The 57,520-nt window shown below is 72.9% G+C and carries 47 protein-coding genes (2 of these 47 running past the window's edge); 17 read left to right on the forward strand and 30 right to left on the reverse strand.

Annotated elements, in window-relative coordinates; genetic code table 11:
- The 14 genes from ACFY7C_RS10400 to ACFY7C_RS10465 all read right to left on the reverse strand — a co-directional run.
- A protein-coding gene (locus tag ACFY7C_RS10400; protein WP_389646869.1) for a VWA domain-containing protein crosses the window boundary here: on the reverse strand, positions 1 to 9 show its start. The gene continues 1,308 nt to the left of window position 1, outside the view; 9 of the gene's 1,317 nt are visible here — the first part of the coding sequence; it begins with the start codon at positions 7 to 9; its stop codon lies beyond the left edge, outside the window.
- 79 nt (positions 10 to 88) lie between these two features.
- Positions 89 to 1,477, reverse strand: coding sequence for a PP2C family serine/threonine-protein phosphatase (locus ACFY7C_RS10405; RefSeq protein ID WP_389649440.1), 1,389 nt, complete (start codon positions 1,475 to 1,477; stop codon positions 89 to 91).
- Positions 1,478 to 1,479: 2 nt separating this feature from the next.
- The gene (locus ACFY7C_RS10410; RefSeq protein ID WP_389649443.1) at positions 1,480 to 3,945 is read right to left on the reverse strand and encodes a tetratricopeptide repeat protein; all 2,466 of its coding nucleotides are present in this window, start codon (positions 3,943 to 3,945) and stop codon (positions 1,480 to 1,482) included.
- Positions 3,946 to 4,004: 59 nt separating this feature from the next.
- Complete coding sequence (locus tag ACFY7C_RS10415) at positions 4,005 to 5,282, reverse strand: hypothetical protein (protein WP_389646872.1); 1,278 nt, start codon at positions 5,280 to 5,282, stop codon at positions 4,005 to 4,007.
- 15 nt (positions 5,283 to 5,297) lie between these two features.
- Positions 5,298 to 6,302 (reverse strand): glutamate ABC transporter substrate-binding protein, encoded by a 1,005-nt coding sequence (locus ACFY7C_RS10420; RefSeq protein WP_389646875.1) that lies wholly within the window; start codon positions 6,300 to 6,302, stop codon positions 5,298 to 5,300.
- Between the two features lie 197 nt (positions 6,303 to 6,499).
- Positions 6,500 to 7,939 carry a hypothetical protein gene (locus tag ACFY7C_RS10425; protein WP_389646878.1) on the reverse strand — a complete coding sequence of 480 codons (1,440 nt, stop codon included), beginning with the start codon at positions 7,937 to 7,939 and terminating at the stop codon, positions 6,500 to 6,502.
- A gap of 289 nt (positions 7,940 to 8,228) precedes the next feature.
- Positions 8,229 to 9,209, reverse strand: a complete 981-nt coding sequence (locus tag ACFY7C_RS10430; protein ID WP_389646880.1) for an N-acetylglucosamine kinase — start codon at positions 9,207 to 9,209, stop codon at positions 8,229 to 8,231.
- Complete coding sequence (locus ACFY7C_RS10435) at positions 9,200 to 10,465, reverse strand: 6-phospho-beta-glucosidase (protein ID WP_389646882.1); 1,266 nt, start codon at positions 10,463 to 10,465, stop codon at positions 9,200 to 9,202. Before ACFY7C_RS10435 ends, ACFY7C_RS10430 begins: the two co-directional genes overlap by 10 nt.
- A gap of 8 nt (positions 10,466 to 10,473) precedes the next feature.
- Positions 10,474 to 11,379 carry a carbohydrate ABC transporter permease gene (locus ACFY7C_RS10440; RefSeq protein WP_389646884.1) on the reverse strand — a complete coding sequence of 302 codons (906 nt, stop codon included), beginning with the start codon at positions 11,377 to 11,379 and terminating at the stop codon, positions 10,474 to 10,476.
- 2 nt (positions 11,380 to 11,381) lie between these two features.
- Positions 11,382 to 12,323 carry a carbohydrate ABC transporter permease gene (locus ACFY7C_RS10445; protein ID WP_389646887.1) on the reverse strand — a complete coding sequence of 314 codons (942 nt, stop codon included), beginning with the start codon at positions 12,321 to 12,323 and terminating at the stop codon, positions 11,382 to 11,384.
- 4 nt (positions 12,324 to 12,327) lie between these two features.
- A complete protein-coding gene (locus ACFY7C_RS10450; RefSeq protein ID WP_389646890.1) occupies positions 12,328 to 13,671 on the reverse strand; it encodes an ABC transporter substrate-binding protein in 1,344 nt (447 codons plus the stop codon).
- Positions 13,672 to 13,741: 70 nt separating this feature from the next.
- Complete coding sequence (locus ACFY7C_RS10455) at positions 13,742 to 14,965, reverse strand: ROK family protein (protein WP_389646893.1); 1,224 nt, start codon at positions 14,963 to 14,965, stop codon at positions 13,742 to 13,744.
- Positions 14,966 to 15,110: 145 nt separating this feature from the next.
- Complete coding sequence (locus ACFY7C_RS10460; RefSeq protein WP_389646896.1) at positions 15,111 to 15,926, reverse strand: TSUP family transporter; 816 nt, start codon at positions 15,924 to 15,926, stop codon at positions 15,111 to 15,113.
- 152 nt (positions 15,927 to 16,078) lie between these two features.
- Positions 16,079 to 17,152 (reverse strand): mechanosensitive ion channel family protein, encoded by a 1,074-nt coding sequence (locus tag ACFY7C_RS10465; RefSeq protein WP_389646899.1) that lies wholly within the window; start codon positions 17,150 to 17,152, stop codon positions 16,079 to 16,081.
- Between the two features lie 248 nt (positions 17,153 to 17,400).
- Here ACFY7C_RS10465 and ACFY7C_RS10470 point away from each other — a divergent pair, with 248 nt between their 5' ends.
- Positions 17,401 to 17,970, forward strand: coding sequence for an HNH endonuclease (locus tag ACFY7C_RS10470; RefSeq protein ID WP_356699745.1), 570 nt, complete (start codon positions 17,401 to 17,403; stop codon positions 17,968 to 17,970).
- 128 nt (positions 17,971 to 18,098) lie between these two features.
- On the opposite strand, the gene ACFY7C_RS10475 is transcribed toward ACFY7C_RS10470, so the two are convergent.
- A complete protein-coding gene (locus ACFY7C_RS10475; RefSeq protein ID WP_389646902.1) occupies positions 18,099 to 21,212 on the reverse strand; it encodes a beta-N-acetylglucosaminidase domain-containing protein in 3,114 nt (1,037 codons plus the stop codon).
- 190 nt (positions 21,213 to 21,402) lie between these two features.
- Here ACFY7C_RS10475 and ACFY7C_RS10480 point away from each other — a divergent pair, with 190 nt between their 5' ends.
- Genes ACFY7C_RS10480 through ACFY7C_RS10490 form a run of 3 tightly spaced genes read left to right on the forward strand, consistent with a single transcriptional unit; the run spans position 21,403 to position 24,240 of the window.
- Entirely contained in the window at positions 21,403 to 21,642 is a 240-nt protein-coding gene (locus ACFY7C_RS10480; RefSeq protein WP_389649446.1) for a hypothetical protein, read from the forward strand.
- Between the two features lies 1 nt (position 21,643).
- A complete protein-coding gene (gene malQ, locus ACFY7C_RS10485) occupies positions 21,644 to 23,989 on the forward strand; it encodes a 4-alpha-glucanotransferase (protein ID WP_389646905.1) in 2,346 nt (781 codons plus the stop codon).
- Positions 23,990 to 24,009: 20 nt separating this feature from the next.
- Positions 24,010 to 24,240 carry a hypothetical protein gene (locus tag ACFY7C_RS10490; RefSeq protein ID WP_352075850.1) on the forward strand — a complete coding sequence of 77 codons (231 nt, stop codon included), beginning with the start codon at positions 24,010 to 24,012 and terminating at the stop codon, positions 24,238 to 24,240.
- Between the two features lie 125 nt (positions 24,241 to 24,365).
- On the opposite strand, the gene ACFY7C_RS10495 is transcribed toward ACFY7C_RS10490, so the two are convergent.
- A complete protein-coding gene (locus tag ACFY7C_RS10495) occupies positions 24,366 to 24,863 on the reverse strand; it encodes a MarR family winged helix-turn-helix transcriptional regulator (protein WP_389646908.1) in 498 nt (165 codons plus the stop codon).
- A 162-nt stretch (positions 24,864 to 25,025) separates the two neighbouring features.
- On the opposite strand from ACFY7C_RS10495, the gene ACFY7C_RS10500 reads away from it, so the two are divergent.
- From ACFY7C_RS10500 to alc, 4 genes are read left to right on the forward strand one after another with little or no spacing between them, the layout of a single operon-like run.
- Entirely contained in the window at positions 25,026 to 25,961 is a 936-nt protein-coding gene (locus ACFY7C_RS10500; RefSeq protein WP_389646911.1) for an EamA family transporter, read from the forward strand.
- Positions 25,962 to 25,966: 5 nt separating this feature from the next.
- Positions 25,967 to 26,938, forward strand: a complete 972-nt coding sequence (locus ACFY7C_RS10505) for a DMT family transporter (RefSeq protein WP_389646913.1) — start codon at positions 25,967 to 25,969, stop codon at positions 26,936 to 26,938.
- 10 nt (positions 26,939 to 26,948) lie between these two features.
- A complete protein-coding gene (locus ACFY7C_RS10510) occupies positions 26,949 to 27,893 on the forward strand; it encodes a LysR family transcriptional regulator (RefSeq protein ID WP_389646916.1) in 945 nt (314 codons plus the stop codon).
- A 59-nt stretch (positions 27,894 to 27,952) separates the two neighbouring features.
- Positions 27,953 to 29,104, forward strand: coding sequence for an allantoicase (gene alc, locus ACFY7C_RS10515; RefSeq protein WP_389646919.1), 1,152 nt, complete (start codon positions 27,953 to 27,955; stop codon positions 29,102 to 29,104).
- A gap of 314 nt (positions 29,105 to 29,418) precedes the next feature.
- Here the strand turns inward: alc and pepN (ACFY7C_RS10520) are convergent, their stop codons facing one another.
- From pepN (ACFY7C_RS10520) to ACFY7C_RS10535, 4 genes are all read right to left on the reverse strand, one after another.
- On the reverse strand, positions 29,419 to 31,995 hold the full coding sequence (gene pepN / locus ACFY7C_RS10520; protein WP_389646922.1) for an aminopeptidase N: 2,577 nt from the start codon (positions 31,993 to 31,995) through the stop codon (positions 29,419 to 29,421).
- Positions 31,996 to 32,135: 140 nt separating this feature from the next.
- On the reverse strand, positions 32,136 to 33,152 hold the full coding sequence (locus ACFY7C_RS10525) for an aspartate-semialdehyde dehydrogenase (protein WP_389646925.1): 1,017 nt from the start codon (positions 33,150 to 33,152) through the stop codon (positions 32,136 to 32,138).
- 182 nt (positions 33,153 to 33,334) lie between these two features.
- Positions 33,335 to 36,652, reverse strand: coding sequence for a S8 family serine peptidase (locus ACFY7C_RS10530; protein ID WP_389646928.1), 3,318 nt, complete (start codon positions 36,650 to 36,652; stop codon positions 33,335 to 33,337).
- Positions 36,653 to 36,860: 208 nt separating this feature from the next.
- A complete protein-coding gene (locus tag ACFY7C_RS10535; protein WP_389646931.1) occupies positions 36,861 to 37,403 on the reverse strand; it encodes a CGNR zinc finger domain-containing protein in 543 nt (180 codons plus the stop codon).
- A 135-nt stretch (positions 37,404 to 37,538) separates the two neighbouring features.
- Here ACFY7C_RS10535 and ACFY7C_RS10540 point away from each other — a divergent pair, with 135 nt between their 5' ends.
- The 5 genes from ACFY7C_RS10540 to ACFY7C_RS10560 all read left to right on the forward strand — a co-directional run bounded on the left by ACFY7C_RS10540 (position 37,539) and on the right by ACFY7C_RS10560 (position 41,199).
- The gene (locus tag ACFY7C_RS10540; RefSeq protein ID WP_389646934.1) at positions 37,539 to 37,991 is read left to right on the forward strand and encodes a VOC family protein; all 453 of its coding nucleotides are present in this window, start codon (positions 37,539 to 37,541) and stop codon (positions 37,989 to 37,991) included.
- Between the two features lie 70 nt (positions 37,992 to 38,061).
- The gene (locus tag ACFY7C_RS10545) at positions 38,062 to 38,928 is read left to right on the forward strand and encodes a pyridoxamine 5'-phosphate oxidase family protein (RefSeq protein ID WP_389649448.1); all 867 of its coding nucleotides are present in this window, start codon (positions 38,062 to 38,064) and stop codon (positions 38,926 to 38,928) included.
- A gap of 29 nt (positions 38,929 to 38,957) precedes the next feature.
- On the forward strand, positions 38,958 to 39,461 hold the full coding sequence (locus ACFY7C_RS10550; protein ID WP_389646936.1) for an HPP family protein: 504 nt from the start codon (positions 38,958 to 38,960) through the stop codon (positions 39,459 to 39,461).
- A 9-nt stretch (positions 39,462 to 39,470) separates the two neighbouring features.
- Positions 39,471 to 39,941, forward strand: a complete 471-nt coding sequence (locus ACFY7C_RS10555) for an NUDIX hydrolase (RefSeq protein ID WP_389646938.1) — start codon at positions 39,471 to 39,473, stop codon at positions 39,939 to 39,941.
- A gap of 106 nt (positions 39,942 to 40,047) precedes the next feature.
- Positions 40,048 to 41,199: a serine hydrolase domain-containing protein gene (locus ACFY7C_RS10560; protein WP_389646940.1), complete on the forward strand. Its 1,152-nt coding sequence runs from the start codon at positions 40,048 to 40,050 to the stop codon at positions 41,197 to 41,199.
- A 21-nt stretch (positions 41,200 to 41,220) separates the two neighbouring features.
- Here ACFY7C_RS10560 and ACFY7C_RS10565 read toward each other — a convergent pair whose 3' ends face one another.
- The gene (locus ACFY7C_RS10565; protein ID WP_389646943.1) at positions 41,221 to 42,051 is read right to left on the reverse strand and encodes a hypothetical protein; all 831 of its coding nucleotides are present in this window, start codon (positions 42,049 to 42,051) and stop codon (positions 41,221 to 41,223) included.
- A gap of 171 nt (positions 42,052 to 42,222) precedes the next feature.
- On the reverse strand, positions 42,223 to 44,790 hold the full coding sequence (gene pepN / locus ACFY7C_RS10570; RefSeq protein WP_389646946.1) for an aminopeptidase N: 2,568 nt from the start codon (positions 44,788 to 44,790) through the stop codon (positions 42,223 to 42,225).
- A 132-nt stretch (positions 44,791 to 44,922) separates the two neighbouring features.
- Between pepN (ACFY7C_RS10570) and ACFY7C_RS10575 the strand changes: the two genes are divergently transcribed.
- A complete protein-coding gene (locus tag ACFY7C_RS10575; protein WP_389646949.1) occupies positions 44,923 to 45,558 on the forward strand; it encodes a DsbA family protein in 636 nt (211 codons plus the stop codon).
- A gap of 174 nt (positions 45,559 to 45,732) precedes the next feature.
- Here the strand turns inward: ACFY7C_RS10575 and ACFY7C_RS10580 are convergent, their stop codons facing one another.
- Positions 45,733 to 46,377, reverse strand: a complete 645-nt coding sequence (locus ACFY7C_RS10580; RefSeq protein WP_389646952.1) for a superoxide dismutase — start codon at positions 46,375 to 46,377, stop codon at positions 45,733 to 45,735.
- Positions 46,378 to 46,756: 379 nt separating this feature from the next.
- Between ACFY7C_RS10580 and ACFY7C_RS10585 the strand changes: the two genes are divergently transcribed.
- Both ACFY7C_RS10585 and ACFY7C_RS10590 read left to right on the forward strand, forming a co-directional pair.
- The gene (locus tag ACFY7C_RS10585; protein WP_389646954.1) at positions 46,757 to 47,812 is read left to right on the forward strand and encodes a glutamate dehydrogenase; all 1,056 of its coding nucleotides are present in this window, start codon (positions 46,757 to 46,759) and stop codon (positions 47,810 to 47,812) included.
- Positions 47,813 to 48,033: 221 nt separating this feature from the next.
- On the forward strand, positions 48,034 to 48,267 hold the full coding sequence (locus ACFY7C_RS10590) for a hypothetical protein (RefSeq protein ID WP_389646957.1): 234 nt from the start codon (positions 48,034 to 48,036) through the stop codon (positions 48,265 to 48,267).
- A 131-nt stretch (positions 48,268 to 48,398) separates the two neighbouring features.
- On the opposite strand, the gene ACFY7C_RS10595 is transcribed toward ACFY7C_RS10590, so the two are convergent.
- The 5 genes from ACFY7C_RS10595 to ACFY7C_RS10615 form a co-directional block, all read right to left on the reverse strand.
- Positions 48,399 to 49,175, reverse strand: coding sequence for an ABC transporter permease (locus tag ACFY7C_RS10595; protein ID WP_389646960.1), 777 nt, complete (start codon positions 49,173 to 49,175; stop codon positions 48,399 to 48,401).
- Positions 49,172 to 49,945, reverse strand: coding sequence for an ABC transporter ATP-binding protein (locus ACFY7C_RS10600; RefSeq protein WP_389646963.1), 774 nt, complete (start codon positions 49,943 to 49,945; stop codon positions 49,172 to 49,174). The genes ACFY7C_RS10595 and ACFY7C_RS10600 overlap by 4 nt, the downstream gene beginning before the upstream one ends.
- A gap of 226 nt (positions 49,946 to 50,171) precedes the next feature.
- Positions 50,172 to 51,227 carry a polyprenyl synthetase family protein gene (locus ACFY7C_RS10605; protein WP_389646966.1) on the reverse strand — a complete coding sequence of 352 codons (1,056 nt, stop codon included), beginning with the start codon at positions 51,225 to 51,227 and terminating at the stop codon, positions 50,172 to 50,174.
- A 342-nt stretch (positions 51,228 to 51,569) separates the two neighbouring features.
- Complete coding sequence (locus tag ACFY7C_RS10610) at positions 51,570 to 52,988, reverse strand: amino acid permease (protein ID WP_389646968.1); 1,419 nt, start codon at positions 52,986 to 52,988, stop codon at positions 51,570 to 51,572.
- A 156-nt stretch (positions 52,989 to 53,144) separates the two neighbouring features.
- Entirely contained in the window at positions 53,145 to 54,530 is a 1,386-nt protein-coding gene (locus tag ACFY7C_RS10615; RefSeq protein WP_389646970.1) for an amino acid permease, read from the reverse strand.
- A gap of 262 nt (positions 54,531 to 54,792) precedes the next feature.
- On the opposite strand from ACFY7C_RS10615, the gene ACFY7C_RS10620 reads away from it, so the two are divergent.
- Positions 54,793 to 55,386, forward strand: coding sequence for a biotin transporter BioY (locus tag ACFY7C_RS10620; protein WP_389646973.1), 594 nt, complete (start codon positions 54,793 to 54,795; stop codon positions 55,384 to 55,386).
- A gap of 26 nt (positions 55,387 to 55,412) precedes the next feature.
- On the opposite strand, the gene ACFY7C_RS10625 is transcribed toward ACFY7C_RS10620, so the two are convergent.
- Complete coding sequence (locus ACFY7C_RS10625; protein ID WP_389646975.1) at positions 55,413 to 56,720, reverse strand: FAD-binding oxidoreductase; 1,308 nt, start codon at positions 56,718 to 56,720, stop codon at positions 55,413 to 55,415.
- 94 nt (positions 56,721 to 56,814) lie between these two features.
- Positions 56,815 to 57,520 carry the 3' end of an amino acid permease gene (locus ACFY7C_RS10630; protein WP_389646978.1) on the reverse strand. Its footprint extends 755 nt past the window's final position, so only the last 706 of its 1,461 coding nucleotides appear in the window; its start codon lies off the right edge, out of view; the stop codon is at positions 56,815 to 56,817.

Here is a 57,520-nt window from a genome sequence, read left to right on the forward strand (position 1 = left end):
GTTGGCCATGGGTGATTCGGCTCCTCGGCTCACGAGGGAAGGGAAGATCGGGTCGGGGACCGTCCGTCGGGTGGCGGCGGGGCGCGGGCTAGGCGGATCCTGCCCCGGGTGACGGAACGGCGAACGGCAGCAGCGCGACCGTGATGTTGTCGTGGCCTCCGCCGTCGAGGGCGTGACCCACCAGGACCTGGGCGCCGTGCAGCGGGCGTTCGGACGCGTCCGCCGGCATGACCCGGGCCATGTCCTCCGCGCCCTCCGCGTAGTTCCACAGGCCGTCCGTGCAGACCACGACCACACCCGGCCGGTCCGGCTTGAACGCGGCGGTGTGCGGCTCCAGTTCGTACGAGTCGGCGCCCAGCCAGCCGGTGATGGCGTGGGCGCGCTCGTCCGCGTACGCCTGCGCCTCGTTCATCAGGCCGGCGGCGACCATCTGCGCGGCCCACGAGTCGTCCTCGGTGAGCCGGGCGGGCGGCGCGGTGCGGTCGTCCGGGACCCAGTAGGCGCGGCTGTCGCCGACCCAGCCGACGACGAGCAGTCCGCCGGCGACGATCGAGCCGACGATGGTGCAGGCCGGGGCGTTCTGGTGCTCGCGCTCGGCGGTGGCCGGCTCCGCCAGGGCGTTGACCGCCTCGGCGGCGGCCACGATCGCCTCGTGCATGGCCTGCTGCGGATGCGTGCCGCGGGGCAGGGCCGCCACCAGCACGGCGCTCGCGGCGGAGGCGGCGGCGCTGGAGGCCTCGTCGGGGCGGGTCGCGGAGGACACGCCGTCACAGACCACGGCGAGTGCGGCGGGGGAGCCGTCGGGCAGCGAGGCCGACGCCACGGCGAACGAGTCCTCGTTGCGGTGGTGACGCAGCCCGCGGTCACTGACGGCGGCCACGGAGGGGAGCTCCTCCTCCATGTGGTCACGCTCGCGTGGCTGCGCGTGCCCGCAGTGCTCGCAGTAGCCGTCCCGGTCCACCCGCCCCGCCCGGCAGGCCACGCACACCTTCCGGCCGTCCCCGGCCGCGTCGCCGGCCGGACCCTGGCCCGCGGGGGCCCCGGCCTGCAGCGCGGCACGCGGGTCCGGCGCGGGAAGCGTGAAGTCCCCGTCACCGTCCCCGCCGCCCCCTTCCGCGCCCGTCGCTCCCGCCGGCTCGGTGGCCTGGTCGTCGGACCCGGGAGCGGCGGCGGAACCCGCCGGGGGCGCCGGGACGTCGTCCGTGCGGACCGGGACGGTCGGGAGGTCGTGGCCGCCCGAGTCCGTGCCGGGGAGGTCGCCGGGGTGCTGGGTGGCCGTCGTGAGGGAGTTCGGGTCGCGGGAGGGAGGGGCCGGCCAGTCGACGGGGAGGGCGATCGGGACCGTCGGGCGGTCCGGGACCGGCACGGCCGACAGGTCGTACCCGCACGCACCGCAGAAGCGGTCGCCGGACTCCAGCGGCTCCGCGCACCCGGGGCAGGTCCCCAGAGGATGCGGGCTCTTGGGCTTCAGGGACATACTCACACCCACGTCCTGGGGCGGAAGCGGTTGGCCCGCTCCACCAGTTCGATCCTCTCCTCGCCCCGCTGGGCGAGCCGGGCGAGCACCCGGTACGAGCGCTCGAGGCCGAAGCGCAGTCCGCGCTCGTCCAGCGCGCTGCCGAGCAGCACCGTGCCGGCCGGGTCGCCGCCGGGGCTGCCGGACAGCACCCAGTCGAGCGCCGTGCCGAGCACCTCCGTGGACAACCGCTCGCGGCGCACCGCGTCCAGGCCGAAGCCCTGCAAGGCGGACACCTGCGCCGCCGCGGCGGTCAGGTCGGTGCCCAGCGGCTCGTTCGCGGGCCGCCGGCGCAGCCGGGCCCGCACGGCGGCGACCCGGGCCGCCGTGTAGTGGATGGACGACTCCGGCACCGACTCCAGCGTGCGCACCGCGCCCGCCCGGTCGCCGGCCGCCAGCTGCACCCGCGCCAGACCGAAGGCCGCGCTGACGTAACTGGGGTCGGTCGTCCACACCAGGCGGTAGTACTCCGCCGCGTTGTCCAGCTGGCCGAGCACCTCGGCGCACACCCCGAGCGCCAGCTTGGGCGCCGGCTCGCCGGGGAAGGCGTCGTAGATCGCGTCGAAGGAGAGCGCCGCGCTCTCCCGGTCGCCGCCGATCAGGGACGTGACGCCCCGGTACCAGACCACCCGCCAGTCGTCGCCGTAGCCCTGCTCCAGGGTGGCGAGCGCCTGTCCGGCCGCGCCGAGGTCACCCATCTCCAGGCGGGCCCGCAGCTCGCGCAGCCGCAGTTCGAGCGAGGCGACGGGCGCCGCGTGCAGCGCGGTGATCAGCTCGGCCGGGGCGGCGGCGAGCAGACCGGCGAGGAAGCCGGCGTTGGGGTCGCCCGGGTCGACCCGCGGCACCGGAAGCGCCAGCGCCGTGGCCGGCACGTCGAGCATTCGCAGGAAGCTGCCGGCCCGCCCGCCCACGGACGTGGGCAGCGCGTTCCGTCTCCGGCGGCGGGTCTCGCGCGCGCCCAGGACCGACACGTCGTCGTCGAGCTCCGCGAACAGCTCCGTGTCCGTGACCCGCACCTCGGCGCCGAAGAGCGTCGACAGGGCGGGGCGCGGGCGGCCCGACTGGAGCGCCACGACCTCCCGCAGCACGCCCGTCAGCTGCTCGGCCATCTCCTGCGCGGAGGCGAACCGGCGCGCCGGGTCCGGGTCGGTGGCCCGCACCAGGAAGCGGTAGAACGACTCGTACGTGCGGAAGACCTCGATGCCGTCCGGCTCGGGCAGCGAGTCCGCGAACACGTTCGTGTAGCCCTGGAAGTCGAAGGTCAGCACCGCCAGGGTGCGGGCCACCGTGTACAGGTCGCTCGCCACCGACGGGCCGACCTCGGCCACCTCGGGTGCCTGGTAGCCGACCGTGCCGTAGATGGCCGACTCGTCGTCGTCCATCCGCCTGACCGCGCCCATGTCGATCAGCTTCAGCTGGTCCTCGGTCTGGATCGCGTTGTCGACCTTGAAGTCGCAGTACAGCAGGTTGCGGCTGTGCAGATGGCCCAGGGCCTCCAGGGCCTCGATGCCGTACGCGCAGGCCTGCTCGACCGGCAGCGGGTCGCGCCGTCCGTCCGGGGTACGGCGGTCGTTGGCGATCTCCTTGAGGGACTTGCCGCCCACGTACTCCATGACGATGTAGCCGTCCAGGGAGCCGGTGCGCTGGTCCAGGTGCTCGACGAAGTTGTAGATGCGGACGATGTTGGAGTGCTCGATCTCGGCCAGGAAGCGGCGCTCGGAGATCGCCGCGGCCATGGCGTCCTGGTCGCCGGTGTCGAGGAGGCCCTTGAGGACCACCCAGCGGTCCGAGACCGCCTTGTCGACGGCGAGGTAGACCCAGCCGAGACCGCCGTGGGCCAGACAGCCCACCACCTCGTACTGGCCGTGCACCACGTCCCCGCCGCGCAGCTTGGGCACGAAGGAGTACGGGTGACCGCACTTGGTGCAGAAGCCCTCCGTGCGGCCCGGCCGGTCCCCGCGCGAACGGCCCACCGGCGCGCCGCAGTCGGAACGCGAGCAGAATCGCTTCCTCTCGGGCACCTCCGGCTTCGCCATCACCGCCGCCCGCGGGTCCGGTCGCGGCACCTCCGGCACCGTCACCAGACCCGCGCCGAGCCGGCCCCGGCCCGACTGCCCGCCGGTCGAACCGGAGCTGCGCACCGACACCGAACGGGCCGTGCTCTGCCCCGACAGCGAGCGCGACAGCCGCCCGGAGACGGATCGCCGGGACGCCGAGGAACGCGCCGAGCGCGAGGACGTGCCCGAGGACGTGCGCGAGGAGGCGGCCGATGCGGCCGAGAGGGAACGGGCCGACTCCGAACCGCGCCCGGCGGTGGCGGTGCCGGCGCCCGGCACCGCCACCCCGGTCCGCGTCGACCGCAGCATGCCGCCGGGCGCCACCACCGGTGCCAGACCGCAGGTGTCGCAGTACAGCTCGCCGCTTCCCATGTCCTCGTACGAGCCCTCGCACGACGGGCGCTGACAGCTGCTCACTCCGGACTCCCCGCTCACCACTGACTTCCCCTGCTGTCCCTCGGCCCGGACAGCGTCTCCGCCGCCGCCTGCTGATAGCGCAGCACCGCCTGCTCGGCGGCCCGCAGATCGCACGGGGCGCTCCACAGCATCCGGCGGGCCGCGTCGTACCGCTCGATGAGCAGCGGGTCCTCCGCCGCGCCGAGCCGGGCCACCTTCGCCTTGTACGCGTCGAGCCGGCCGCGCAGCTCGGCACGGACCGCCAGCGGCGCGGTCACCGCCGTCAACGACTCGCGCGCCCGCAGCAGTTCGTCCTCCGCCTCCTGCTCCAGGGAGTCCAGGAGCGGCGAGAGCCGGTGCCACTGGGCGTGCCTGCGGTACTCCGCGGCCGTGGCCAGCCGCTCCTGGAGCGCCGTCGGCGGTCCGCTGACGGCCGGCACCTCCGAGGCGGCGATCTTCGCGAGGACCTCGCCGCGGGCCGCCCGGGCCTCGGCGAGCGTACGGTCCGCCCGCGACAGCACGTCCCGCAGCCGCAGCAGCCGGTCCTCCGAGTCCTGCCGGACCTGGAGCACCGCCTCGATCTCCCGCCGGATGTCCTCCAGAGCGCGGGCCGCCGTGTCGTACCGCGTGGTGTCCGGACGGCCGCCGCCGGGTGCCGAACTGCCCTCGGCCGGCCGCCAGAACGCCAGCGGATCGGACACGACCTGGGCGCGCAGCGCGGCCAGCTCGGCCGTGATCGACTCCAGCTCGTCCCCGGCCGGATGCTCGCCGGGCCGCACCCCGACCGAGTGCGCGAGCGACCGGGTCCGGCCCAGCTCGGCGGCGAGCAGGTCTATCCGCGCGGGCAGCGCCGACCAGACGGCGTCGGCGGTGACCACCACGTCCAGCGAGGCCGCGTACAGCTCGTTCATCCGCCGCACGAGCCCGTCCAGGGTGAACCGCTCGGTCAGCAGCGCCTGTTCGCGCGCCCCGCCCGACACGTGCACGCTCTCGCCACGCAGCCGGTCGGTCAGCTCCGCCAGCTCCTCCCGGCCGGGCCAGCGCCGCCGGGCGCGGATCTCACGGGCGTCGTGCAGCGCGGCCGTGTACGCGTCGAAGTACGCCCACAGCAGGGTGATCGTCCGCTCGGTGGCCTGCCAGCGGTCCCGGGTCGTGCCGGTCAGCTCGGCGCCCTCGAGCAGCCTGCGGCCGGCGTGGTCCTGGAGCGCGAGGAGCGAGTCCTCGACCGCCTTGTGCTCCGCGCCGAGCCGCGCCAGCGCACGGTCCACCTCGTCCCGGTCCATTACCGGCCCGGGGAGTCCCGCGACGCCCATCGATCACCTCTCGCTCTACTTGTACTTGGGGGCGGGCGGCCCGGCTATGCCGGGCAGGTCCGCCTTCAGCCACTTCGCGTACGCCGCCTGCCAGGGGCCCTGCCGGTACTGCACGAGGACCTGGTTGACCCGGCGCACCAGGTCGTCGTTGCCGAGCTTCACGGCCACGCCGTAGTACTCGGTGGTGAACCGGCTGCCCTTGAGCTCGACGGCCGGGTCCTGGGCGGCCTGTCCCGCGGCCAGCGCGTTGTCGGTGACGATCGCGTCGACCTCGCCCATCTGGAGCCGGGCCAGACAGTCCAGCTGGTTGGGCACGGTCAGCAGGTCCGGGTCGTCCTTGGTGCCGTCGCCGGTCTCCTTGAAGACCGCGCCGAACGACTTCTCCTCCAGGGCCTCGTAGGCCGTGGAGCCCTCGGCCGTGCACACCCGCTTGCCGCTCAGCGACGCGTCGTAGCCGGTGATGGGGGAGGCCTTGGGGGCGAGGACCTGCTGGCCCGCCTCGAAGTAGGCAGTGGAGAAGGCGACCTGCTGGATGCGCTTGCAGTTGATCGTCATCGTGCGCACGACGAGGTCGACCTTGCCGCTCTCCAGGGCGGCGATGCGCTGGTTGGTCGGGATCGTGCGGAAGATGACGGCGTCCTCGGAGCCCAGGATCGCCTTGGCGATGGCCTTCGCCAGGTCGATGTCGAAGCCCTCCAGACGGCCCGGCTCCTCCTTCACGGAGCCGTCGGGCAGCCGGGTGACCGTGGGCGGGGTGCGGAAGCCCCACTTGTAGCTGGACTGGTCGACGCCGACGACGAGCTTGCCGCGGTCCTTGATCCGGGTCACCGCCGGGCCGTCGACACTCGACGGCGTCAGCGACGCCTCGGGGTCCCGGCAGGTCTCGGCGCTGTCCGCGCTGACCTGCACGCCCCGGCCCACCCCGGGACCCGAGCCGCCGGACGCCCCGCCCTCGTCGGCAGCGGTGCGCGGCAGGGCGACCAGCGCCAGCGAGGCGGTCAGCGCACAGGCCACGGCCATGGCGCCCACCCCACCCCACCCGCGCGACCGCCCGAGCACCCGCCGCGCGGGCCGGGTCGGGGCCGGACCCGCACCCGCGCTCGGTCCCGCCGCACCGGGGTGGGGGCCGTGGGCCGGCGTCGCGGCACCGGTGCCATCCGGTACCCGGCCGCCCGTACCGTTCGTCCGCTCGACGCCGTCCGGCATCCCGCCCCCTCTCACCGGTACTCCGACAGTCTGCGGTTGATGCCCGTCACGGCGGCCGCCGCGGCGAGCACGCCGAGCGCGGCCGCGCCCAGCGGCAGGCCGGTCAGCGCGTCACGGCCGCCCTCGGCGGCACGGGTGAACTCGTCCTGCTCATGGGCGAGGGCCCGGCCGAGGGCCGCGTCGACCTGGTCGAAGGACTGGCCGGTCGACTGCGAGCTGCCGATGATCCTGTTCATGGCGCCGGTGAAGTCGCCCGCGTCGTCCAGCTCCCGGGCCTGCTGGTGGCGCCCGCGCCACTCGCCGGTGCGGGCCGTGGCCTCGGCGACCGGGGTCCGGCCGGCCTCGTCGTCGGCGAGCCGCCGGGCCGCATCGAGCGCGGAGGCCAGAGCGGCCGCGCTGCTCGCGTAGTCCGCCTCGTACTTGTCCCGCTTGCCGTCCTCGGTGAGCACGGCGCCGCGCGCGACCACGGTCAGGTTCTCGTTGGCACGGGCCTTGAGGGAGCTGATCCGGGCCTCGTTGAGCACCTGGAGGGACTCCTGGCCGTGCGCCCGGGCGTCGCTCAGACCGGCGCGGGCCAGACCGTGTCCGGCGAGCAGCCACAGCAGGGCGGTCAGGCAGGCCGCGGTCGCGGCGACCAGGCCCCGGTTGAACACCCGGTTCGTCATCGCGTAGTTGCGGCGCTGGGCCCACACCAGGACGGCCAGCGCGAGCAGCCCGAGGCCGATCGACAGGAACGGCCAGGCGCGCGCCTCGTCGTCGTCCTGCCGCAGCCGCTCGGTCTCCGCCGCGTACAGCCGCTCGGCGGCCGGCAGCAGCTGCTGCGTCATCGTCTGGTTCGCGTACCGCAGATAGGCGCCGCCGAGCGGCAGGCCCTGCCGGTTGGCGGCGCGGGCGCGCTCGATCAGGCCCGTGTAGCGCGGCAGGTGCTCGCTGAGGGTGGCGATCTCGCGGGCCGACCCGCCGTCGGCGTCGGTGCTGGCGGCGGCCTTGACGAGCAGTCGGGAGGCGGTGGTCACGTCGTCCGTGTACCGCTGGCGGATCTGCGCGGACTCCTGCGGCCCGGCCAGGAAGCCGCTCGCGGCGGTCGCGTCCGCGTCGGCGAGGGAGCGGTAGATGTCGGCGGCGTCGGCGCTCAGCGGCTGGCTGCGGCCCACCACGTCGTCCGCGGACGAGGCACGGTCGGCGACCTCGAAGGCCGTGACGGCCCCGAAGGCGACCACGAGGAGCGCCAGGACGGCGCCGAGGATCCTCAGCCGGCCCGGCTCGGTGGTGGCGGCCCGGCGCAGTATCTCGCGGCCCTCGGCCCAGGCGCCGGGCGCCGCGGGCGGCGGAACCGCCCCGGATCCCACGGGCGCCGCGGGCTGCGCGGGCACGCCGGAAACCGGCCGCGCGGGCGCGCCTGTGGTGCCCTGCGCCGCCGAGGCGGCGGGCGCGTTCGGCGGGTATGTCACGTGACCTCCCCCTCGGTCTGAGACGTCGACCCGTCCTGCCGGTGGGACGGCGGACGACTACCCGGCCAGCAGTATGGCCGCCGTGTCCGTCCCGTACACCGGAAATGACTCGATCTTGTTCCTATCGTGCCCCATGGCTCTGTCGCTTCCGCAGGCGAACCCCCCATCAACCCCCTGCACTCTGAATACGTCGCCCGGCCGGAATCGGTTCCGCCCCGAACGTCCTCGAACGGGTGAACATGCGTGCGGGGCGCCCCCGGAGGGACGCCCCGCGTCGCACGGACCCGGTTCAGGCGTAGTGCTCCCGCAGCCGAGCCGCCGCCTCGGGGCCGTCCCCCCACGCGTCCAGCGCGAGCAGCCCGGCGCCCAGCACCGGCGGCGCGGTCACCACCCGGACCACCGCCTTCGGGGCCTTCACGGCCAGCAGTTCCCGGATCCGCCCGTCGAGCAGCGGGTGCCGCGCGGCCAGCACACTGCCGCCGAGGACCACCGGCGCCTCCTCGCCGAGCAGCCCGAGCCGCCCGAGGGCGACCGAGGCCATCGCCACGACCTCCTCGGCCTGCCGGTCGACCAGGGCGCGGGCCACCGCATCGCCCTCCGCGCCCGTACGGAAGAGCACCGGCGTCAGTTCGTGCTTCCGCGCCGGCGGGACGTGCCCCAGGTGCAGGGCCTCGATCAGGGCGTACATCGTCGGGAGGGCGAAGTGCGCGGGCAGGGTGCGGGCGAGCGCGGTCGGCCCGCCCCGGCCGTCCTCGGCGCGCGCGGCGAACCACAGCGCCTCGTCGGCCAGGCCGCCTCCGCCGCCCCAGTCGCCCGAGATCTTCCCGATCGCGGGGAAGCGCGCGGTCCGCCCGTCGGGCGTCATGCCGACGCAGTTGATCCCCGCCCCGCACACCACGGCCACGCCCCGCGGTTCGTCGATCCCGGCCCGCAGTATCGCGAAGGTGTCGTTGCGGACCTGGACCGAGCGGCTCCAGCCGCGCGCCTCCAGGGCGGCCTTCAACCCCTCTTCCTCCACCGCCAGATCGGCGTTGGCCAGACAGGCCGCGACGTGGGCGAAGCGGGGCGGCGACCCCTCGCCCCCGGCCGCCTCCCACGCTCGGCCGACGATCTCCGCGAGCCGGTCGGTCGCCGTCTCCACACCCACCACAGGCGGCTGGAAGCCGCCGCCGCGCGCCTCGCCGAGGACCGTGCCGTCCCGGGCGACGACCGCGACGTCGGTCTTGCTGTTGCCGGCGTCGATCGCCAGCAGCGCCCCGTTCACGCCCACGCCAGGTGCTCCCGGTTGTGCGCGATCAGCCGGTCGGTGAGCCCGTCGGCGTACCCGTACTGCCCCACCAGCGGGTGCGCGAGCAGCGCCTTGAACACCCGGTCCCGCCCGCCGCGCAGCGCCGCCTCCAGGGCCAGCTCCTCGTAGGCGGTGACGTTCGCGACCAGCCCGGCGTACAGCGGGTCGAGCGGCGCGACCGGCAGCGGCGAGGCACCGCCGGGACCGACCGCCGCCTGCACCTCGATCACGGCGTCGTCCGGCAGGAACGGCAGTGTCCCGTTGTTGTGCGTGTTGACCACCTGGTACGGCGATCCCCCTCCGCCGAGCAGCGAGGCGGCCAGGTCCACCGCCGCCTCCGAGTAGAAGGCGCCGCCGCGCTTCGCGAGCAGCTCCGGCTTCTCGTCGAGCGCCGGGTCCCCGTACATCTCCAGGAGCCGCTTCTCCATCGCGGCGACCTCGGCCGCCCGCGACGGCTTGGTGCGCAGCTCCTCGACGACGGCGTCGTGCGCGTAGAAGTAGCGCAGGTAGTACGAGGGGACGACGCCGAGCCGGTCCACCAGGGAGCGCGGCAGCCTGAGGTCGTCGGCGATGGCGTCGCCGTGGTCGGCGAGCAGCCGCGGCAGCACGTTCTCGCCCTCGGGTCCGCCGAGCCGTACCCCCGTCTCCCACGTCAGGTGGTTCAGCCCCACGTGGTCGAGGTGCACGTCGGCCGGGGCCACGTCGAGGAGGGCGGCGAACTTCCGCTGGAACCCGATCGCCACGTTGCACAGGCCCACGGCCCTGTGGCCGGCCTGGAGCAGGGCCCGGGTGACGATGCCGACGGGGTTGGTGAAGTCGATGATCCAGGCGTCCGGGTTGGCGCGGCGCACCCGCTCCGCGATGTCCAGGACCACCGGGACCGTGCGCAGCGCCTTGGCGAGTCCGCCGGCGCCGGTGGTCTCCTGCCCGACGCAGCCGCACTCCAGCGGCCAGGTCTCGTCCCGCTCGCGGGCGGCCTGTCCGCCCACGCGCAGCTGGAGCAGGACGGCGTCGGCGCCGTCGACTCCGGCGTCGAGGTCGGAGGTGGTGACGATCCTCCCGCCGTGGCCCTGCCTGGCGAAGATCCGCCGGGCCAGGCCGCCGACCAGGTCGAGCCGCTCGGCCGCCGGGTCGACGAGGACGAGTTCGGTGAGGGGCAGGGTCTCGCGCAGCCGCGCGAATCCGTCGATCAGTTCGGGGGTGTAGGTGGAGCCGCCCCCCACGACAGCGAGCTTCATACGATCAGTCAGCCCTTCACTCCGGTCAGTGTGACGCCCTCGACGAACGCCTTCTGGGCGAAGAAGAAGACGAGGATCACAGGGGCCATGACCAGGACGGTCGCGGCCATGGTCAGATTCCAGTCGGTGTGGTGCGCGCCCTTGAAGGACTCCAGGCCGTAGCTCAGGGTCCACGCGGCCGGGTTCTCGGAGGCGTAGATCTGCGGCCCGAAGTAGTCGTTCCAGGCGGCGAAGAACTGGAAGAGCGCGACGGCCGCGATCCCCGGCTTCGCCATCGGCAGGACGACCCTGAGGAGGGCGCGCAGTTCGCCGCAGCCGTCGACGCGGGCCGCGTCGAGGTATTCGTTCGGGATGGTCAGCAGGAACTGGCGCAGCAGGAAGATGGAGAACGCGTCGCCGAAGGCCATCGGGATGATCAGCGGCCACAGCGTGCCGGACAGGTCCAGCTGCTTGGCCCAGAACAGGTACATCGGGATGATCACGACCTGCGGCGGCAGCATCATCATCGAGATGACCAGCATCAGCGCCAGCCGGCTGCCGCGGAAGCGGAACTTGGCGAGGGCGTACGCCACCGGTATCGAGGACAGCACGGTCAGGACGGTGCCGAGCCCGGCGTACAGCAGGGTGTTGCGCCACCAGATGAGGAAGCCCGGCGTCTCGAAGACGCGGACGTAGTTGTCCCACTCCCAGGTGTCCGGGGTGAGGTCGCGGGTGAGCGCCTGATGGTCGCTCATCAGCGAGGTGAGCAGTACGAAGACGAACGGCAGGACGAAGAACAGCGCGGCGGCGACGCCCAGCGAGTGCACCGCGATCCAGTGCAGCAGCGCCTTGCGGCGGGCGACCCGGGCGGCCGGCGCGGATCCCGGAGCGGGGGTGCGGGCCGGTGCCTTCGGGGTGTCGAGTACCTGGCTCAAGGTCAGTCACCTGCCTGGACGAGACCGCCGCGGCGGCGCATGAGCAGCCCGGTGAAGAGCATGGCCAGGGCGAAGAGGACGAGGGCGGTGGCGCAGGCCGCTCCGTAGTCGAAGCGCTGGAAGCCGAGGTTGTAGACGAGCTGCGGCAGGGTCAGCGTCGACTTGTCCGGGTGGCCGGGCTCGAACTGCTGGCCGGAGCCGCCGATGACACCGGAGGCGACCTTTCCGGCCACCAGCGGCTGGGTGTAGTACTGCATGGCCTGGATGACGCCGGTGACCACGGCGAACATCACGATCGGCGAGATGTTCGGCAGCGTCACGTAGCGGAACCGCTGGAGAGCGGAGGCGCCGTCCAGCTCGGCGGCCTCGTACTGCTCCTTCGGTACGTCGAGCAGCGCGGCCATGAAGATGACCATGAGGTCGCCGACGCCCCACACCGCGAGCATGGTGAGGGCGGGCTTGGACCAGGCCGCGTCGTTGAACCAGGCGGGCGCGGGGACGCCGAGCCCTTCGAGGACCGAGTTGACCGGTCCGGTGCCGGGGTTGAGCAGGAAGACGAAGGCGAGGGTCGCCGCGACCGGCGGGGCCAGGTAGGGCAGGTAGAACAGGGTGCGGAAGACGCCGGCGCCGGTCTTGATCTTCGTGATGAGCAGGCCGACTCCGAGGCCGAACACGACCCGGCAGGCCACCATCACGACCACCAGCCACAGGGTGTTGCGCAGCGCGGGCCAGAACATGGGGTAGTCGGAGAAGACGTACGTCCAGTTGTCCAGGCCGTTGAAGGTCGGGGCGGCGAAGCCGTCGTAGTGCGTGAAGGAGAAGTAGACGGTCGAGAGCATCGGGTAGGCGAAGAAGACGCTGAACCCGATCAGCCAGGGTGACAGGAAGGCCGCCGTACGAAGCGCCGCGCGGCGGCGCTTCGAGCGGAGGGTGATCGCGCCCATGCGGTCACTTCGCCTTGGCGATGTCGGTGTCGATCTGCGCCGCGGTCTCCTCCAGACCGGCCTTGAGGTCGGTCACCGCGCCCTTCTCGTACTGCAGGGCGAAGTCCTGGATCGTGTTGAGGTAGGCGGCGCCGTTGACCGCGCCCGCCGGGGTGTTGGACTTCGGGTGCCGGGCGATGTCGAGGAAGGTCTTGAAGCGCGGGTCGAACTTCAGGTTCGGGGACTTGAGCGCCTCGAAGGTGGAGGGCACGTTGCGGATGCCGTTGGCGAAGGCGACGACGGCCTCGGTGTCCGTGGTCATGAACTTGACCAGTTCCCAGGCGGCGTTCTGCTTCTTGCTCTGCGGGGCGATGCCCATGATCGTGCCGGACAGGAAGCCCTTGCCGTAGTCGGCGGCCGAGCCGTCCGGGACGGGCATCGGGGCGACGCCGATCTCGAACGGCACCTTGGCGTCGGTGGCCATGCCGAGCCGCCACTCGCCGTCGAGCTGCATGGCGACCTGGCCGGTGTGGAAGGGGTGCTTGGCGCCCCACTCGTCGCCGAAGGTGGTGCGGTACTTCTCCAGCTTCGCGTAGCCGCCGAGCTCGTCGACCATCTTCTTCTGGACGGTCATCATCTCGGCGAAGGCCGGGTCGGACGCGACGGCGGACTTGCCGTTCGCGTCGAAGTACGAGGGGCCCCAGCTGCCCAGGTAGTGCTCGGTCGTGGTCTCGTAGCCGTGGTAGTTCGGCATGAAGCCGAGCTGCTCGAAGCCGTCGCCCTTGGCCTTGGTGAGCTTCTTGGCGGTGGCGAGGAGCTCGGAGTAGGTCTTCGGGGGCTTCTCGGGGTCGAGGCCGGCCTTCTTGAAGGCGTCCTTGTTGTAGTAGAGGCCGTACGCGTCGGTGAGCAGCGGCATCGCGCAGCGCTTGCCCTCGAACCGGGTGTAGTCGAGCAGGGTCTTCGGGATGATCTTGTCCAGGTCCAGCTTCGACTTCTCGATGAAGGGGCCGAGGTCGGCGAAGGCGCCCGAGGAGCAGAACTTGCCGACGTTGGACGTGGTGAAGGACGAGACGACGTCGGGGCCCTTCGAACCGCCGGTGCGAAGCGCCTGGTTGAGCTTGTCGTCGTTGATGTTGCCGACGACGTCGACCTTGATGTGGGGGTGGGCCTTCTCGAAGCGCTTGACGCTGTCATTGATGGCCCGCACCTCGGAGGGGGCGTTCCAGCCGTGCCAGAAGGTGATCCGGGTCCGGGCGTCGGGGTCGTCGGTCGCCCCGTTGTTCGCGGAGCCGGTACAGGCGGAGGCGAAGAGCGCTATGGAGGCGGTCGCGGCGAGAGCGGCGACGGGCCTGCGGTGGCGTGCGGGCATGACGGGTTCTCCCTGGGACGGGTGGGACGGCGGAGGACGAGCGGGACGTGGGCGTCAGGGGCGGCGAGGCTCAGCGAGAGGTGTCGAAGACCTCGTCGCGGGTGGTGGCGAGGGCCGATTCGAGCGCCCCGCGCAGGACGGGCTGCCGGTCGACGGCGGCGAGGACCAGCCGGGGCCGGGCGGCGGCGAGGTCGGCGAGCTGGGCCTGGACGCGGGCGCGCAGCGGCTCGCCGCCGGGGCTGACGGCCGCGCCGGAGAGCACGATCAGTTCCGGGTCGAGTACGGCGACGAGGGCGGCGAGCCCGGTGGCGAGCCGTTCCGCGTAGGTGTCGAGCAGGCGGGCGTGGCGCTCGTCCTCGGTGTGGCGTTCGGCGGCCTCGGCGAGCAGCCGGGCCGCGACCTCCACGTACGGCTGCTCGCGGGTGTCGATCCCGCACGCCTTGGCGATCCTGGGCACCGACTGGACGCCGGCCAGTTCCTGGAAGCCGCCGGAGTTGGCCTTGGCGACCTGCCGGACGAGCGGGGTGCCGGGCACCGGAAGGAAACCGACCTCGCCGGCGCCGCCGGTGGAGCCGCGGTGCAGCCGGCCGCCGAGGACGAGGGCGGCGCCGAGGCCGGTCTCGTTCCAGAGCAGCACGAAGTTGTCGTGGCCCTGGGCGGCGCCGAGGCGCTGTTCGGCGATGGCGACGAGGTTGACGTCGTTCTCGTACTCGAACGGCATGGGCAGGGCGACGGCCAGCTCCTCCAGGAGGGTGGGGGAGTGCCAGCCGGGCAGGTGGGAGGCGTAGCGCAGCCGCCCGGTGGCCGGGTCGAAGGCGCCGGGAGTGCCGATGACCAGGCGGTGTACGTCCCCGAGGGCGAGCCCGGCGTCCTTGACGGCCCCGTCGAGGGCGTCGACGACCTGCCGCACCACGTCGTCGGCGCCCCGCCCGGGCGTCGGCAGCCGGAACTCGCCCACGACCTCGCCGGTGAGGTCGGCGACGGCCGCGTGGATCCGCTCGGGGCTGACGTCGAGCCCGGCGGCGTGGGCGGCCCGCGGATTCACCGCGTACAACTGCGCGTTGGGCCCCGGCCGCCCCTCGGTGGTCCCGGTGGCGACGACGAGCCCGGCGGCCTCGAGCCGGGCCAGCAGCTGCGAGGCGGTCGGCTTGGAAAGACCGGTCAGCTTCCCGATCCGCGTCCGCGACAGCGGCCCGTGCGCCAGCAGCAGATCGAGCGCGGCCCGGTCGTTCATGGCCCGCAGCACCCGGGGGGTGCCGGGGGTGCCGGGGGTGCCCGGAGTCGTACCGGCCATGGACGCGCCACCTGCCTCGCTGACGAGCTGCACTGTTAGGAAAGTTTCCTATTCGGTTGGGAGGAAGGTAAGGCGACGGCCGACGGCCCGTCAATACCCGGGAACGCGGCGGTCACCCGCCGTACGGGCCCCCGGCGCCCCGCGCTCAGGCGTGCCGGGCCACCTTCGCCGCGGAGATGAGCAGGATCAGGGCCAGGGCAGGGATCAGGAAGGGGGTCGGGATCGCGCCGAGGAGGAGGCCGCCCAGGAGGGCGCCGGTGATCGAGCCGGCCGTCATGACGACGGCGAAGCGGCGGTGGGCGCCCAGGACCGCGAAGCTGCCGTCGCGGCTGTAGCGGGCGAAGGCGACGAGCATGGTGGGCAGGGAGACCAGCAGCGAGAGGCTGCCCGCCGTCTTGGCGTCCACCGCGAAGAGCAGCACGATCGTCGGGATCAGCAGCTCGCCGCCGGCCACGCCCATGATCGCCGCGACCACGCCGATGCCGAAGCCGGCCGCGACGCCGCACGTCACCTGGGCCCACGGCGGCAGCGCGAGCGCGTCCACGGTGGTGGTGTGCGTGAGCACCAGGGCCGCCGCCATCAGGACCATCAGCGCGGCCAGCACCCGGTACAGGGTCGCCCCGCGCATCCGCACCGCCCAGGACGCCCTCGCCCAGGCGCCCGCCAGGCTGCCGGCCAGCAGGTTGGCCGCGACGGGCCAGTGGGCCGCCGGCTCCGAGGCGGGCACCGCCACCAGGCGGGCGGGCAGCGCGACCAGCACCACCACCAGGCTCATCGCCTTGTTGAGGATCACGGCGGACAGCGCGGCGAAACCGAAGACGCCGATCAGCAGCGGCAGGCGGAACTCCGCGCCGCCCAGACCGATCATGCCGCCGAGCACCCCCACGGCCGCCCCCGCGCAGAAGGCGAGCGGGCCCGCCTGGGCGGAACGTGCGGGAAGAAGGTCCTGGTCGACGGCCATGGGAGGCATCCTCCCGGCCCGGGCCCCCGCCCACCACGGACCGGCCCCCACTTCGGGGGAAGACACCGGCTCACCGCCCCCGACCGGTGGGGTCGTACGAGAGGGGCGCCCCGCCGTCACCGGCGCGGGCGCCCCTCGTTCGCATGGGACGACTACTTGCTGAGGTCCGGCCTCGGCAGCGGCGTCGCCGCCGCCGACTGCGGCGAGGCCGGGGAGGCGAAGGCCGACGGCGCGGCCATGCCCGCCGCCGGGTCGGCCGCGGTCTCCTCCGCCGCGGCCGGGACGCCGCCGACGATACGGATCCCCGCCGCGTCGAGCGCGCGCTTGATGCGCCAGCGCAGCTCGCGCTCCACACCCAGCTTCTTGCCCGGCATCGTCTTCGCCGAGACCCGCACCGTCATCGAGTCGAGCAGCACCTCGGTCAGACCCAGGACCTCCACCGGGCCCCACAGCCGCTCGTTCCACGGCTCTTCCTTGGACATCGCCTCGGCCGCTTCGAGGATCACCTCGCGGACCCGGTCCAGGTCCTCCGTCGGGCGGACCGTCACATCGACGCCGGCCGTCGCCCAGCCCTGGCTGAGGTTGCCGATCCGCTTGATCTCGCCGTTGCGGACGTACCAGATCTCGCCGTCGATGCCGCGCAGCTTCGTCACCCGCAGACCGACCTCGATCACCTCGCCGGACGCCACCCCCGCGTCGACCGAGTCACCCACGCCGTACTGGTCCTCCAGGATCATGAAGACACCGGAGAGGAAGTCCGTGACGAGGTTGCGGGCACCGAAACCGATCGCCACACCCGCCACACCGGCCGAGGCGAGCAGCGGCGCCAGGTCGATCTTGAAGGCGCCCAGGATCATCAGCCCGGCCGTGCCCAGGATCACGAACGACGCCACCGAGCGCAGCACCGAGCCGATCGCCTCCGAGCGCTGCCGGCGCCGCTCGGCGTTGACGAGCAGACCGCCCAGGGCCGTGCCCTCCACCGCCTGCGCCGACCGGTTCATCCGGTCTATCAGCTTGGTCAGCGCCTTCCTGACCAGCATCCGCAGGGTGAGGGCCACGACCAGGATGAGCAGGATCTTCAGACCGGTGTTCAGCCAGGTGGACCAGTTCTGCTCCACCCAGCCCGCGGCGTTCGTCGCCTTCTCGGCCGCCTCGTCGAGGGTCACCGGTACTTGCGTCGGATCGTCGGCGGCGCGCGGGGCGGCGGACCAGAGGACGGGCGGCACGGGGGACCTCCAGGAAGGCGTTCGCAATTCATCCACACTAACGGGGGAAGAGCGGTACCCCGGTCGACGTGTGCACAGGAAGAGACGGACCGCGGCCGGGGAAGACTCCCGGATGCGTGCCGATGTGGTCGAGAACACCCCAGGGCCATTACGTCCACGTGGTGGCGCACCGGCCAGGCATGAGGAGAGACTGAGAGCAGTTTCGTCCCGGCGCGAGCCACGCGCCGCCGGCGTCATAGGAGGCATCCGTGCCGCACGTCCTGGTCCTCAACGCGTCGTACGAGCCGCTCGGCGTCGTACCGCTCCGCCGCGCGCTCGTCCTCGTCCTGGAGAACAAGGCACTCTGCCTCGAGGAGTCCGGCGCCTTCCTGCACAGCGAGAGCCGTGTCGTCGCCGCGCCCAGTGTGGTGCGGCTGAAGCGGTTCGTGCGGGTCCCCTACCGGGGGCCCGTTCCCTTGACCCGCAGAGCCCTGTTCGCCCGCGACGGCGGACGCTGCGTGTACTGCGGTGGCGTCGCAACCAGCGTCGACCACGTCATTCCGCGCAGCCGCGGGGGGACGCACGCCTGGGAGAACGTGGTGGCGGCCTGCCGCCGCTGCAATCACGTCAAGGCCGACCGGCACCTGCGCGAGCTGGGCTGGCGGCTGCGGCACCAACCCGCCCCGCCGACCGGTCTGGCCTGGCGGATCATCGGAACCGGCCACCGCGACCCGCGGTGGCTGCCCTACCTCCAGCCGTACGGCGCGGACGACGTCCTGGCCCGGATCGACTCGGTCGCCACCGCCCCCCACCCGCAGGGGGCCGTGACGACGGGTTGAGCCGGGCCTTTCGCGTCCGGGGCCTTTCGCGTCCGGGGTCTTTCGTACCGGGCCTTTCGCGTCCGGGGTCTTTCGAGCACCGGGCCTTTCACGTGCCGGGCCTGTCGGACACGACGGGCCCGGCGCCGCTAAGGGGAGTCGGGCGCCGTCCCGCCCGGCTCGCCCTCCGGCACGCCGCCCTGGGCGCCGCCCGGCGCGTCGGCCGGGGCGTCACGCCGCGCGTCCCCGGGCTCGTCCGCCGGCCGGTCCGCCACCGCGTACGTCTCCACCGACCACAGCGAGTAGCCGTACTCGGTCGCCCGGGCGTCGCCCTGCATCCGCAGGAAACGGGTGTCCGCCGCGTCCATGCGGACCGACTCCCGGCCGCCCCGGCCGTCGCGGACCGTGGCGGCCGTGCGCCAGGTGCGGCCGTCGGCGGAGACCTGGATGCGGTAGCGCGAGGCGTGCGCGTCCTGCCAGTGCAGGACCACCTGCCCTATCCGGGCCGGCTCGGCCAGTTCCATCTGCCACCAGGCCCCGTCCTCCAGCGGCGAGGACCAGCGGGTCGCCGGGTCGCCGTCGAGGGCGTGGGCGGCCGGGAAGTCGGGCGTCTCGTCGCCCGAGGACGAGGCCGTGGCCGTACGCGCCAGATCCGGGCCCGCCGTGCGCGGGAACGCCCGCACCGTCAGGACCCGCTCCTCGCCCGCGAAGGAGACGGGAACGGCGTACGAGCCGGCCGGCACGTCCGCCGCCACCGACACCTCAAGCGGCACCGTCGTCCGGGCGCCCCGCAGCACCACGGCCTCCTTCGGCAGCCGCACCGTGAGCCCCTTCGGCGGCCGGGCGGCCAGCGGCCCGCGCACCTCGCCGGCCCGCCGGCCCTCCAGGGTCACGTCCACCCGCTGCGCCGCGCCGCCGATCTCGGCGTCCGCCTCCGCGCGGGCCAGTTCCAGGCCCGCGCGCGGCTCGTCGGCGAACCACGGCACCAGGGACCGCACCCGCTGCGGCGTGCCGCCGCTCCACACGATCCGCAGGGCGTCCGACCGCAGGCCCCTCAGGTCGGTCTGGGTCCAGCCGGAGGCGGCGAGCGGGCCGAGCCGGCGCCAGCCCTCGCCCGGCACGTACGCCTCCAGGACACCGGCCGCGCCCGGCTCGGTCATCACCGTCACGGTCTCCACCGGCCGCGCGCGCTCCAGCCGGACCGTGTACGCGTCCTCCGCCACGTCCGCGCGCTCCCCGGGGGCGTGGCTCCGGTCGGCGCCCGTCCAGGCCGCCGCCTCGTCGGCCGCCCGTGCCAGGAAGCCGTCCAGGACGCCCTTGCCGACCGTCACGTCCTCGGGCCGCAGCTCCGCGCGCCGCCGCTCCAGGTCCAGCTGGGCCCGCCAGGCGCCGGCGCCGTCGCCGCGCGCCTGGGCGAGCAGCATGTCGACGGCCGTCTCGCCCGCAGCGCCGTAACGGGAGAGCCGGTCGAGCCACGGCCCGGCCTCCTCGCCGAGCGCACCGCCCGCCGTGCCCTTCAGCCGCGCGGGCGCCTGCCGCATCACGGTGAACGCGGCCCGCAGCTCGCGCGCCGCCTTCTCCCGCTGCTGAAGCGCGGCCGGTCCCGCGCCGCTCCGGCTCGCCCAGAAGGCGGCCGTGAGCGGCTTCAGATAGGCCGACTCGGCCTTCGGGTCGAGGATCGAGGAGGCGCCGTTGCCGGCGAGCGCCCACAGCGCCTCGCGGGCCGCGCGGTCCGGCCCGGCCAGCTCGTCGACGGCGGCCCGCCAGGACTCCTGCGGCCGGTAGCCCTTGGGGTTCCAGGCGAAGTCGGCAGCGGTGAAGAGCGGGATGCGGGAGGCCGCGGCCTGCTCCATGCCGTTGGCGAGGAACGCGGCGGAACCGGCGGCCACGGCGGGCTCGCGGCCGGTCGCGGGGCCGAGGAAGAGCCGGTCCTGGGCGTAGTCGTTGACCGGGTAGTTGTCCATGGTGACCAGCGGATGGCGCAGCGCCTCGCGCGCCCCGGCCAGTTCGCGCCCGGTGATGGTGCGCGGCACGACGCCGACGCCCGTCCAGGCGACCTGCACGAAGGGGTCGAGCGCGGCGGCGAGCGCCGTGCGGTAGTCGGTGGCGCCGTCCTGGTAGTACTCCGTCGGCATCAGCGACAGCGGCGCCGCGCCCCGGTGGCGCCGGGCGAGGTGGCGGGCGACGGCGTTCGCCACGTGCGCGTGCGCGCGGGCGGCGGCCTCGGGGCCGCGCCCGAAGGCGTCGGCGTCGGCGGAGCCGTCGCAGCCCCACTCGCTGTAGCTGACGTCCTGGAACTGGAGCTGGAAGGCGCGCACGCCGAGCTCCCACATGGCGTCGATCTTCGCCTGGAGCGCCTTCACGTCGGCGTCCGACGACAGGCACATGGCCTGGGCGGGGGCCACGGCCCAGGCGAGCGTCACATGGTTGGCGGCGGCCCGTGCGGCGAGCTCGCGGAAGGCGGCCCGCTCGGCCGCCGGGTAGGGCTCGCGCCACAGCGCCTGGCGGTACGGGTCGTCGCCGGGCGCGTAGAGATAGCGGTTCTGCTTGGTGCGGCCCATGAAGTCGAGCTGGGCCAGCCGGTCGGCCGGCGACCAGGGACGCCCGTAGAAGCCCTCGGTCACCCCGCGGACGGCGGTGCCGGGCCAGTCGCGCACCACGACGCCCGGGAGGGCGCCCCGGGCCCCGGCGAGTTGACGGAGTGTCTGCACGGCGTGGAAGAGGCCGTCGCCGCCGACGCCGTCGAGGACGACGGTGTCCCGGCCGCCGAGGCGGCCGGTGGCGAGCCGGTAGCCGCCGTCCGGCAGATCGCCCCGCTCGGGCACCCGCAGGGCGCGCAACGCGGCTTCCGTTTCGACGGTGTCGCCCAGCCGGACGAGCGGGCCGCGGCCCGGCAGTGCCGTGTGCACCGTGCGTACCCCGGCCGCCTCCAGGACCTGGCGGAGGGCCGCCATCGCGTACGGGTCGGCGTCGTCAGCGGCCTGCAGCGTCACCTCGGAGCCCAGCGCCACCGTCCCGCCGGTGCTGGTCAGGGACTGGGGCCGGGGCCAGACGGAGGGGCCGGCGGCCCGGTCCGCGGCCGCCTGCCGGTCGGGTGCGGCGAGGGGAGGCACCGGGGAGCCGGGGGCGCCGGGGGAGAGCGGAGCGCGGGGTGCGGCGTGCGCGACGCCCGGCACGGCGCCGCCGAGGAGCCCGCCGATGACCGCCGCGGCGACGGCCGTCGCGGTCCGCTTCCTGCGCCCGAGGTGCCCGAGGTGCGACACAGGACTCCTCTCTCCCCTTGGGTCACGACTGGGTTACGAGCCCACCACCCGGGCCGACGGGGTGTCAATGCGGCTGGTCGAACTGTCTGGTTTGCCCGGCGGTCTTTCGGCGAGGTGGCACTGTTTCACCAAAATCCACCGGTAAAACGGGGGGCGATGGGTAGGGCTCCCCTTGCTGTCCTGATGTCTTATCTGTCGAGACGAACCGGGAGATCCCGTGACCGCCACCGACCACGCCTGCAAACAGGTCCGGAAACCGCTACGGAATCCGATACGGATTCCGGCGCAGGGAACGCCGCTCACCAGCGAGCCGCCCCTCGCCCACGCCGCGCCGCTCACCAGCGAGCCGCCCCTCATGGAGGCGGCGCCCTTGACCAGCGAACCCACCGCCCGAGCCACCGCCGGCGGTTCGGAGTCCCCAGGAGTGTGACGTGACCCTGGCCCGTCTCGCCGCCCTGCACGGCGTCGCCACCGAGTACGCCCCCTCCGCGGGCGTCACAGTCGGCGTGCCGGACGCCACCGTGGTGGCGGTCCTGCGCGCCCTGGACGTCGACGCGTCCACGCCGCAGGCACTCGCCGCGGCGCTCGCCACGGCGGAACGGGCCGCCGAGGAGCGGCTCCTGCCGCCCACGGTCGTCCACTGGCGGGACGGGACGCCGGGCGCGGGGCCGGGCGCGGGGCCGGGCGAGGGGCCGTCGGACGAGAGACCCGGCGAGAGACCCGGTGAGAGACCGGGCGCGAGACCGGCCCAGGGGCCGGACGAGGGGCCGGTCGCCGCGCGGGCCGGGACACCGGGCCGGCCAGAGGCGCAGGCACGGGGCCAGGCGCAGGACCCGGCGCGGGCCCAGGATCCGGCACATGCGCAGGATCCGGCGCGGGCCCAGGATCCGGCGCAAGCCCAGGCGCCGCACGCGCTCCCGCACGCGCTGCGCGGCCTGCCGCCCGGCACCCGGCTCACGGTCACCACCGAGGCCGGACCGACCGTCACGGAACCCGACTGGAGCGCCCTGCCGCTCGGCGTGCACCGGCTCACCGCCCACGCCCCCGACGGGCGCGCCGGCACCAGCACCCTGATCGTGGCCCCCGCCCGCGTACCGGGCCTCCGGGGCCGGACGTACGGCCTGCTCGTCCAGCTCTACTCGCTGCTGTCCGCCCGCTCCTGGGGCATGGGCGACCTCGGCGACCTGCGCGAGCTCGCCGACTGGGCGGGCCGCACCCACGGCGCCGGATTCGTGCAGGTCAACCCGCTGCACGCGGCCGTGCCCGGGGCGCCCACCGACCCCTCCCCGTACCGCCCCTCCTCGCGCCGCTTCCCCGACCCCGTGCATCTGCGGGTCGAGGACGTCCCCGAGTACCCCTACGTCGACCCCGCTCGCCGCGAGGAGCTCGACCGGGCCCTCACGGACGCGATCGAGCTGCGCGAACGGGTCCTCGGCAAGGGCGCGCTGATCGACCGGGACGCGGTGTGGGACGCCAAGCGGCGCGCCCTGGAGCTCGTGCACGCCGTGGAGCTCGGGCCCGGCCGCCGGGCCGCCTACCAAGACTTCCTGGCCGAGCGCGGCCGGGCGCTCGAGGACCACGCCACCTATCAGGCCCTCGCCGAGCGGTACGGCCACCGCTGGCGCGACTGGCCGGAGCGGCTGCGCCACCCGCGTACCGCGGAGGCCGTCGTCCGGGCCGACGCGGAACTGGCCGCCCGGGTCGACTTCCACTGCCGGCTCGCCTGGCTGACGGACGCCCAGCTGGCCGAGGCCGCCCACACCGCCCGGCAGGCGGGGATGGCGGTCGGGATCGTGCACGACCTCGCCGTGGGCGTCCATCCGGACGGCTCCGACGCCTGGGCGCAGCAGCACGTCTTCGCCGCCGGCATGTCGGTGGGCGCCCCGCCCGACGCCTTCAACGCCCGCGGCCAGGACTGGGGCCTGCCGCCCTGGCGCCCCGACGTCCTGGCCGCCGAGGGCTACGCCCCGTACCGCGGTCTGCTGCGCGAACTGCTGCGGCACGCGGGCGCGCTGCGGATCGACCACGTCATGGGCCTGTTCCGGCTCTGGTGGGTGCCCGAGGGCGACGAGCCGACCGGGGGCACGTACGTCCGTTACGACTCCGAGGCGATGCTCGCCGTGCTCGTCCTGGAGGCCCACCGGGCCGGCGCCGCGGTCGTCGGCGAGGACCTGGGGACGGTCGAGCCGGGGGTGCGGGAGGCGCTCGCCCGGCGCGGGGTGCTCGGCACCTCCGTGCTCTGGTTCGAGCGGGACTGGACCGGCACGGGCCGCCCGCTGCCCCCGGAGGAGTGGCGGGCCGACTGCGTGGCCACCGCCACCACCCACGACCTGCCGTCCACCGCGGCCCGGCTCTCCGGCGACCACGTGACGCTGCGCCACCGGCTCGGCCTGCTCACCGGCGATCTGGAGCGCGAGCGGAGCCGGGACGCGACCGAGACCACGGAGTGGCTGGGCCTGCTCCAGCGGCTCGGGTACCTGCCGGAGGGGCCGGGCGACGAGGCGACGGAGATCCGGGCCCTGCACCGCTTCCTGGCCGCCACCCCGGCCCGGATGGTCGGGGTGTGGCTGCCGGACGCGGTGGGGGACCGCCGGCCGCAGAACCTGCCGGGGACCTGGGACCAGTACCCCAACTGGCGGCTGCCGGTCGCGAGGCCGGACGGACAGCCGCTCGCCCTGGAGGAACTGACCGCCTCGCCCCGCGCGCACGACCTGCTGCGGCTGCTCGCCGAGCGGCTCGGAGCCCGTACGGCACCCCCGGGCGCGCGGGCGGTTTAGGTGTTCGCTACTTTTGCACCGTGGACAAGAAGAACGCCCTGCGCGCCGGCGCCGTCGCGGCCGGTACGACGCTGATGATGCTGCTCATGTCGTCCCCCGCGCTCGCGCTCACCCGCGACGACGGTGACGACCCGGCCCCCAAGCTGGAGGTCGTCGAGACCCTCGGCCTGTTCGTGGCCGCTCCGCTGGTGCTGTTCCTGGTGATCACCGGCCTGGTGATGGTGCTCGACAAGTCCAAGAAGAAGGCGTAAGGCCCACTCGTACGTTCACGAGGGCGCCGCACGGTACGACGTACCCGTGCGGCGCCCTCGTGTGTCTTCATACGCCCGTGCCTGCGGGTGGACGGAGGCTTCGGGCGGTCAGAGGCTTCGGGCGGTCAGACGCTGGCGGCCAGCAGCTTCCGCAGCAGGCCGGCCAGCTGCCGCGCCTCTTCCGGGGTGAGCGCCGCCTCCAGGGCCGCGCGCTGCTGGGCGAGCCCGGCGCCGACGGCCTGGTCCACGAGGACGCGGCCCTCCTCGGTGAGGGTGACGCGCAGACCGCGCCGGTCGTTCGGGTCGGGGTTGCGGGTGAGCAGCCCGGCCCGCTCCAGCTTGTCGAGCCGGCCCGTCATGCCGCCGGTCGTGATCATCAGCGTGGCGGTCAGCTCGCGCGGCGAGAGGGTGTAGGGCTCGCCGGACCGCCGCAGGGTCGCGAGCACGTCGAACTCGCCCAGTGACATCCCGCCGTAGGGCGCGTAGGCCTTGTCGACCTTGCCGCGCATGGCGTTCGCCAGCCGGTAGATCCGGCCGAAGACGGCCATCGGCAGGGTGTCCAGGTCCGGGCGGACGACGGCCCACTGATCGGTGATGGCGTCGACGGCGTCGTGGTTCTCCATGGACCCAGTTTCCCTCTTCACTGACTCAGTTGCAAGAAAGCCACTTGCAAGTAAGTAGCTTAGTGCTAAGTTAATTACCGCCAAGTCAAACCGTGCCAGTGAGCCAGCCAGTCAGCCAGCCAAGCGACCCGGCCCGGCTCGTCACCGCAGGGGGGAACCGTCATGTCCCGCAAGGCCGCCACCGTCGCCCTCACCGCCCTCGCCCCGATCTCCTGGGGCTCGACCTACTTCGTCACCACGGAGTTCCTGCCGCCCGACCGGCCGCTGTTCACCGGTCTGATGCGGGCCCTGCCCGCCGGCCTGTTCCTCCTCGCCCTCACCCGCAGGCTGCCGCGGGGCGCCTGGTGGTGGAAGTCGGCCGTGCTCGGCGCGCTCAACATCGGGGCCTTCTTCCCGCTGCTCTTCCTCGCCGCCTACCGCCTGCCCGGCGGCGTCGCCGCCGTCGTGGCCTCGGTCGGGCCCCTCTTCGTCGTCGGTCTCGCCGCGCTCCTGCTCGGCGACAGGCCCACCGTGAAGGCACTGCTCACCGCGATCGCCGCCGCCTTCGGCGTCAGCCTCGTCGTGCTCAAGGCCGGAGCCGCGCTCGACGCGGTCGGGGTGATCGCCGGACTGCTCTCCGCCCTCTCGATGTCGGCGGGCACCGTCCTCACCAAGCGCTGGGGGCGCCCCGAGGGCGTCGGCGCCCTGGCTCTGACCGGCTGGCAGCTCACCGCGGGCGGCCTGATCATCCTGCCCCTGGCCTTCCTGCTCGAAGGCGCCCCGCCGGCCCTCACCGGCACCCACCTGGCGGGCTACGCCTACCTGGCCTTCGGCAACACCGCGGTCTCCTACTTCCTCTGGTTCCGCGGCATCGAGCGCCTCAGTGCCTCCTCGGTCACCCTCCTCGGCCCGCTCTCGCCGATCACCGCCGCCGTCATCGGGTGGGCCGCGCTCGGCCAGGCGCTCGGTCCGGTGCAGCTGCTCGGCATGGCGATCGCCTTCGGCGCGACGCTGGCGGGCCAGTTGAACCCGCCGACGAAGAAGCAAACGTTCAGCATTGCTGAAAATAACGGTCAGGAACTTTCGATGGACCTGGAGGGTCCGACGGTGCGACGGTAGGCGGCATGACCCTGATCACCGCTCGTCACCCGACCACCGAAGAGACCGCCACAGCCGAGAGGCCGACGCCCGCGAGGAAGCTCGCACGGGGCGCCGGCCTCGGCGTGCTGTTCGCCCTGCTCGCGACCGTCGTCTGGTCCGGCAGCTTCGTCGCCACCCGCGACATGGCCGACACCATCCCGCCCGTCCAGGCCGTCTTCTGGCGCTGGATCATCGCGCTCCTCGCCGTCGCGCCGTTCGCCGCCCGCCCGTTCTGGCGGCAGCGCGCGGTGATCCGCCGTCACCTCGGTTTCGTCGCCCTCGCCTCGCTGTTCGGCGTCGCCCTCTACAACACCCTGGTCCACCAGGCCGGGCTGACCACCTCCGCCTCCAACATGGGCATGATCATGGCCGCCTCCCCGGTGCTCATGGCCGGCTACGCCCGCCTCGGCGGCGAACGGCTCGGCGCCCGCCGGCTCCTCGGCCTGCTCGTCGCCGTCCTCGGGGTGCTGCTGCTCGTCGGCAAGGGCTCCCTCACCGTCGACCTCGCCGCCGGCGACCTGTGGATGTTCGCCGCCGCCCTGTCCTTCGCCTCGTACAGCGCCCTCCTCAAGCGCAAGCCCGCCGAGATCGACGGACTCGCCTTCCTCTTCACCACCTTCGTCCTCGGCGCCCTGATGCTCGCCCCGGCCTACGCCGTCTCCCTCACCCTCCAGGGCGGCTTCCCCGCCACCCCGGGAACCGTCGGCCCCCTGCTCTACGTCGGCGTCTTCTCCTCCGCCGTCGCCTTCTTCGCCTGGAACAAGGCCATCGCCCTGATCGGCGCCGCCCGCGCCGGAGTCGTCTACTACCTCCAGCCGGTCTGCGTGGCGCTGCTCTCCGCCGCTCTGCTCGGCGAACGCCTCGGCGCCCTGGGCATCGCCTGCATGGTCCTCATCCTCGGCGGAGTGGCCTTCTCCTCCACCACGACGCGAGGGCAGCGGCCGCCCGCCCGGTAGGTTGCGCCCCATGACCGAGTGGGACATCAAGAAGCTCCAGATCCTCCGCACCCTCCGTGATCGCGGCACCGTCACCGCGACCGCGGAGGCGCTGCTGATGACCCCCTCGGCCGTCTCGCAGCAGCTCACCAACCTCTCCCGTCAGCTCGGCGTCCCGGTCCTGGAGGCGCACGGGCGGCGGGTACGGCTGACCGACGCCGCCCATCTCGTGCTGCGGCACGCGGAGGCGGTCTTCGCCCAGTTGGAGCGGGCCGAGGCCGAACTCGACGGGTATCTGCGGGGGGAGGCGGGGCGGGTGCGGGTCGCCGCGTTCTCCACCGCCGTGCCCGCGCTCGTCGTCCCCGCCGTCCAGGCGCTGCGCTCCGCCCACCCCGGCCTCGACCTCCGCGTCCGCGAGGCCGAGGCGGCGGAGGCGTACGGACTGCTCACCGCCGGCGACGTCGACCTGGCGCTCTCGCTCGCCGCCCACGCGCCCACCGCCCGCGACCCCCAGTTCACCCGGGTGCCGCTGCTCGCCGACCCGCTCGACGTCGCCCTGCCCGTCGGCCATCCGCTCGCCGACGCCCCCGGGCTCCGGCTCGCCGACCTGTCCGCCGAGCCGTGGATCTTCGGCGGCTCCGGGCCCTGGTCCGAGATCACCACCGCCGCCTGCGAGGCCGCCGGATTCGTGCCCGAGCAGGCGCACAGCGCGGCCGGCTGGACCGCGATCCTCGCCATGGTCGAGGCCGGGATGGGCGTGGCCCTCGTCCCCCGCATGGCCGCGGCCGAGCGCCGTACCGAGGCGAGCCGGGGCGCGGGCCGGGGGGTCGTCATGCGGGTCCTGTCCGCCGACCAGCCGCGCCGCCATGTCGTCGCGGCCGTACGGCGCGGGGCGGAGGAGGCGCCGGCCGTCGCCCGTGTGCTCGCCGCGCTCCGGCAGGTCGCCGTCCAGCGCGAAACCGTTCAGCAGAGCTGAAAAGCAACCTCGAAAACATTCGATGGACCTGCGATGCCTTCCGGCGGCACAGTCGACACATGAGCCTCGACGCCGCCCTCGCAGACGCCCCGCACGCCGACGACCCGCACGCCAACGACGCCGCCCCCTACACCGGAGGCGACCCGTACGCCGACTACCGCGCCGGTGACTTCGCCTTCACCGAGCTCGTCGACCTCGCCGACCGCCGCCTCGGCGCCGGAGTCGTCGCCGCGAACGACGAGTTCTTCGCCGAGCGCGAGAACCTCCTCGTCCGCGAGCGCGCCGCCTTCGACCCCGAGCACTTCGGACACAAGGGCAAGATCATGGACGGCTGGGAGACCCGCCGCCGCCGCGGCACCGACGCCGACCACCCCTTCCCCGCCCCCGAGGACCACGACTGGGCGATCGTCCGCCTCGGCGCCCCCGGCGTCATCCGCGGCATCGTCGTCGACACCGCCCACTTCCGCGGCAACTACCCGCAGCGGGTCAGCATCCAGGCCGCCGCCGTCGACGGCACGCCGAGCCCCGAGGAGCTCCTCGACGCGAAGTGGGAGGAGCTGCTCCCGCCCACCCCCGTGCGCGGCCACGCCGCCAACGGCTTCGAGATCACCGCCGAGCGCCGCTACACCCACGTACGGCTCTGCCAGCACCCCGACGGCGGCATCGCCCGCCTCCGTGTGCACGGCGAGGTCGTCCCCGACCCCGAGTGGCTGGACGTCCTCGGCACCCTCGACCTCATCGCCGTCGTCAACGGCGGGGTGTACGAGGACGCCTCGGACCGCTTCTACTCCTCGCCCACCCAGATCATCCTGCCCGGCACCTCCCGCAAGATGGACGACGGCTGGGAGAACCGCCGCCGTCGGGTCCGCGGCACCAACGACTGGGTCCGCTTCCGGCTCGCCGCCCAGGGCGCGGTCCGCGCGGTCGAGATCGACACCGCGTACCTCAAGGGCAACTCGGCCGGCTGGATCGCCCTCCAGGGCTGCAACGGCGACCCCTCGGCCGGCGCGGAGTGGTTCGAGATCATCCCGCGCACCCGTCTCCAGCCCGACACCCTCCACCGCTTCACGCTCCCCGCCCAGGCGGTCGTCACCCACGTCCGCCTCGACGCCTTCCCCGACGGCGGGATCGCCCGGATGCGTCTGCACGGCAGCCTCACCGACGAGGGCGCGGCCGCACTGCGCGGCCGCTACGCCCGCCTGACCGGCTGACACCCGCCACAGCCCCCGCGAGCACGGCGAAGGGGCGCCCCCACGGGGGAGGGCGCCCCTTCGCCGTATCAACAGAGCCGGACGCGGCCTAGGGGGTGTCTCGCCGATCTTGCCGGGCTCGCGGCGCCTGGCACCGCGCCTCGCTGCGTTGTCGTCGGTCGCCGATGTCCCCCAGAGCTTCGCCTGGGAGGTGCCCCCACCGCATGGACTCCCTCCTCCGCCTTGCGATCCGTCCCCTAGGCCCTGCGGGCCTGGGGAGACCCCAGGCACCAGACGCCGCTCCCTGATCCGGCCTGATCGACAAGACACCCCCCCTAGCGGGCCGCCGCCGCGTCCGCCGCCTGGGCCTTCAGGGCGCGCTCGACGCCCGCGCGGCACTCCGTCACCAGACGCCGCAGCGCCGGCGCCGGGTCGTGCTCGGCGATCCAGGAGTCCGTCGCCTCGAGCGTCTCCCGCGACACCTGGAGCGTCGGGTAGAGGCCCACCACGATCTGCTGCACGATCTCGTGGCTGCGGGTCTCCGAGATGCCCTTGATCGAGGCGAAGTACTTCGCCGTGTACGGGGCGAGCAGCTCGCGCTGGTCGGTCTGCACGAAGCCGCCGATCACCGCCTCCTGCACCGCGTTCGCCAGCTTGTCGTCCTCGACGACCGACTCCCACGCCTGTGCCTTGGCCGCGTCGGTCGGACGGGCCGCACGGGCGGTGGCCGCGTGGCGCTCGCCCGCCGCGGTGCGGTCGCGCTCCAGCTCGGCCGCGATCTCCGGCTCGTCGTACACACCGGTCGCCGCGAGCCGCTGGACGAAGGCCCAGCGCAGCTCGGTGTCGACGGCCAGCCCCTCGATGCTCTCCCGGCCCTCCAGGAGCGCCGAGAGCAGGTCGAGCTGCTGCGGGGTGCGGGCGGTCGCCGCGAAGGCCCGCGCCCAGGCCAGCTGGTGGTCACTGGCCGGCTCGGCGGCCTGGAGGTGCGCCAGGGTCGCCTCGGTCCAGCGGGTCAGGCCCGCCTCCCGCCACTCCGGCGCCGCGTACAGGTCGAGGGCCGCCTTGACCTGGCCCTGGAGCGACTGGACCATGCCGATGTCGGTCTCCTTGGCGATGCCCGACAGCACCAGGTCCAGGTAGTCGCGGGTGGCCAGCTCGCCGTCCCGGGTCATGTCCCAGGCCGAGGCCCAGCACAGCGCCCGCGGCAGCGACTCGGCGAAGTCGCCCAGGTGCGCGGTGACGTTCTTCAGGGACACCTCGTCCAGGCGGACCTTCGCGTACGACAGGTCGTCGTCGTTGAGCAGCACGACCGCCGGGCGCGGCTTGCCCGCGAGCTGCGGCACGCCGGTGAGCTCGGCCGCGTCGATGTCCAGCTCCACTCGCTCGGTGCGGACCAGCTTGCCGGCCGCGTCGAGGTCGTAGAAGCCGATCGCGATCCGGTGCGGCCGCAGCACGGCCTCGCCCTTGGCGCCGGCGGGCAGCGCCGGGGCCTCCTGGCGGACGGTGAAGGAGGTGATGGCGCCGTTCTCGTCGGTCTCGATCTCGGGCCGCAGGATGTTGATGCCCGCGGTCTCCAGCCACGCCTTCGACCAGGCCTTCAGATCACGCCCGGAGGTCTCCTCCAGCGCGCCGAGCAGGTCGGTCAGACGGGTGTTGCCGAACGCGTGGCGCTTGAAGTACGCCTGCACGCCCTTGAAGAACTCGTCCTGGCCGACGTACGCCACCAGCTGCTTCAGGACGGAGGCGCCCTTGGCGTAGGTGATGCCGTCGAAGTTGACGAGCACGTCCTCCAGGTCGTTGATGTCCGCCATGATCGGGTGCGTCGACGGCAGCTGGTCCTGGCGGTAGGCCCAGGTCTTCTCCGCGTTGGCGAAGGTGGTCCAGGCGTTCGGCCAGCGGGTGCCCTCGACGGAGGCCTGGCAGGCGACCGAGGTGTAGGTGGCGAACGACTCGTTCAGCCACAGGTCGTTCCACCACTCCATGGTGACGAGGTCGCCGAACCACATGTGGGCGAGCTCGTGGAGGATCGTCTCGGCCCGGCGCTCGTACGCCGCGTCCGTCACCTTCGACCGGAAGACGTACTGGTCGCGGATGGTGACCGCGCCCGCGTTCTCCATCGCGCCGGCGTTGAACTCCGGCACGAACAGCTGGTCGTACTTGGCGAAGGGGTAGTCGTACGCGAACTTCTCCTGGAACCAGGTGAAGCCCTGCCGCGTGACGTCGAAGATGTGCTCCGCGTCGAGGTACTCGGCCAGCGACGGACGGCAGTAGATGCCGAGCGGGACGACCTGGCCGTCCTTCTCGTACGTCGAGTGCACCGAGTGGTACGGGCCGACGATCAGCGCGGTGATGTAGGTCGACATCCGCGGCGTCGGCTCGAAGACCCAGACGTCGTCCTTGGGCTCCGGCGTCGGCGAGTTGGAGATGACCGACCAGCCGCTCGGCGCCTTCACGGTGAACTGGAAGGTCGCCTTCAGGTCCGGCTGCTCGAAGGAGGCGAAGACGCGACGGGCGTCCGGCACCTCGAACTGCGTGTAGAGGTAGGCCTGGCCGTCGACCGGGTCGACGAAGCGGTGCAGGCCCTCACCGGTGTTGGTGTACGCGCAGTCCGCGACGACCTTCAGCTCGTTGCGGCCCTCCTTCAGGTGCCGCAGCGCGATCCGGGAGTCCCGGAAGACGGCGGCCACGTCGAGGGAGTGCCCGTTGAGCACCACCTCGTGGACGGCCGGGGCGACGAGATCGATGAAGGTCTCGGCACCGGCCTCGGCGGAATCGAAGCGGACGGTGGTGACGGACCGGTAGGTGCCGCCCTCCTGCGCACCCGAGAGGTCAAGGTCGACCTCGTACGCGTCCACGGACAGCAGCTTCGCCCGCTGCTGCGCCTCTTCACGGGTCAGGTTCGTGCCAGGCACCCGGTCAACTCCTCGGTTTCGTGACGTTTGGCCCATCCTTCCACGGGGTGTGTCGGCGGCGCACGGTTCATTTCCCAGGGCGAACAGGGGAAAGGGCGGCCACCCCACGGGTGACCGCCCTTTCCGGGACCGTACGGGCGTCAGCCCTTGAGCTCCGCCGCGACGAGCTCCGCGATCTGCACGGCGTTGAGCGCCGCGCCCTTGCGCAGGTTGTCGTTGGAGAGGAACAGCGCCAGGCCGTTCTCGACGGTCTCGTCGACCCGGATGCGGCCCACGTAGGAGGCGTCCTTGCCGGCGGCCTGGAGCGGGGTGGGGATCTCGGAGAGCTCGACGCCCTCGGCGTCCTTCAGCAGCTCGTAGGCGCGCTCGACGCTGATCGGACGCGCGAAGCGGGCGTTGACCTGGAGGGAGTGGCCGGAGAAGACCGGCACGCGCACACAGGTGCCGGAGACCTTCAGGTCCGGGATCTCCAGGATCTTGCGGGACTCGTTGCGGAGCTTCTGCTCCTCGTCGGTCTCGAAGGAGCCGTCGTCGACGATGGAGCCGGCCAGCGGCAGCACGTTGAAGGCGATCGGACGCTTGTAGACGCCGGGCTCGGGGTAGGCCACGGCCTCGCCGTCGTGGGTGAGCTCGGTGGCACGCTCGGCGACGGCCTTGACCTGGCCGTCCAGCTCGGCGACACCGGCCACGCCGGAGCCGGACACGGCCTGGTAGGTGGTGGCGACGAGCGCGGTCAGCCCGGCCTCCTGGTGGAGCGGCTTGAGGACCGGCATGGCGGCCATCGTGGTGCAGTTCGGGTTGGCGATGATGCCCTTGGGGCGGTCCTTGATCGCGTGCGGGTTCACCTCGGACACCACCAGCGGCACCTCGGGGTCGCGGCGCCAGGCGGAGGAGTTGTCGATCACCACGGCACCCTGGGAGGCGACCTTCTCGGCGAGGGCCTTGGAGGTGGTGCCGCCGGCCGAGAAGAGGACGATGTCCAGGCCCGTGTAGTCGGCCGTGGAGGCGTCCTCGACCGTGACGCCGTCGAGGACCGTGCCCGCGGACCGGGCGGAGGCGAAGAGGCGCAGCTCGTCCACCGGGAAGTTCCGCTCGGCCAGAATCTTGCGCATGACTGTGCCGACCTGACCGGTCGCTCCGACGATTCCGACCTTCACGGGGATCCTCCGAATGTGTGTGCAGGGTGGTGCCGCGTCCATCATGCGTGCGGCCCGGGGCGGCTTGTCCAATCCATTGTCCAAGGGACGGGACGGGCCCGGGAGCCGGTAAGACGCCAAAGGGGCGGGCACCGGTTTCGGTGCCCGCCCCCACTACTCCCCATGCGGGGATGTGATCCGTGTTACGGCGTGACCTTGCCGATCACGACGCTGCCGGCGCCCGCGGCGGTGCCGCGCGCGTTCAGCAGCTGGACCTCGCCGAAGAACTGCCGGCCCTCGGGCGCGGCACCGGTGACCAGGACCTGGGCGGCGACCTTGGCGGAGCCGCCGTTGGCCAGCGGGTAGGTCTTGGTGCCGTCGACCTGGACGCTGCCGAGCGCGGCGGAGTAGTACACGTCCCGGTAGTCGAAGGTCGTGCCACCCGCCGCCTGGACGGAGTAGCCGTCGATCTCGATCGTGTACGTGCCCGGCGCCGGCTTGATCAGCGTGACCGACTCCTCCGAGTCGCCGTCCGCGGACGAGCCCACGACCTTGCCGTTCAGCTTGACCGAGAGGTCGAGGTCGGCGGCCTTGTCGGAGGTGTTGCCGATCGCCACGTCGAGCCGCTCCACACCCTCACCGATGGTGACGGTCTTGGTCTGCTTCTCGTGGTGCTGGATCGTCGGGGTCTCGACCTTGGCCGAGCCCAGCGAGCCGCCCTTCAGCTTGCCCTCGACGGCGGCGAACCTGTTGGTGACGGTCCACTCGACGGCGGCCGGGGTGCCGACCTTCGCCTCGGCGACGGTCTGCACGGCCGGGTCGAAGTCGGCGCCGAGCACCGACACGTCCAGCTTGTACGGGTTGTCCAGGTCGGGCGAGGTGCGACGCGCCTCGACCTCGATCTCCCAGACGCCCGGCGTCGGGTTGGCGTACGAGCGCAGGTCCGGCCGGCAGGTGTTCGCCGGGTTGTAGTGCGGGTAGCACACGTTGGACGCGGTGGACTCGATGGCCACGCCGTACGGGTGGATCGCGATGAACCGGGTCTGGCTCTTCTCCTTCAGGCCGCCGATGGCGACCTCGAGGGACTTGGCGCCCTGCGGCACGGTCACGAAGTACGACTTGTGGCTGTTGCGCTGGACCGAGCCGGCGGCGGAGAAGCCGTAGCCGGGCGCGACCAGGTCGCTCGCGACGACCGAGGTGGCGAGGATCTGCTTGTCGACGCCCTCGGTGCGCTCGTCGTCGGCCTCCAGGATCACGCTGTGCACACCGGCGGTGGTGGGCCGGGCCTGGAGCTTGACGGTGACCGGCTTGTTCAGCGGCAGGTCGATCTCGTCGTCGCCGAGGATCCGGAAGGTGCCGTCGTTGTACTTCAGCTCCAGCTCGTGCTCGATGGCCCGGTCCGGACCGCTCGTGCGCGTGATGGTGACGTCGTAGACCTTCTTCTGGCCGACCTTGAGGCCGCCCTCACGGTCGTACACACCGGTGCCGGTGCGCGGGGCCGGGAAGATCGCGGTGTCGACCGGGGCCTCGACCTTGTAGTCGTGGGCGGTCGCGCCGTCCTTGATGGAGTCCCAGGCCTCGTTGATGTCGATGAGGCCCGCGCCCTGCTCGTGCGCGGCGACACCGCTGATCCGCTTGGCGGTCGAGGTGAGCGCGGTGCGCAGGGTGAGCGGGGAGAGCTCGATGCCCTTCTGCTTCGCGGCCGAGAGCAGCAGCGCGCTCGCGCCGGCCACCTGCGGGGAGGACATCGAGGTGCCGTTGAGCATCCCGTAGCCCGCGGGCAGGCTGTAGCCGGCCTCGGCGACGCCGGAGCCCGCCTGCCAGGTCGGGATGGTGTTCACGGCCGAGCCCGGACCGGTGATGGTCGGGGTGAAGCCGCCGTCCTCACGCGGGCCGCGCGAGGAGAAGGGGAACATCGCGTACGACTTGGTGACGGCCGAGCCGTAGTTGGCGGCCCAGGTCGACCTGGAGATCGCCGCGCCGACCGACACGACCTTGTCGGCCAGGCCGGGGTCGCCGATCGTGTTGATGCCCGGACCGGAGTTGCCGGCGGAGATGATCAGCTGGACGCCGTACTCGTCGATCAGACGGGTGTAGAGGCGGGCGCGCACGTTGTCGCCGTCGTTCTGCGCGGGCAGGCCGCCGATCGACATGTTGACGATGTCGACGCCGCGGTTGACGACCAGGTCCACCATGCCCTCGGTGAGGGCGGTGTTGGTGCAGCCGCCGGTCCAGGTGCAGGCACGCGAGGAGACGATCTTCGCACCGGGCGCGGCGCCGTTCATCCTGCCGCCGAAGAGGCCGTGGGCGGCGGTGATGCCGGCGACGTGGGTGCCGTGCGAGGACTCGACGAGACCGACGTTGACGAAGTCGCGCTTCTGGCCGATCCAGCTGCCGCCGAGGGCGTCCATCGGGACGTCCTTGCGGATCTCGATGACGAACGGGGTCTTCTCGACGACCTCGGTGGCCGGGTTGTCGGTACCGAAGTAGCCGATCTGGAACCCGTCCTTGTACGGCTTCATCGGCGCGTTGTCCGTGAAGTCGTTGTTCTGGTCGGAGTCGACGCGGACGGTGCCGGCGGCCGGGTCGTACAGCAGGCCGAAGACGTCGGTGGTGTCGCCGTCGCGGTTGATGTCACCGGCCGGGTCGCCGCCCGCGGTGATCGACTCGCTGAAACGGCTCCACTGGTAGGAGCCCTCGGGCGCCTTCCAGCTCTGCGTGGCGGCCGTGAAGACGGGGCCGGTGACCGGGGTGATCTGGGCGCGCCAGGTGGCGTCGCCCTCGGTCAGCGGGTCGGTGGCGGTGACCCAGTCGACGATCTTGCGCTCGCCGGTGGTGGTCTTCTGCAGCGCCGGGTGGCCGAGGTCGACACCGGAGTCGAGGACGCCGATGGTCACGCCGCGGCCGTCGGCCTTGGGGTGGTCCTCGACGAACTCGACCGCACCCGTCTCGTGGGACGGGTTGTACGGGTTCTTCGCCGGGGTGTTCTTGCCGGGCGCCGGGTACGTCGTGGTGACGGTGGTGCCCTCGACGGCGCCGGCGGTGCCGGCGTCCGGGGTCGGGTCGTCCAGCTTGATCTCGGCCTGGAGGTCGATCGACTGGACGGAGGAGAGCTTGCCGGCCGCCTTGATGGCGGCGTCGGCCTTGCCGGTCGGCAGGGTCGCGCGGACGTAGCCGAGCTTGTCGTCCTGCTTGCCGACGAAGGCGCCGGGGACGGCGTCGAGCTGGCCGGCGACCTGCTCGGTGGCGCCGGGGGCGGTGGCGACGAGGACGGTGACGTTCTTCTCGCCGGCCGCCTCGGCCGCGTCGAGGCGCTGGGCGTCGGTGGCGCCGAGCTTGTCGGCGGCGTCCGCGGCCTTCACCGGGGAGGTGGCCGCCGGGTCCTCGGCGGCCAGAACCGGGGCGGCACCGGTCGCGACCAGCGCGGTCACGAGTCCGGCGGCGGCGGCGATGCGGGCCGCGCGTCTCGTCCCGGGGGTCGAGCGCCCGGATATGGAGCTCTGGGTTTCGGGGGTGGTCATTTACATCCCTGTTTGTGAAAGAGAGGGTCCGGATTTCGGTACCGGATGACCGCTCAGCCTTTCGCAAGTGACAGGGGTTTGGGGAGAGTTACCGGGCGACGGAATGCGCCCATGGCACACATCCGCCACTGCGGGACATGTGCCACGGGGGACGAATCGGCCTCAACGGGGGCGAGGTGACAGGGCGGACGGGCGCCGGCTGTCGGGACTAGTTGTCCTTTGTACGGGCATAGTGGCGCGAGGCCTTGGCCCGGTTGCCGCACGCGGCCATCGAGCACCAGCGGCGGGTGCCGTTCCGTGAGGTGTCGAAGAAGTGCAGGATGCACGCCTCGTGGGCGCAGGCGCGGATCCGGTCCGGATTGGTGCGCAGCAGGTCGAGGTAGTCGCGCGCCGCGGTCCAGCCGGGGCCCCAGGCGGGGTCGGCGAACTCCGGCCGCTCGCCCGGGCCCTCGGGGGTCAGGGTGGCGCGGATGCGGCCGTGTCCGAGCACCGCGTCGACTCGGGCGGTGGCCTGCGGGTCGCCGGGCCGGTCGACGAGGGCGGCGAGGGCGTCCCGGGCGGTGAGGGTGTGCCGCAGGGTGGTCGCGTCGGCGGTGAAGCGGTCGTCGAGGCCGTTGGCGGCGAGCCAGACCGTGAGTCCCTCGGTGCCGTCGAGCAGGTCCTGGCGGACGCCCTCGTGGTTCCAGCGGGTGTTGAGCAGGTCCAGGGAGACGGGTTCGCCGGTGAGCGGCCGCGGGTCGATGACGGTCATGGCGGGCGCCCTCCTCGGCGGTCTGCGACCGGGCTAACCCCTCAAGGTTACGTGACCGGTTGCGCGTGGAAAGGTCTAACCCCTAAAGTCGCAGTGAAGGGTTAGTTCGAGATCGGCCCACGGAGGGGAACAGTCATGTCCATCGGAACGCTCGCGACCGGCCACATCGGCCTCAACGTCACCGACCTGGAGCGCTCGCTCGGCTTCTACGCGGAGGTCCTCGGCTTCCAGGTCCTGGGCGAGGGCAAGGAGGAGGGACGCCGCTACGCCTTCCTGGGCCAGGAGGGCCGGCTCGTCCTCACGCTCTGGCAGCAGGCCGAGGGCGGGTACGACTCCGGCCGCGCCGGCCTGCACCACCTCGCCTTCCAGGCCGAGTCGATCGACCACGTGCGCGCCGCCGAGGCCGCGCTGAAGGCCCGCGGCGCCACCTTCGCGTACGAGGGCGTCGTCGCCCACGCGGAGGGCGCGGCCTCGGGCGGGATCTTCTTCCACGACCCGGACGGCACCCGCCTGGAGATCTCGGTCCCGCAGGGCGCGGAGGGTGCCGAGGCGCCCACCGAGTCCGCCCCGACCTGCGGCTTCTTCTAGGCCCCGGCCCCCACCCCGCACCGCACGCCCGCACCCCGATCGACTCGCACACCCGGAGGCCCCCGTGTCCGTGACCGCGTACCACCCCGGTTCCCTCGCCGTGCAGGAGCGCGTCGGGGTCCGGCGGCTCGCCGAGCACGTGGGCCGCTCCATCGGCCCCGGCATCCGGCCGATCGCCGCGGCCTTCCTGGAGGCGCAGCCCATGCTCGTGCTCGGCGCCGCCGACGCCGCCGGGCGGATGCGGGCGAGTCTGCTCACCGGTCGCCCGGGCTTCGTCCGGGCGACCGGCCCCCACACCGTCTCCGTGGCGGCCGGGCTGCCCGAGGGCACTCCCGACGGCGCACCCGTCGGCACCCTCGCCCTCGACCCCCGCACCCGCCGCCGCATGCGGCTCAACGGCACCGCCCGGCGCAGCGCCCGCGGCTTCACCATCGAGGCCGAGCAGGTCTTCTCCAACTGCCCCAAGTACCTGCAGAAGCGCGAGCTGTACGGCTTCGCCGACGCCCCCGGCCTCCAGACCGGTCCCGTGCGGCACGGCACGGCGCTCACCCCCGACCAGGAGCGCCTGATCCGTGCCGCCGACACCTTCTTCGTGGCGACCGGCGCGCCCGACGGCGTCGACGCCAGCCACCGCGGCGGCAACCCCGGCTTCGTCACCGTCGCCTCGCCCACCGAACTGAGCTGGACCGACTACCCGGGCAACGCCATGTTCCTCACCCTCGGCAACCTGGAGGCGGACGGCCGCGCCGGCCTGCTCTTCCTGGACTGGGCGACCGGCACCACCCTCCAGCTCTCCGGCCGCGCCCACACCGTGTACGGCGCCGAGGGCAACCGTGTCGTCCGCTTCCGCCTCGACCACGCGACCGAGACCCCGGGGGCGAGCCCCCTGCGCTGGTCGGCGCCCGACTACTCCCCGGCCAACCCACCGCTCTCCTGACGACCAGGACCTGAAGCCAAGGACCGCCCATGACCACGGCCCCACCGGCCACCGCGCCCGCGAAGGCCCCCGCCCGGCCCCGCCTCCGCGTCCTGCTCGCCTCCACCGCCGTCAGCGTCACCGCACTGCTCCTGCTGGTCGCCGTCGGCGCCGTCCTCCACGAGCCCCTGCTCATCCCGCCGCTCGCCGCGAGCATGGCCCTCGTCGCCGGCGCGCCCGACCTGCCGCTCGCCCAGCCCCGCTCGGTCGTCGGCGGCCAACTCCTCTCCGCGCTCACCGGCTTCGCCGTCCTCGCCGTCACCGGCCCCGGCCTGTGGGGCGCGGCCGTCGCCGGCGGTCTCGCCCTCGGCGTGATGGCCGCCGCCCGCACCCCGCACTCCCCGGCCGCGGCGACCGCCGTGATCGTCACCCTCCAGAATCCGCCGTTCTGGCCCTTCCTGGCCCTGCTCGCCCTCGCCGCCCTCCTCCTCGTCGCGACCGGCCTCGCCGGCGCCCGCGCGACCGGCCGCCGCTACCCGGCGTACTGGCTCTAACCTCGGTCCATGAGGACCGAGTTGAGGGTGGCGGCCTACGCCGTGTGCGTGCGGGACGGCGAGATACTCCTCGCCCGCTGGGTGGACCGCGCCGGGGCGAAGCGGTGGACGCTGCCCGGGGGCGGGATGGACCACGGGGAGCTGCCCGTCGAGGCCGTCGTGCGGGAGGTCGAGGAGGAGACCGGTTACGTCGCGGAGCCGGTCGCGCTGCTCGGCGTCGACTCCATCCGGCGGCCCGACCGGACGACCCGTCTCGGCCAACCTCTGGACTGGCAGGGGCTGCGGCTGCTCTACGAGGCCCGGATCGTGGGCGGAGAACTGCGCAGCGAGGACGGCGGCTCCACCGACCTCGCCGCATGGCACCCGCTGGAGGCCGTGCCCTCCCTCACCCGGGTCGAGCTCGTCGACATCGGCCTCCAGCTCTGGCGCGACCGGCCGCCCCTGGGCCACTCGCACCTCCACGATCCGGCGAACGGCTGAAAACGGCTCAACCGTCACGAGCGGCCTCAACCCGGCGCACCCCTCTCGTGGTCCCCTCCCTCGACCGCAGCACGACGATCAGCACAACGAAAACAGGGGAGCCCGTATGTCAGCCGCACGCACCACCCGCACCGTCGTCACCACCGCGCTCGTCGCCGGTCTCGCCGCCACCGCGCTCGCCGCCCCCGCCGTCGCCGCCGGCCCGCCGAAGCCGGGCACCGGCCACGCCACCACCCAGCAGGCCCTCGACGCCAACGTGGCCGCGGGCGTGCCCGGCGCGGTCGCGGCGGCCCGCGACGGCAAGGACCGCTGGACCGGCACCGCGGGCGAGCGCGGCGGCAAGGACCGCTTCCGGGTCGGCTCCATCACCAAGACCTTCGCCGCCACCGTCCTGCTCCAGCTCCAGGCCGAGGGCCGGCTCGACCTCGACGACCCGGTCGAGAAGTGGCTGCCCGGCGTGGTCCGCGGCCACGGCCACGACGGCCGGAAGATCACCGTCCGCCAGCTGCTCAACCACAGCAGCGGCATATACAGCTACACCGAGGACCCCGCCTTCCAGCAGAGGACCTTCGGCTCCGGCTTCCTGGAGCACCGCTACGACACCTGGTCGCCGAAGCAGCTCGTCGAGGTCGCCATGGCCCACGAGCCGGACTTCGCGCCCGGTACCTCCTGGAACTACTCCAACACCAACTTCGTCCTGGCCGGCATGGTGATCGAGAAGGTCACCGGACGCCCGTACGGCAAGGCCGTCGAGAACCGGATCATCAAGCCGCTGAAGCTGCGCGCCACCAGCGTCCCCGGTACCGACGCCTCGATGCCGAAGCCGCACTCCCGCGCCTACTCGAAGCTCTCGGAGGACCCGGGCGCCACGACGGTCCACGATGTCACCGAGCTCAACCCCTCCCTCGCGCACGCGGCCGGCGAGATGATCTCCGACACCAACGATCTCCAGACCTTCTACCGCGCCCTGCTGAAGGGCCGACTGCTGCCGAAGGCCGAGCTGCGCGAGCTGACGACGACGCTTCCGGTCTCCGCCGAACACCCGCGGTTCCGCTACGGGCTCGGGATCTCGTGGCAGAAGCTCAGCTGCGGAAAGGAGATCTGGGGGCACGGCGGCGGCATCCACGGCTCCCTCTCGGAGGCGTACACCACCCGTGACGGCGAGCACTCCCTCGCCGCGAACATCAACGCCGACTGGACCGGCGACACGCAGAGCGTGATCGAGGCCGAGTTCTGCGGAACGGCCCCGAAGAAGTAGGGGCGTTCCGGACCCGGGAGTTCAGCGGGGCAGGACGACGACGTAGGCGGCCGGCTGCCGGTCGGACGCGGCCATCAGAGCCGTACGGACCACGGTCGCCTGCTGGTCCATCGCCTCGCGCAGCTTGCGCGGGGTGAGGTGGACGACGGTGATGCCGAGCCGCTCCAGGTGCTCGCGCTTGCGCGTGTACTCCGACCACAGCGCGTCGTCGTCCTGCCGCGGCGCCCGGGTGTCCAGCTCCACCGCGACCGCGTGGTCCGGCCAGTAGGCGTCAAGGCCGCCCAGGTGCGGGCCGCCCGGCAGCCGCAGGTCCACGTTCCAGAGCGGGTCCGGCAGCCCGAACTCGCGCACCATCCGGTAGAGCCGCTCCTCGGCGATCGCCCGTCCCTCGGCGAGCAGCGAGTCGACCGCGTCCACCACGTGCGGGCGGGTGAGCAGCCGGGCCCGGTTCAACTCCCTTACCACCGCGCCCGGTTCGCAGTGCCCGCCGCTCACCGCCTCGGTGAGCAGCCGGCGCACCACGCCCGCGTCGGACAGGGTCGAGACCGCGTCGGCGAGCGCGCGCGGGACCGGGGCGACCGGCAGCCCGTCGATGTCGGCCGGCCGCGGGAGCTCGGCGGTGCGCACCACCCGGACGTGGCCGGTGGACCGCAGCCGCCGGGTGCGGGCCACGAGGACGTCGACCCGGTCGATCAGGCCGGGCGGGGGAGCGGAGGCGAAGCGGTGCAGGGAGAGCGCCGCGAGTCCGGTGATCATCGCCTCGGTGCGGGCGTGCCGCAGGGCCTCCCGGAACCGGTCGACACCGGTGTGGGGGAGGGGGGAGAGGGGAGCGTCGGGGGTGTTGTGGTTCATGTCGACGGTCTTCCGTCGTCCGGCGCTCCCTTAACCGCTGTTACACGCCCGTCGACAAACAGGGACAAGCCCGCACTAAAGTACGCGCGTTCGAGTGCCGATGAACAGCGGTTTCCCGGAAAACGGCCCCCGGCGGCACATCCGCCGGGGGCCGTCAGCGAGTCGTACCGGCTACGCCGACGCGCGCCCGTCGCACTCCTGCGCCCGCAGCGCCCGCGCCAGATCGTCGCGCGCCTCCAGGACGAGCCGGCGCAGCGCCGGAGCGGCCGAGGCGTGCGCGGTCAGCCACGCGTCCGTCGCCGCCAGGGTCTCCGCGCGGTCCTGGAGGCCCGGGAACAGGCCCCGCACCACGTCCATGCCGATCTGGATGGACCGGTCCGCCCAGATCCGCTCGATCACCGCGAAGTACTTCTCCGCGTACGGCGCGATCAGCTCGCGCTGCGAGGGCTGCGCGAAGCCCGCGATCGTCGCCTCCACCAGGGCGTTGGACAGCGCGTCCGACTCGACGACCTGCGCCCAGGCCTGCGCCTTGACCGCGGCCGAGGGCCGCGCGGCCAGGCAGCGGACCTGGTGGCGCTTGCCGGTCGCCGTGTCGTCCCGGGCCAGCTCCTCGCCGATCCGGGCCTCGTCGGCCCGGCCGTGCGTGGCCAGCGGCTCCAGGAACGACCAGCGCAGTTCCTGGTCGACGTCGAGACCGTCGATCACGGCCGAGCCGTCGAGCAGGCCCTCCAGGAGCTGGAAGTCGGCTTCCGTGGAGGCCACGGCGGCGAAGAAGCGCGCCCAGGTCAGCTGGTGCTCGCTGCCCGGCTCGGCGAGCCGCAGCTCCCGCAGGCCGCCCTCGGCGAGCAGCCGCCCGCCCTCGGTGCGCCAGTCCGGCGCCGCGTAGTGCGTGACGGCCGACCGCGCCCAGGCGTGCACCATCTGCAGCACGCCGATGTCGGTCTCGCGGCCGGCGAAGTCGAGCACGACCTTGACGAAGTCGCGGGCCGGCATGAGCCCGTCGCGGGTCAGGTTCCACAGCGCCGACCAGCACAGGGCGCGCGCCAGCGGGTCGGCGATGTCGCCGAGGTGGGCCCGCAGGGTCGCCAGCGAGCCCTCGTCGAAGCGGATCTTGCAGTAGGTGAGGTCGTCGTCGTTGACCAGGACCAGGTCCGGCCGCTCCTGCCCGGCGAGCTCGGCCACGACCGTGCTGGTGCCCGTGATGTCCGCCTCGGCCCGCGCGTAACGGGCGAGGGTGCCGTCCGGCGCCACCCGGTAGAGACCCACGGCGGCGCGGTGCGGACGCAGCTCGTCGCCCTCCTGGAGGACGGCGAGCTCGGTGATCCGGCCCTCGGCGTCGTAGGTGACCGACGGCGTGAGCGTGTTGACGCCGGAGGTCTGCAGCCAGGACTTCGACCAGGCCTTCATGTCCCGGCCGGAGGTCTCCTCCAGCACGGTCAGCAGGTCCGCGAGGCGCGTGTTGCCGTAGGCGTGGCGCTTGAAGTAGCGGCGCGCGCCCTCCAGGAAGGCGTCCCGGCCCGCGTACGCCACCAGCTGCTTCAGGACCGAGGCGCCCTTGGCGTAGGTGATGCCGTCGAAGTTGAGCTTGGCGTCCTCCAGGTCACGGATGTCGGCCGTGATCGGGTGCGTGGACGGCAGCTGGTCGGCGCGGTACGCCCAGGACTTGCGGCTGTTGGCGAAGGTCACCCAGCTGTTGGTGAAGCGGGTCGCCTCGGCCAGCGAGAACGAGCCCATGAAGTCGGCGAACGACTCCTTCAGCCACAGGTCGTCCCACCACACCATGGTGACCAGGTCGCCGAACCACATGTGGGCCATCTCGTGCAGGATCACGTTGGCCCGGCGCTCGTACGCCGCCTGCGTCACCTTGCCGCGGTAGATGTACTCCTCGCGGAAGGTGACCAGGCCCGGGTTCTCCATCGCGCCGAGGTTGTACTCGGGCACGAACGCCTGGTCGTACTTCCCGAAGGGGTACGGGTAGTCGAAGTTGTCGTGGAAGAAGTCGAAGCCCTGCTTGGTGATCAGGAAGACGTCGTCCGCGTCGAAGTGCTTGGCGAGCCCCTTGCGGCACATCGCGCCGAGCGGGATCGCGATCTCGGTGCCGTCGGCGAGCGCGCGCTTGTACGTGTCCGTCACGTAGTGGTACGGGCCGGCCACGACACAGGTGATGTACGTGGAGATCGGCGCCGTCTCGGCGAACCGCCACACGCCGTCGGCGTCCTGCTCGCCCACGCCGTTCGACCAGACCGTCCAGCCCTCGGGGGCGGTCACCTCGAAGCGGTACGGGGCCTTCAGGTCGGGCTGCTCGAAGTTGGCGTGGACCCGGCGGGCGTCGGCCGGCTCGTACTGCGTGTAGAGGTAGACCTCGCCGTCCTCCGGGTCGACGAAGCGGTGCATGCCCTCGCCGGTGCGGCTGTAGGCGCACTGGGCGTCCACCACGAGCACGTTCTCGTCGGCGAGGCCGTCGAGCGCGATCCGTGAGCCGTCGAAGACGGCCGCCGGGTCCAGCGCGCGGCCGTTGAGGGTGACCGCGTTCACGGAAGGGGCGATCAGGTCGGCGAAGGTGGCGTCGCCGTCCCCGGTCCGGCGGAAGCGGATCGTGGTCACCGAGCGGAAGGTGCGCACGTCCTCGGCGGACTCGCCGACCGCCGAGCGCAGGTCGAGAGCGACCTCGTACCCGTCGACGGACAGCAGCGCGGCCCGCTCGTGGGCCTCGTCGCGGGACAGATTCTCACCGGGCACGGTCACTCCTTCGTGGCGCGTTCGAAACAGCACCGATCCTGCCATGTGGCACTGTCACCCGGTACACGGGAATGCGGTCCGGTGGCCGTGATGTTGCCCTGCGAGGCACCCATCCACCTTCCGAGGAGTGACATGTCCGAGAGCAGGACCACCGCCGACTTCTTCTTCGACCCGCTGTGCCCGTGGGCGTGGATGACCTCCCGGTGGATGCTGGAGGTGGAGAAGCTCCGCCCGGTCGACGTGCGCTGGAAGGTGATGAGCCTGGCGGTGCTGAACGAGGACCGCCTGGACGAGGTGTCGCCGGAGTACCGGGAGATGCTGGAGACCCAGGCCTGGGGCCCGGTCCGGGTGGTGATCGCCGCCCAGCAGCTGCACGGCGACGAGGTCGTCGGCAAGCTCTACACGGCGCTCGGCACCCGCTTCCACAACAACGGTGAGGGCCCGACGCGCGAGGCGATCGCCGGCGCGCTCGCCGACGTCGGTCTGCCGGCCGACCTCGTGGACTACGCGGACAAGGACACCTACGACGCCGAGCTGCGCGCCTCCCACAAGGAGGGCATCGACAAGGTCGGCCAGGACGTCGGCACGCCGGTGATCTCCGTCCCCGGCGCGGACGGCACCGAGGTCGCCTTCTTCGGCCCGGTCGTCACCCCGACCCCGCGCGGCGAGGCGGCGGCGCGGCTGTGGGACGGCACGCTGCTCGTGGCGTCGACGCCGGGCTTCTACGAGATCAAGCGCACCCGGACGGCGGCGCCGAGCTTCGAGTAGCCGCCGCCCCCGCCGTACGGAAGAACCCCCGCGATTCACGTCATCGCGGGGGTTCTCCTTTCAACCGCCTGCCCGGTGAAGGTTGAGAAGACGATCACGAGCAGGGCGTTCTCGGGCCTCTGTCCCGGCCTCGGCCGGGCCTCGGGCGGGGTTGGGCCGGGCCTCGGGCGGGCCTCAGATGCCGATGAGCGGGGTGCGCCCCTTCGCGTCGGCGTAGCGCTTCTGCACGTCCTGCCAGTTGACGACCTGCCACATGGCGTCGATGAAGTCGACCTTCTGGTTCTTGTACTGCAGGTAGAAGGCGTGCTCCCAGGCGTCGAAGACCAGGATCGGGACCGAGCCCTGGCCGACGTTGCCCTGGTGGTCGTAGACCTGCTCGACGATCAGGCGGCCGCTGATCGGCTCGTAGGCGAGGACGCCCCAGCCGGAGCCCTGGGTGGTCGCGGCGGCCTTGGTGAGCTGGGTCTTGAACTTGGCGAAGGAGCCGAAGGACTCGGTGATCGCGTCGGCGAGCTCGCCGACCCCGTCGGCCGCCAGCGGCTCGCCGCCACCGCCGTCCTTCGGGCTGTTCATGTTGTTCCAGTAGATGGAGTGCAGGATGTGGCCCGACAGGTGGAAGGCCAGGTTCTTCTCCAGGCCGTTGATGGAGCCCCACTGCTCCTTGTCGCGGGCCTCCTCCAGCTGCTCCAGCGTGTCGTTCGCGCCCTTGACGTAGGCGGCGTGGTGCTTGTCGTGGTGCAGCTCGATGATCTGCGGATTGATCACCGGCTCCAGCGCCGCGTAGTCGTACGGAAGCTCCGGAAGTGTGTAGATCGCCATGTGCCGAGCCCTTCGACTGACTGCTTATTGCAACCTCTATGCAAGTGCAGGCTAGCAGCAGGTGCAGTCGATGTTGATCAGTCGATGGTCCTAGGCCGCCGGTCGGTCGGTCGGGCGCGGGGCGGCCCGGCGGCGGACGACCCCCTCCGTCGCCCCCCCCTCGCCCCCTCCGCCGAGACCCTCCGCCGAGCCCCTCCGTCGAAACGCGACGAGGAATCGTTTTTCTGGAGTCAACCGCTCGCTTTTCCTTACCTTTTTCGAGGGGCGCGCGGACAAAACGTGCGAATACTTTTCCGGTGGCAGCCTGGCGTGGCGAGTATGGAGGTGTCCCGACACCGTTCCGGAAGGTGCACCGGTTTTGTCTCAGTCATTGACGGGCGTGGAACTGCCACCCCTCTATTGCCCGCTGGAATCGGCCGTCCACCCCCGTGTGCGGGAGGTGGAGAAACGGGCGGTCGCATGGATCGCGGAGAGCGGCATGTGCGCCGACGAGGAGGAGCGGGCGTGGGTGGTGGCCACCCACAGCACGGACTTCTTCGGCCGGTTCGCGCCGGTGGCCGACGACGACCGCCTCCTGGCGACCTCGCTCTGGGTGTACTGGGGCTTCGCCTTCGACGACGCCCGCTGCGACAACGGCCCGCTGAGCAGCCGCCCCGCCCAGTTCAACGCCCTGGCCGGCGCGGTGCAGCGCGCCGCCGAGGCACCGACGGCCGCCGACGGCGGCGAGCGTTTCGTCCGCCCGCTGCAGGACATCATCGGCCGGTTCAGGTCGCTGGGGACCGCGCCCCAGGTGCGTCGCTTCCTCGACGCCCACCGGGCCTGGCTCTCGGGGGTTGCCTGGCAGATCGGCAACCAGGCGGCGGGCAGGATGCCGGACCTGGACGAATACCTCGCCATGCGGTTGCTGTCCAGCGGCGGCGAGCCGACCTTCGCGATGCTGGAGCTGGCGACCGGGGCGGAAGTCCCCGACGCCGAGCTGCACCGGCCCGCGGTGCGGGCGCTGACCGAGATGGCGATCCTGGTCGCGGCACTGGACAACGACCGCCACTCCCTGCGCAAGGAGCTGTCGCGCGGTCACGCCGACCAGAACATCTACAGCGTGCTGACCCACCACCGGCTGCTCACCCTGGCCGAGGCGGTGGAGGAGGCCGCCCGCATCCGGGACAGGGTGCTGACGCGGTTCCTGCGGCTCCACGACCGGGTCCGCCCGCACGCCGGCGCGGAGCTCGCCCGCTATCTGGGCGGCCTGTGCCACGGCGTGCGGGGCAACGCCGAGTGGGGCCTGCGCGTGCCGCGGTATCTGAGCCTGGGCCGGGTGCCCGACGCGATGGACGAGGAGCCGCTGGAGTGGGCCGCGGCCCCGGCGGACGACTCCCCGGCGCCGCTGCCCGCCGCGCCCACGGTGGCCTGGTGGTGGGACGACGCCCTGGCCTGAGCGCCGGGTGCCGGGTGCCGGAAAGTGCCGGAAAAACCGTCGTCGTACAAAAGAAATAAATGCGCGGGACCGGACGGAAAAATGGATACGCATATTGATGTTCCAAGTGCGCCGCCTCCGCCTCCTTCGAGCGAATCACCCATGGATTCATCCGTCGGTGGCCATGTCGGCGGCTAAGCTCGCGGATGTTCCCCATTCCGCTCCTTCAAGGAGGAATTTCCATGTCCGTCATTCGTCGCGCCGCGGTGGTTTCCGTACTGGCGGCCGCACTCGTCACCGGGGCCGCCGGTGCCCAGGCCTTCGCCGCGTCCGCGCCGACCACGATCGGTGACTTCGACGGCCCCGGCCGCGGCCACGACCGGCCGCTCATGTTCGGGCCCTTCGAGATCCCCCGGAACGGGAGCGTCGGCCTGCACTGGGGAACCGGCAACCGAGGTGGCGGCTTCGGCTTCTGACGGAGCCGGCCGCCGTGCGCGGGGCGGCGCTTCTCGAAGGTGGGGTGCGGCACGACGGGGCCGTACCCCACCTTCGTGCGTCCGGGCGCCCACCGCCGACCGCCGCCCGCCGCAGCGGGGCGCCGGGCGGGTCAGCGCTTGAGCGTGGCCGCGCTGGCGACCAGGACGCCGATCACGCACACCAGGATCAGCACGGCGTCGCGTAGGAAGACACCCGTGACCCCCTCGTGGGTGGCCGCCTCGGTGGCCGCCTGCACCGCGTACGTCATCGGCATGAGCATGGCCAGGCCGTCGAGCGCGTCGTGCATCTCGGCCCTCGGCACGAACAGCCCGCACACCAGGAACTGCGGCAGCACCCCGGCCGGCAGGAACTGCACGGCCTGGAACTCGTTGCGCGCGAAGGCGCTGACGAGCAGGCCGAGCGCCAGCCCGAGCAGCGCTCCGAGCATGGCGATGACCATGAGGAGATACGCGGGCCCCTTGATGTCGAGGCCGAGGGGGCCGACCGCCAGCAGGGTGGAGAGCACGGCCTGGAGCAGGGCGAGGAAGGCGAAGGCCAGGCTGTAGCCGAAGACGATGTCGAGGCGCTGGACCGGGAGCGTCAGCAGGCGTTCGGCGGTGCCCGAGGTGCGTTCCCGCAGGGTCGAGACCGACGCCACCAGATACATCACGATCACCGGGAAGATCCCGAAGACCTGCGGCCCCACGCGCTCGAAGCTCTCCTCGGCGTCGCGGAACATGAGCTTCAGCAGGACCATCAGCATGCACGGGATGATCAGCATCAGCGCGGCGCTTCCGCGGTCCCGGGAGATCTGGAGCAGGACGCGCTGGGCCGTGGCCGCGGTGATGCCGGGGGAGAAGGGGAGAGGGCGCCCCCGGAACTGGGGGACGGGCTGATGCGGTGTCACCGTCGACCTTCGGAGGCGAAGAACGGGCCGTCGTGCTGGGACACGTCGTCGCTCATCAGCGGTTGGGGGATGGACTGGGAAACCGGCCGGGGACGGGCCTCGGCCTGGGCCGCGGCGGCGACCAGGTGCATGAAGGCGGCCTCCACGTTCGTGCGGCCGGTGTGCCGGAGCAGGTCCTCGCGGGTGGCCGCCGCCAGCAGGCGGCCGTTGCGCATGAGCAGCAGCCGGTCGCAGCGGTCGGCCTCGTCCATGACGTGACTGGACACGAGCAGGGTCGTGCCGTCCTCGGCGAGCCGGGCGAACACCTCCCACAGCTCGTGCCGCACGAGGGGATCGAGCCCCACGGTCGGCTCGTCCATCACGAGCAGGTCCGGCGTGCCCAGCAGGGCGACGGCCAGGGAGACCCGGGAGTACTGGCCGCCGGAGAGCCGGGAGACGAGCTTGTCGGCGTACTCCGCGAGCGCCACCTCCTTGACCACCCGGACCACGGCGTTCTCCCGGCGCCAGCCGCGCATCCCGAGGGCGGCGGCGAAGTACCGGAGGTTCTCCAGCACCGTCAGGTCGGCGTAGACCGAGGGGGCCTGGGTGACGTAGCCGACCCGGCAGCTGAGCGAGGGAGAGCCGGCGGGCGAGCCCAGCACCTGGACGTGTCCGGCCGACAGCTGCTGGATCCCGACCAGCGAGCGCAGCAGGGTCGTCTTGCCGCAGCCGCTGGGGCCGAGCAGACCGACGATCGAACCCTGCGGCACGGAGAAGCTGACGTCCTGCAACAGGACCTGCCTGCCCCGTGTGACGTGCAGGCCGTACACGCTGACAGCCGGAGGGCAGCCGGACACTCCCCGCCCTTTCCCTGAATGACGTCGGTCTGGTTCCAGGTCGATCGCGTCGAATCGCTCACGCCGTGGACGCGGGAGTCGCCTGACGTGGCGTCTGCTGACGTGGCATCTGCATGGCAACGCCGTGGGCCCGCAGTTGGTTACGCACCCATGGGCCGAGTCAGTGGTCGCGGCCCGTGAGCAGCAGGGCCAGGTCGTGCAGCCGCCGGTACGCCTCCGGGCTCGGTTCGGCCCGGGCCAGGGCGCGCATCGCCGCCGCCGTCTGCCGTCGGACCTCCTGTTCGGTCCGCTCGCGGCCGCCGGCCCGCTCCACCAGCTCCACCGCAAGGGCCACCTCCGCCTCCTCGAGCGGGCCGGGCCGCTCCAGGAGGTCGGCGAGGTGCCGGCCCGCCTCGCCCCGATCGGCCAGGGCCGCCACCACGGGCAGCGACTTCTTGCGCGCCGCGATGTCGGCCCCGACCGGCTTCCCGCTGCGGTCGGACGCGCCCCAGATCCCGAGGAGGTCGTCGACGCACTGGAAGGCCACTCCCAGGCACCGTCCGAAGTCCCGCAGCCCGTCCACCCGCCGCTCCGGCGCGCCGGAGAGAAGACCGCCGAGGGCGCAGGCCGTGCCCATCAGGGCGCCGGTCTTGCCGGCGGCCATCGCCAGATACTGGTCGACCTCGACGTGGCGCCGGTCCTCGAAGGCCACGTCCTGGCTCTGGCCCACCATCAGCTCGGCCAGCATCGACAGCATCTCCCGTACCGCCAGGTGCCCGGCCGGGCCGGGCACCCTGCCCAGCGCGCGCAGGGCGCAGACCAGCAGGGCGTCACCGGTGAGCACGGCCGCGGGCGTGCCGAACACCGTCCAGGCCGCCGGGCGGTGACGGCGCAGCCGGTCGCCGTCGATGACGTCGTCGTGCAGCAGGGAGAAGTCGTGGACCAGTTCCACCGCGACCGCGCCGGGCACCGCGTCCTCGGCCGTCCCGCCGACGGCCTGGGCCGAGAGCAGGACGAGGGCGGGCCTGACGGCCTTGCCGCCGCCGGCCGGGCCGGCCGGGAGCGGGGTGCCGTCCGCCTCGGTCCAGCCGCGGTGGTAGCCCACCACCCGTGCCTCCGGCGCGGGCACTCTGCCGACCTCGTCGCGCAGAGCCGGCGTCACGAGATCGCGAGCCCAGCCCAGCAGGGGGCGCGCCGCCGCCGGCGCGCTCCTGTCCTTCGTGGCGATTGCGCTCATGCGCGGCTCCGGAGCGTTCCTGCTGGGTAAGACGCTCCCGGGATGCCCGCGTGGGCATCGGAGCGTCGTCCGCGTGCGTGCGTCATGGCTCCAGCTAAGCGAGTCGACGCACCGCTGCTCGGCTTCCCGGCCGTGACATCGTAAAGATCACCTCAGCAGGGGACGTGCGGCTGATCTGCGGATTGTCCATTGGCCCTACCGGCGCGCGCCCGGCGCATCGCGCGCACGCCGGTGAGCCGCCCGGACGACGAGAACCCGGGACGGCGAGAACCCCCGGACCGGACCGGTCCAGGGGTTCTTCGTCTCGGGGTCTTCGTCTCGCGGGTACGGACCCGGGACCGGTCAGACCTCCTCGGCCACCGTCCCGCGCTTCCTCTGCAGGGCGAAGCCGACCGCCGCGAGCAGCAGCGTCAGCCCGCCCGTGTAGTAGAGCTGGATCCGGGTGCCCTCCTCACGGGCCATCAGGAAGAAGATCCCCGCCATGCCGGCCAGCGCGACCCAGGTCAGCACCGGGAACGCCCACATCTTCACGACCAGCTTCTCGGGCGCCTCGCGCTCGGTGCGACGGCGCAGCACCAGCTGCGAGACGGCGATGAAGAACCAGACGACCAGGATGATCGCGCCGATGGTGTTGAGCAGCCAGATGAAGGCCTTGTCGGGCGACCAGTAGCTGAGCAGCACACAGCCGAAACCGAAGACCGAGGACACCAGCACGGCCGGTCGCGGCACGCCGCCGAAGGTGCGGCCGAGCGCCTTCGGGCCCTGGCCGCGGGCGACCAGCGAGCCGGCCATGCGGGAGGCGCCGTAGATGTTGGCGTTCATGGCCGACAGCAGCGCGACCAGGACGACCACGTTCATGATCTGGCCGGCGGCCGGGATGCCCAGGTGGTCGAGGGTGGCGACGTACGGGCCCTTGTCGACGACCGCCTTGTCGCCCCACGGGACGAGGGTGACGATGACCGCCATGGAGCCGATGTAGAAGAGCGCGATGCGCCACATCGCCGTACGGACGGCCTTGGCGACACCCTGCACGGGGTGCTCGGACTCGGCCGCGGCGATCGTGACCGTCTCCAGACCCCCGTACGCGAAGACGGAGGCGAGCAGACCCACGATCAGGCCCTCGGAGCCGTTCGGGAAGAATCCGCCCTCGCCCGTCAGGTTCGTCGTGCCCGGGGCGTCGGCACCCGGCAGGACGCCCACGATGGCGAGCACGCCGATGCCGAGGAAGAGGACGATCGCGCCGACCTTGAGCGCGGCGAACCAGAACTCGAACTCGCCGAAGTTCTTCACGGCCGCCAGGTTGGTCCCGCAGAACACCAGCATGAAGAGGGCCACCCACGCCCACTCCGGAGTGCCCGGGAACCAGCCCGTCATGATCTTGGCCGCGCCGATGCCCTCCAGGCCGACGGCCACGCACAGCAGGAACCAGAAGGCCCAGCCGGCGGTGAAGCCGGCCCACGGGCCGAGCGCCCGCTCGGCGTGGACGGAGAAGGAACCCGAGGCCGGGTTCGCCGCCGACATCTCGCCCAGCATCCGCATCACCAGCATGACGAGCACACCGGAGATCGCGTACGCGAGGACGATCGACGGGCCGGCCGCGGCGATGCCGGCGCCGGAGCCGACGAAGAGGCCGGCGCCGATGACACCGCCGAGGGCGATCATCGACAGATGGCGCTGCTTGAGGCCGTGGGCCAGGCCGCCGGCAGGAGCGGCCGCGCCGTCCTTGCGGTCGGCCGGCGCGGGCGCGGTGGTCCGAGACATGGGCGAGCCCTGTTCGCTAGCTGAGACGGGGAGGGTGAGGGAGGTGGCCCACAGTCTGTGGGGCCGCACCGCTCACGGGGAACGGATGTCCGCTATACGGGCACGACCTTCACACAAGGTGAAGATCCCGTAGCCCTTCGTCGAGGGGCCCGCGACTCAGGCGCCGCGGTCCGCGCGGGCGCCGCGCAGCTCCCGCACCCACGCCACCGCGAGCACCGCCGCCGTGGCCGCGGCCGACCACAGCACCTGCGGCCGCGCGCCGTCGTCGAGCAGCATCAGCACCAGCACCGCCGCCATCGCGGCGAGCGCCGTCCAGGTCAGCCACGGGAAGCCCCACATCCGCAGGGTCAGCGTGTGTGGCGCCTCCCGCTCGATCCGGCGCCGCAGCCGCAGCTGCGACACCGCGATCAGTGCCCATACGAACAGCAGTACCGCGCCGACCGCGTTGAGCATGTAGAGGAAGACGGAATCCGGCCACTTCAGATTGAGCAGTACGGACACGAAGCCGAACGCCACCGAGGCGAGCACCGCCCGGCGCGGCACCCCGCCGCCCGAGACCTTCAGCAGACCCTTCGGCGCCTCGCCGCGCTCGGCCAGCGAGAACACCATCCGCGAGGAGCCGTACAGATTGGCGTTGAGCGCCGACAACAGCGCCACGAACACCACCGCGTTCATGATCTGACCGGCCGCCGGCACCCCGATCGCGTCGAGCACGGCCACGTACGGCGACTCGCCCGGCCGCATCGCGGTCCACGGCAGCAGGGTCACGATCACCAGCATCGAACCGACGTAGAAGAAGAGGATCCGCCACACCGCGCTGCGCACCGCCCGCGCCACGTTGCGCGCCGGGTCGTCCGACTCGGCCGCCGCGATCGTCACGACCTCCAGACCGCCGAACGCGAAGACCACGGCGAGGACGCCGGAGACGACGCCCTCCCAGCCGTGCGGCAGGAAGCCGCCCCGCCCGGTCAGATTCGCCAGGCCCACCGGATCCGTGTCGGGCAGCCATCCGACGACCGCCAGCACGCCGAGCACCAGGAACAGCACGATCGCGCCGACCTTGAGCGCGGCGAACCAGAACTCGAACTCGCCGAAGTTCTTCACCGCCGCCAGGTTGGCGGCCGTGAACACCAGCATGAACACCAGCACCCAGCCCCACTGCGGGACGTCCGGCACCCAGCCGTGCGCGATCCGCGCCGCGCCCGTCGCCTCCACGGCGAGCACCACCACCAGCAGGAACCAGTACAGCCAGCCCACCGAGAAACCGGCCCAGCGGCCGAGCGCCCGCTCCGCGTGCACCGAGAAGGCGCCGGAGGCCGGCATCGCGGCCGACATCTCGCCCAGCATCCGCATCACCAGCATCGCGAGCGCGCCCGCGATCAGATACGAGACGACGATCCCGGGACCGGCGACCGCGATCCCCGCGCCCGAGCCGACGAACAGCCCCGCGCCGATCACCCCGCCGAGGCCCAGCATCGTGAGGTGACGCTGCTTCAGTCCGTGCGAGAGCGGCTCGGGTTCGGGGACGAGGGAGTCGGGCATGGAGGAATCGCTCTCGGACGGTTTATGGAGACCCCACAGTCTCTCCGGTGACCGGCCGATGGCGCAAAAAGGACCAGCGGGCAGGAGTCCCCAGTGACAAGCGTCACGCTGCATTCGGTGGGGAAACCGCGCTTTGTTTGATCTCCACGAAGGGCTCACCCCGCGCTTTGTGGGCGGCTGACCGTGATCGGCCGCTCACTCCTGGCATACGGTCGAGCCTGACCGCCTTGTCCCCCGTCCCCGCCACCCTCACGGAGTACCGATGAGCACCGCCGCCGCCCCCGTCTCCTCCCTCCGGCCCGGGACGGTCCTCGCCGACCTGATCCCCGCCGGCCGCGTCCGCGACATCGCGCTGGTCGTCGGCGGCGCCGCGCTCACCGGCCTGGCCGCGCAGCTCTCCGTCCCGGTCCCCGGCTCCCCGGTCCCGGTCTCCGGCCAGACCTTCGCCGCGCTGCTCGTCGGCACTTCCCTCGGCGCCCGTCGCGGCTTCCTCGCGCTCGGCCTGTACGCCGTGGCCGGCATGGCGGGCGTGCCGTGGTTCGCCCAGGCCACCTCCGGCTGGTCCATGCCGTCCTTCGGCTACATCCTCGGCATGGTGCTCGCCGCCACCGTCGTGGGCGCCCTCGCCCGCCGCGGCGCCGACCGTTCGGTGCCGCGGATGGCCGGCGCCATGGTGCTCGGCTCCGCGCTCATCTACGCGGTCGGCGTCCCGTACCTGGCCCTGTCCACCGGCATGACGCTGAGCCAGGCCGTCGCCGCGGGCCTCACCCCGTTCCTGATCGGCGACGCCCTCAAGGCGGCCCTCGCCATGGGTGCCCTGCCGGCCGCCTGGAAGCTCATCGGCCGCAAGGGCTGATGGCCCGGGCGCTCCCAGGGGCGCCCTCAGCGCTTCCCGAACCCCCCGAAGAGGTTCGCCGGGTCGAGTTCCCCCTTGACCGCGGCGAGCCTCTTCGCCGTCCCGGCGTCGTAGAGGCCCTCCGTCCGCCCGCCGTCGCCGAAGGCGAAGGCGGCCGCCCGGCCGATCGCGTGCGGGGCCAGGGCCTCCGCCACCCGCGTGTGCAGCGCGCCGACCGGCGCCACGCCCTCCTCGTCGAGCGGGTAGAGCGCGCGGACCAGCCAGCCCGCCTGGCGGTACGCGGCGGGGTTCGGCACCGGCGCCTCGGCCGTCAGGGCCCCGCCCAGATGGTTGAGCTGCACCACCGCCATCCGCCCGGCCCCGGGTCCGGTGAGCCGCAGCACCCGGGCGAGCGCGTCCTCGTCCAGGTCGTCGAGCAGGATCCCGTCGCCCCAGTAGGCGTGCGGGAAGTCCGGGTCGGCGTGGATGGTGTGGCTCTCGGTGTACGGCAGTTCCCGCAGCGAGTCGGTGAGCGCGGGCCCGATCGCCCGCAGCGGCGCCACCAGCCGCTCGCCCTCGGCCGCGCCCCCGGTGAAGGCGACCCGCACCGAGAGCACGTACCGGCCGCGCAGGTGCGGCGGCAGCGCGGGCGCGTCCGGGTAGACCAGGGCGGCGAGCGAGGAGGTCAGCGTCTCGGGCAGCTCCCGCGCCCAGGCCGTGTAGCCGCGCAGCACCTCGGCCGGGTCGACGACGGCCCCGTCGAAGGCGACCGAGCCGCCGTAGAGCCGGCCGACCGGCACCAGGCCGATCTCCACGAAGGTGACCACGCCCAGGCCGTGGCCGCCGCCGAGCACCGCACCGAAGAGCTCGTCGCCCGGCGCGAGCCGGAGCGCGCCGCCGTCCGCCGTCACCAGCTCGAGCCCCCGGACCTGCCCGGCGGCCCAGCCGTACGTACGGCCGAGGATGCCCAGGCCGCCGCCCAGGAGGTAGCCGACCACGCCGACGCCCGGCGAGGAGCCGTTCAGCGGGGCCAGGCCGTGCGGCGCCGCGGCCTCGACGACCTGCCCCCAGCGGGCCCCGGCGGCCACCCGGGCGGTGCGGGTCACCGGGTCGACGACGACCTCGTCCATCCGCCGGGTGTCGATCAGCAGCCCGCCCTCGACGGGACCGCCGCGCCCGTGCCCGGTGGACTGCACGCTGACCGTGAGGCCGTGCTCGGCGGCGTACCGGACGGCGGCGCGGACCGCGTCCGGCCCGGTGGGCTCCACGACCCGGTCGGGCCGCACCGGGAAGGCGGTCTGGAAACCGGTGATCCGCTCGTCGGCGGCGGTGGCGGTGGGCTGCGCTTCGGACATGGAAAGGCTCTCCGTTCCCGAGGTGGTCGGTGTACGGAGAGCCTTTCGCGGATACCTGACAGGCTCCGTCAGGTATGGAGAGCGATCGCGCGGATCAGATCCGCTCGCTCTCCGCGCGCTTGCGCAGCTGCTCCTTGACGAGACCGATCGCGAGGACGAGCCCGGCCACGAGCAGCGAGAGCACGACCTGCTCGCGGTTGCTGCCGCCGGCGTAGACCATGTAGCCGAGGACGAAGACGATCATCGCGGCGGTCGCCCAGGTCAGGTACGGGAAGAGCCACATCTTCACGACCAGCTTCTCGGGCGACTCGCGCTGGATGATCCCGCGCATCCGCAGCTGGGTCAGGCAGATGACCAGCCAGACGAAGAGGGCGACGGCGCCGGAGGAGTTCAGCAGGAAGGCGAAGACGTCGTCCGGACGCCAGTAGTTGAAGAAGACCGCCACGAAGCCGAAGACCACGGAGGCGAGGATCGCCATGACCGGGACGCCGCGGGAGTTGGCGCGGGCGAAGGACTTCGGCGCGTCGCCGCGCCGGCCGAGGGAGAAGGCCATGCGGGAGGCGGTGTAGAGGCCCGAGTTCAGGCAGGACAGCACGGCGGTCAGGACGATCACGTTCATGATCTGGCCGGCGGCCGGGATGCCGATGGAGTCCAGGGCGGCGACGTACGAGCCCTTCTCGGTGATCGACTTGTCGTTCCACGGCAGCAGGGTGAGGACGACGAAGATCGAGCCCAGGTAGAAGACGCCGATCCGCCAGATCACGCTGTTGGTCGCCTTGGTCACGGCCCGCTGCGGGTCC

Source organism: Streptomyces sp. NPDC012769 (genome assembly GCF_042901205.1).
Classification (GTDB): Bacteria; Actinomycetota; Actinomycetes; order Streptomycetales; family Streptomycetaceae; genus Streptomyces.

Coding starts and splice junctions, on each gene's coding strand:
- ACFY7C_RS10405 (WP_389649440.1), bottom strand. CDS start 1,477: ATGTCCCTGAAGCCCAAGAGCCCGCATCCTCTGGGGACCTGCCCCGGG.
- ACFY7C_RS10410 (WP_389649443.1), bottom strand. CDS start 3,945: ATGGGAAGCGGCGAGCTGTACTGCGACACCTGCGGTCTGGCACCGGTG.
- ACFY7C_RS10415 (WP_389646872.1), bottom strand. CDS start 5,282: ATGGGCGTCGCGGGACTCCCCGGGCCGGTAATGGACCGGGACGAGGTG.
- ACFY7C_RS10420 (WP_389646875.1), bottom strand. CDS start 6,302: ATGGCCGTGGCCTGTGCGCTGACCGCCTCGCTGGCGCTGGTCGCCCTG.
- ACFY7C_RS10435 (WP_389646882.1), bottom strand. CDS start 10,465: ATGAAGCTCGCTGTCGTGGGGGGCGGCTCCACCTACACCCCCGAACTG.
- ACFY7C_RS10445 (WP_389646887.1), bottom strand. CDS start 12,323: ATGGGCGCGATCACCCTCCGCTCGAAGCGCCGCCGCGCGGCGCTTCGT.
- ACFY7C_RS10450 (WP_389646890.1), bottom strand. CDS start 13,671: ATGCCCGCACGCCACCGCAGGCCCGTCGCCGCTCTCGCCGCGACCGCC.
- ACFY7C_RS10455 (WP_389646893.1), bottom strand. CDS start 14,965: ATGGCCGGTACGACTCCGGGCACCCCCGGCACCCCCGGCACCCCCCGG.
- ACFY7C_RS10460 (WP_389646896.1), bottom strand. CDS start 15,926: ATGGCCGTCGACCAGGACCTTCTTCCCGCACGTTCCGCCCAGGCGGGC.
- ACFY7C_RS10495 (WP_389646908.1), bottom strand. CDS start 24,863: ATGGAGAACCACGACGCCGTCGACGCCATCACCGATCAGTGGGCCGTC.
- ACFY7C_RS10500 (WP_389646911.1), top strand. CDS start 25,026: ATGTCCCGCAAGGCCGCCACCGTCGCCCTCACCGCCCTCGCCCCGATC.
- ACFY7C_RS10505 (WP_389646913.1), top strand. CDS start 25,967: ATGACCCTGATCACCGCTCGTCACCCGACCACCGAAGAGACCGCCACA.
- ACFY7C_RS10510 (WP_389646916.1), top strand. CDS start 26,949: ATGACCGAGTGGGACATCAAGAAGCTCCAGATCCTCCGCACCCTCCGT.
- alc (WP_389646919.1), top strand. CDS start 27,953: ATGAGCCTCGACGCCGCCCTCGCAGACGCCCCGCACGCCGACGACCCG.
- ACFY7C_RS10530 (WP_389646928.1), bottom strand. CDS start 36,652: ATGACCACCCCCGAAACCCAGAGCTCCATATCCGGGCGCTCGACCCCC.
- ACFY7C_RS10535 (WP_389646931.1), bottom strand. CDS start 37,403: ATGACCGTCATCGACCCGCGGCCGCTCACCGGCGAACCCGTCTCCCTG.
- ACFY7C_RS10540 (WP_389646934.1), top strand. CDS start 37,539: ATGTCCATCGGAACGCTCGCGACCGGCCACATCGGCCTCAACGTCACC.
- ACFY7C_RS10550 (WP_389646936.1), top strand. CDS start 38,958: ATGACCACGGCCCCACCGGCCACCGCGCCCGCGAAGGCCCCCGCCCGG.
- ACFY7C_RS10555 (WP_389646938.1), top strand. CDS start 39,471: ATGAGGACCGAGTTGAGGGTGGCGGCCTACGCCGTGTGCGTGCGGGAC.
- ACFY7C_RS10560 (WP_389646940.1), top strand. CDS start 40,048: ATGTCAGCCGCACGCACCACCCGCACCGTCGTCACCACCGCGCTCGTC.
- ACFY7C_RS10565 (WP_389646943.1), bottom strand. CDS start 42,051: ATGAACCACAACACCCCCGACGCTCCCCTCTCCCCCCTCCCCCACACC.
- ACFY7C_RS10575 (WP_389646949.1), top strand. CDS start 44,923: ATGTCCGAGAGCAGGACCACCGCCGACTTCTTCTTCGACCCGCTGTGC.
- ACFY7C_RS10580 (WP_389646952.1), bottom strand. CDS start 46,377: ATGGCGATCTACACACTTCCGGAGCTTCCGTACGACTACGCGGCGCTG.
- ACFY7C_RS10590 (WP_389646957.1), top strand. CDS start 48,034: ATGTCCGTCATTCGTCGCGCCGCGGTGGTTTCCGTACTGGCGGCCGCA.
- ACFY7C_RS10605 (WP_389646966.1), bottom strand. CDS start 51,227: ATGAGCGCAATCGCCACGAAGGACAGGAGCGCGCCGGCGGCGGCGCGC.
- ACFY7C_RS10610 (WP_389646968.1), bottom strand. CDS start 52,988: ATGTCTCGGACCACCGCGCCCGCGCCGGCCGACCGCAAGGACGGCGCG.
- ACFY7C_RS10615 (WP_389646970.1), bottom strand. CDS start 54,530: ATGCCCGACTCCCTCGTCCCCGAACCCGAGCCGCTCTCGCACGGACTG.
- ACFY7C_RS10620 (WP_389646973.1), top strand. CDS start 54,793: ATGAGCACCGCCGCCGCCCCCGTCTCCTCCCTCCGGCCCGGGACGGTC.
- ACFY7C_RS10625 (WP_389646975.1), bottom strand. CDS start 56,720: ATGTCCGAAGCGCAGCCCACCGCCACCGCCGCCGACGAGCGGATCACC.